This is a genomic window from Kitasatospora sp. NPDC001119 (assembly GCF_053598475.1).
In genome coordinates, this window is sequence record NZ_JBSFKI010000005.1 from 168,738 (window position 1) to 225,181 (window position 56,444).

The window sequence follows — 56,444 nt, forward strand, 5'->3', positions numbered from 1 at the left end:
ACAGCTCGACCTTGACGTCCAGCTGTCCGGTGACCTCGCGCAGCAGCTCGTAGTTGCTGCCGGTGCCGAAGGCGGCGTCGAGGTCGACCAGGTGCAGCCACTCGGCGCCGGCGTTCTGCCAGGCGAGGGCGGCGGCGAGCGGCTCGCCGAAGGAGGTCTCGGTGCCGGAGGCGCCCTTGACCAGGCGGACGGCCTGGCCGTCACGGACGTCGACGGCGGGCAGCAGTTCGAGGCTCATCAGAGATCCAACTCTCAGAAAGTCAGAGGGTGTTGACCCAGTTGGTCAGCAGGGCGGCGCCGGCGTCGCCGGACTTCTCGGGGTGGAACTGGGTGGCCCACAGCGGGCCGTTCTCGACGGCCGCGACGAACGGCTGCCCGTGGGTGGCCCAGGTGACCAGCGGCGGGTTGATCCGCGCGCTGTGGGTCTCCAGCTCCCAGTGCCGCACCCCGTAGGAGTGCACGAAGTAGAAGCGGGTCTCCGGGTCGAGGCCGGCGAACATCCGGCTGCCCTCGGGGACGTCCACGGTGTTCCAGCCCATGTGCGGGACGACGGGGGCCTCCAGCGGCTCGACGACGCCCGGCCACTCGTCGCAGCCGGCCGTCTCCACGCCGTGCTCGACCCCCTTCTCGAAGAGGATCTGCATGCCGACGCAGATGCCCATGACCGGTCGGCCCCCGGCGAGCCGGCGGCCGATGATCCAGTCCCCGCGGACGGACTTGAGCCCGCGCATGCAGGCCTCGTAGGCGCCCACGCCGGGGACGAGCAGGCCGTCCGCGGCCATCGCGGTGTCGTAGTCGGAGCTGACCGTGACGTCCGCCCCGGTCCGCTCCAGGGCGCGCTGCGCGGAGCGGAGGTTGCCGGAGCCGTAGTCGAGGACGACGACGTTCTTGCCCATGTTCAGGTGTCCAGTCTCTCTACGGCGGGTGTTACAGGCGCATGAGGCCGGAGGCCAGGCACATCACGGCGCCGAAGGCCAGCACCAGGATGACGCTCTTCGACTGCTTCTGCTTCCAGAAGGAGATGACTCCGCCGGCCAGGAAGAGGCCGACGAAGATGAGGATCATCGCAGTATTGCTCACAGCGCACCCTTGGTGGACGGGAGGATTCCGGCCGCGCGCGGGTCGCGCTCGGCGGCGTAGCGCAGCGCCCGGGCCAGCGCCTTGAACTGGCACTCCACGATGTGGTGCGCGTTGCGCCCGTACGGCACGTGGACGTGCAGCGCGATCTGCGCCTGGGCCACGAAGGACTCCAGGATGTGCCGGGTCATCGTGGTGTCGTACGAGCCGATCATCGGGGCGATGCCCTCGGGCTCGGTGTGCACCAGGTACGGCCGGCCGGAGAGGTCCACGGTGACCTGGGCGAGCGACTCGTCCAGCGGCACCGTGCAGTTGCCGAAGCGGTAGATGCCCACCTTGTCGCCGAGCGCCTGCTTGAAGGCGGCGCCGAGCGCGAGGGCGGTGTCCTCGATGGTGTGGTGGGTGTCGATGTGCAGGTCGCCGTCGGTCTTGACGGTGAGGTCGAACAGGCCGTGCCGGCCGAGCTGGTCGAGCATGTGGTCGTAGAAGCCGACGCCGGTGGAGATGTCGGTCCTCCCGGTGCCGTCGAGGTCTATCTCGACCAGGACCGAGGTCTCCTTGGTGGTGCGCTCGACGCGTCCGATGCGGGACATGGGGTTAGAACTCCTTGATCACAAAGCGGACGGCGTCCAGGAAGGCGTCGTTCTCGGCGGGCGTGCCGGCGGTGACGCGCAGCCACCCGGGGACGCCGTTGTCGCGGACCAGGACGCCCTGGTCGAGGATGGCCTGCCACACCGCGTGGGTGTCGGCGAAGCGGCCGAACTGGACGAAGTTGGCGTCCGAGTCGGTGACCTCCAGGCCCATCCCCCGCAGCGCGTCGACCAGCCGGTCGCGCTCCTGCTTGAGCCGCCCGACGTACCCGAGCAGGGTGTCGGTGTGCTCCAGGCAGGCCAGCGCGGTGGCCTGGGTGACGGCCGACAGGTGGTACGGCAGGCGCACCAGCTGGACGGCGTCCACCACGGCCGGGTCGGCGGCCAGGTAGCCCAGGCGCAGCCCGGCCGCGCCGAAGGCCTTGGACATGGTGCGGCTGACCACCAGGTTGGGGCGGCCCTCGATCAGCGGCAGCAGCGAGGCGCGGTGCGAGAACTCGACGTACGCCTCGTCCACCACCACCAGGCTGGGCCGGGCGGCCTGCGCGGCCTCGTACAGCCGCAGCACGGTGTCGGCGTCCACGGCGGTGCCGGTCGGGTTGTTGGGCGAGCAGATGAACACCACGTTCGGCCGGTGCTCCGCGATGGCGGTGACGGCGGCGTCCACGTCGATGGTGAAGTCGTCGTTGCGCGGGCCGGAGATCCAGGCGGTGCCGGTGCCCCGGGAGATCAGCGCGTGCATCGAGTACGAGGGCTCGAAGCCGAGCGCGCTGCGGCCGGGGCCGCCGAAGGTCTGCAGCAGCTGCTGGAGCACCTCGTTGGAGCCGTTGGCGGCCCACACCTGCTCCCGGGCGACCGGGAAGCCGGTGGTCTTCCCGAGGTACGCGGCGAGGCCCTCGCGCAGCTCGACCGCGTCCCGGTCGGGGTAGCGGTTCAGCCCGCGGGCGGCCTCGGCGACGCGCTCGGCGATCCGGGCGACCAGCTCCTCGGGCAGCGGGTACGGGTTCTCGTTGGTGTTCAGCTGGACGGGCACGTCCAGCTGCGGCGCGCCGTACGGGGACTGGCCGCGCAGCTCGTCCCGGATCGGCAGGTCGTCGATGCGAGTCATGGCGGTCACGCTCCCGGAACCGTCCAATCGCTGTGCCAGTTCTGTTCGTCTCCGACAAAACGTGCCTTGATGGCGTCCCCGTGCCCCGGCAGGTCCTCGGCGTTCGCCAGGTTGACCACGTGCGCGGCGACGTCCGCCAGCGCCTCCCGGTCGTACTCGACGACCTGGACGCCGCGCAGGAAGGTCTGCACCGACAGCCCGGAGGAGTGGCAGGCGCAGCCGCCGGTCGGCAGCACGTGGTTGGAGCCGGCCGCGTAGTCGCCCAGCGAGACCGGGGTCCAGCGGCCGATGAAGATCGCGCCGGCGTTGACCACCCGGGCGGCCACCGCGTGGGCGTCGCGGGTCTGGATCTCCAGGTGCTCGGCCGCGTACGCGTTGACCACGGCGAGGCCCTGCTCCAGGTCGTCGACCAGGATGATGCCGGACTGCCGGCCGCCGAGCGCCTCGGCCACCCGCTCGCCGTGCTTGGTCCGCGCGACCTGTACGGCCAGCTCGGCCTCGACCGCGTCGGCGAGCGCCGGGGAGTCGGTGACCAGCACCGAGCCGGAGGTCGGGCCGTGCTCGGCCTGGCTGATCAGGTCGGCGGCGACGTCGGACGGCAGCGCGCTGTCGTCGGCGAGGACGGCGATCTCGGTCGGGCCGGCCTCGGAGTCGATGCCGATCCGGCCGGCGAAGTAGCGCTTGGCGGCGGCGACGTAGATGTTGCCGGGGCCGGTGACCACGTTCACCGGCGCGCACTCCTCGGTGCCGAGGGCGAACATCGCGACCGCCTGGGCGCCGCCGACGGAGTAGACCTCGTCCACGCCGAGCAGCGCGCAGGCCGCCAGGATGGCCGGGTGGACGCTCCCCCCGAACTCCTTCTGCGGCGGCGAGGTGACGGCGATGCCCCGGACGCCCGCCTCCTGGGCCGGCACCACGTTCATCACCACGGAGGACGGGTAGACCGCCAGCCCGCCCGGCACGTACAGGCCGACCCGCTCGACCGGCACCCAGCGCTGGGTGACCGTGCCGCCCGGCACCACCTGGGTGGTGTGCCCGGTGCGGCGCTGGTCGGCGTGCACGGCGCGGGCCCGGCGGATCGACTCCTCCAGGGCGGCCCGGACCTTCGGGTCCAGCGTCTCCAGGGCCTCGGTCAGCTGCTCGGCCGGGACCCGGGTCGACTCCAGCCGGACGCCGTCGAAGCGTTCGGTGATCTCGATCAGCGCCGCGACCCCGCGATGGCGTACGTCCTCGGCGATCGGCCGCACCTTCTCCAGGGCGGCCGCGACGTCGAACTCGGCACGGGGCAGCAGGTCACGCGGGTCGTCCAGCGAGCCGCGGAGGTCGATTCGAGAGATCACGCCACCCAGTGTAAGGAGTGGCCGGAACCCCTGGTCCCGCATTTCAGTCCGTGATACGAAAGGCGAGACGACCGGGGGGACGGGGAAAACCATGGCGGAGCGCGCTCCAGAGGGCTGGACGGACACGGAACGCGCGCTCTGGGAGGCCTACCGCCAGGGCGAGATCCTGGACCTCCGCAGTGGCGAAGCCAACACCGACGACCCCTTCGGCGACGCCCCCTGGGGCCCCGACCGCACCGTCCGCGCCGAGGTGCTCGCCCATCTGCTGCTGGTAGGACCGGAGCCCGCCCCCGGGCGGGTCGCCTCGCTGCGGTTCAGCGGCGTCCTGGTCACCGGCGCGCTCAACCTGGCCGGGGGCGCCATCGACGACTACGTCGAGCTGCACGACTGCCGCTTCGCGCACAAGATCCTCATCTCCGAGGCGGCGGCCTCCACGCTGCGCTTCGTGAACTGCCTGATCCCCCGGCTGGAGGCCTCCCGGCTCTCCACCACCGGCGACCTCCACCTCGCCCGCTGCCGCGTCCCCGACGGCATCCGGCTCACCGACGCCCGGATCGGCACCGACCTGCTGCTCAACCAGACCGTCGTCGGCGGCGACCGCCACGGCCGCGCCGTCTCCGCCGACGGGATCACCGTCAACCAGGACTTCGAGGCCGAACGCCTGGAGACCCGGGGCGAGCTGAGCGTGCGCACCGCCCGGATAGGCGGCCGGCTCTCGCTGCGCGGCGCCCAGCTGCGCGCCGACCGGCGGCACAATCCCACCTGCCTCAACGCCGTGCGGGTCACCGTCGGCCACACCCTCTACCTGACCGGCTCCGCCGACCTCGGCTGGGTCGGCTCCCGCGGCTACTACGGCTCCGGCTACGGCGAGAACCCGCCGCCCGACGGGCCCGTCACCCCGTTCCGCGCCTTCGGCCGGGTACGGCTGTCCGACAGCCGCTTCGACGGCGCCTGCCTGGTCTCCGGCGAGTTCCACCTGGAGGGCGAGGACGAGCTCTCGCTGCGCCGCATCCACACCCCGGAGCTGCGCTTCACCTGCAAGGTCCGCCCGACCGGCACCGTCTCGCTCTCCCGGGCCCGGGTCGGCAACCTGGTCGACACCCCGGAGGCCTGGCCGCTCGGCAAGCACCTGGGCCTCACCGGCTTCGTCTACGAGAACCTGCGCCCGGTCGGCGCCTTCCCCGTCCAGCAGCGGATCGCCTGGCTGGAGGGCTCCTCGGTGGACTTCCAGCCCGAGTCCTACGAGCAGCTCGCGGCCGCCCTGCGCCGCGACGGCGCCGACGACGACGCCCGCGAGGTGCTGTACGCCAAGCAGCGCCGGCGCCGCCGCACCCTGCCGCTGCCGGCCCGGGTCTGGGGCGCCGTCCAGGACGCGACCGTCGGCTACGGCTACCGCCCGGGCCGGGCGGGCCTGTGGCTGCTGCTCGCCTGGGTCCTCGGCAGCCTCTGGTTCGCCACCCACCCGCTGGATCCGCTCAAGGCCGACGAGCGCCCGCACTGGAACCCGGTGCTGTACACCCTCAACCAGCTGCTGCCGATCGTGGACCTCAACCAGGGCGGCTGGAACCCCGGCGGCCTCACCCAGTGGATCTCCGCCGGGCTGGTCGTGGTCGGCTGGCTGCTCGCCTCCACGGTCGTGGCCGGCGCCACGCGGATGCTCCAGCGCGGTTGAGCCCTCCGGTGGACGGGCCCGGCGAGCGGCCGGGCCCGTCAACCGTGCGACAAGGCCCCCGTCCGGGGAACTACGCTGTCCGCCGTGACAGAACGGCTGCCGCTCTTCCCGCTGAACACCGTGCTCTACCCGGGCCTGGTGCTGCCCCTGAACGTCTTCGAGGAGCGCTACCGCCGTCTCGTCGCCGATCTGCTCGAACAGCCCGAGGACACCCCCCGGCGGTTCGGCGTGCTCGCGATCAGGGACGGCCGGGAGGTCGCCCGGGTCAGGCCCGAGGAGGGCCCGGCCGGTCCGCTGGACGGCCTCGGCACCGTCACCGGGGACCCGCTGGAGGCGGTCTTCCAGGTCGGCTGCGTCGCCGACATCGCCTCCGTCCAGCACCAGCCGGACGGCCGCTACGAGCTGCTGGTCACCGGCACCACCCGGTTCCGGCTGCGCTCGGTGGACGTCTCCGGCCCGTACCTGACCGGGGAGACGGAGCTGATCGAGGAGCGCCCGGGCGAGGGCTCCGGCGCGCTGGCCTCCGAGGTCGAGCGGGCGTTCCGGGTCTACCAGAAGCGCCTGGCCGGCGCCCGCGAGGCGAGCACCGTCGGCCACCAGGAGCTCCCGGACGACCCCCAGGTGCTCTCCTACCTGGTCGCCGCCGCCTCGGTGTTCGAGACCCCGGTCAAGCAGCAGCTGCTCGCCTGCCCGGACACCGCCCAACGGCTGCGCGCCGAGCTCGACCTGCTGCGCCGCGAGTCGGCCGTCCTCAGCTGGCTGCCGTCGCTGCCCGCCGTCGACCTCACCCGCCAGTCCTTCAGCCCGAACTGACCGAGGACCCCAAGGACCTCAAGGACCCCGAGGACCCCGCATGGCCAAGAAGACCAGGAAGGGCGGCCAGGGCACACCCGCCACCGTCGCCCTGGAAACCGCAGCCGTCCCGTTCACCGTGCACGCCTACGACCACGACCCGGCCGCCGCCTCCTACGGCGGCGAGGCCGCCGAGGTCCTCGGCATCGCCCCCGAGCGGGTCTTCAAGACCCTCGTCGCCGACGTGGACGGCACCCTCACCGTCGGCGTGGTCCCGGTCGCCGGCCAGCTCGACCTCAAGGCCCTGGCGGCGGCCGTCGGCGGCAAGCGCGCCGCCATGGCCGACCCGGCCGCCGCCGAGCGCAGCAGCGGCTACGTCCTCGGCGGCATCTCCCCGCTGGGCCAGCGCCGGCCGCTGCGCACCGTCGTCGACGTCAGCGCGCTCGGCCACCCCACCGTCTACGTCTCGGCGGGCCGCCGCGGCCTCGAAGTCGAACTGGCCCCCACCGACCTCGTCGCCCTCACGAGGGCCGACACCGCCCCCATCGCCCGCTGAGCCCCCTCTCCGGGGGAACGCCCCTCCCCGGGGAAAAGCGAGGGCGCGGGGCCGGTGCGGGACGACCCGCACCACCCCGCGCCCGACCACGCTCAGCGCTCCGTACCGCTCCCCGGACCGTTTCCGGCGCCGCTCCCCGCACCCGGCCCGGCCCACGGCCCGGTCGGTGCCTCCGCGGAGGGCCCCGCCGAGGGCCCCGTCGGGGGCATCACCGGGGGCCCCGCCAACGGAGCCTGCGCCAGCGGAGCCTGCGCCACCGGCGCCCAGTACGGCGGCGGGTCCTCCTCCCGCTTCCCGAACGCGGCCGAGAGCAGGAGCAGCACCACCATCGCCGTCATCGGCCAGACCAGCAGCGCCCCCAGCGCCCCCAGGTCGATGCCCGCGTCGAAGTGCCCGCCGTTGCCGACCCGCCGGGCCTCGCCGATCAGGTCGCCGCTCGGCCCGAGCCACCGCCCGATCCGCCAGGCCCCGATCGATCCGAGCAGCCCGCCGACGGCCAGTCCCAGCGCGACCGCGATGCCGCCGCCGCGCCGCCGGGTCACCAGGAAGGCGCCGAGCGCGGTCAGGATCCCGGCCCCCAGGCCGATCAGCACGAACACCGCGTCGGCCCCGGCCCGCTGCTCGCCCTCGGGGTCGGCGTAGAGGATGCGGTCGCCGTCCACCAGCAGCGGCACCTTCGGCGCCAGCCAGGCCCACAGCCCGGCCATCACCAGACCGGCGACCAGGCAGGCGACCACGACACCCGCCCCGACCCGGACCTCCGGCAGCAGCCGCCGCCCCAGCGGAATCGTCCCGTGCCCGAGGGCGGTGGCCCCGTACGGCGGCGCGAACGGGTCGGGCGCTGCGTCCGGCACCGCCTGCACATCGGCGGGCGCGGGATCCGGAGGTGTGTTCGGTACGGTCACGCGCCCCATCGTTTCACGACGGCCACCCGGACGACCCACCCGTACCCGCCACCGTGCCCACCGGTCGTGGGCCCGCTACGCGACGCCCGGCCGCGGGACGCCCTACCGTGAGACCGCCCGCCGGTACGCCCAGGTGGCGACGGCCAGCGACACCACGCCCACCCCCGCGCAGACCCCCAGGTCCACGAGCACCAGCGCCCAGTCCGGGTCCGGCGCGAAGGTCCGCGCGAAGGCGTCCACCCCGTACGTGGACGGCAGCAGGTCCCGCAGCCACTGCACCGGCTGCGGCAGGTGGTCCACCGGCAGCACGCCCAGCAGCAGGGCGGCCGACATCCCGAGCTGCCCGAGCATCGTCGCGAGCTCCTGGCGCGGCGCCAGCAGCCCGCAGGCCGCCCCCAGCCCCGACAGCGCGGCCCCGGCCAGCGGCACGACCGCCAGCAGCACCCACAGCTGCCCGAGCGGCAGCCCGAACATCACCGCCCCGAACGCCGCCGTGGCGAGCGTCCCGGGGAGCGTGAAGGAGGCGTACGCGGCGGCCGTCCCCAGCACCACCGAGGCGGCCGGCACCGGCAGCGTCGCGTAGTGGTCGAGCCCGCCGGCGGCCCGCAGCTTCCCGAAGTACTGGGCGAGCAGGTTCAGCGCGACGAACGCCACCACCAGCACGCTCGACCCGGCGACCACCGACCGCGCCGCCGAGGACTGCCCGGCGTCCACCACGCCCCGCATCATCACCAGGATGCCGACGGACTGGAAGGTGGCCACGAACAGCAGCGGGATGCGCGCCACCCGCGCCCGGGCGAGCTGCGCCCGGTACACGGCCGCGAGCGCCGGCAGCAGCCTGGCCGCGGGGGCGAGCGGGGCGGGGGCGGCCGTGGACCGGTCGGTCCGCGGCGGCACCGAGAGCAGCGTCACTTGGCCAGTCCTCCGTGGCGGCCGCCCAGCTTGAGGTAGGCGTCCTCAAGGCTCGGGGTGGCGAGGGTGAAGTCGTCGAGCGCGGCGAAGGCCGGGCCGGTGGTGACGGCGGCGACCAGTTCGCGGGCCTGCTCGGGGGTGGTGCGGACGGTCCAGCGGCGCCCGGTGCACTCGGCCCGTTCGCGCAGCGCGGCGACGGCGGGCACGCCGAGCGGCGCCTCGTCCCGCCAGACCAGGTCGAGCCGGACGTCGCCGTCCACCAGCGCCTTGAGCCCGCCGGGCGTGTCGCAGGCGATCACCCGGCCGTCGTCGACCACGGCGACCCGGTCGAGCACCGTCTCGGCCTCGATCACGTTGTGGGTGACCAGCAGCACCGTCGTCCCGTGCTCGGCGCGCCGCCGGTCCACGGCGCTCCACACGGCCCGCCGGGCGACCGGGTCCATGCCGGTGGTGGGCTCGTCCAGGACGAGCAGCGGGCGCTCCCCCACCAGGGTGGCCGCGAAGCAGGCGAGCCGCCGCTGTCCGCCGGACAGCTTGGCGAGCGGCCGGGCGGCGATCGGCTCCAGCCCGAGTTCGGTCAGCACGTCGGCGGCCGCGCCGCGGGCCTGCGCCCGGGTGAGTCCGCGCAGCCGCCCGGTGGTCTCGGCGGCGAGCGCGACCGTCAGCTCGTCCAGCGCGGTGGATTCCTGCCCGAGGTAGCCGAGCAGCCGGGCGGCCCGCTCGGGGTGCCGCACGATGTCGTGGCCGAGGAGTTCGACGGAGCCCGAGTCGGGGCGCAGCAGTCCGGTGAGCTGGCGCACCAGCGTCGACTTGCCGGCTCCGTTCGGCCCGAGCAGCCCGAAGACCTCGCCCTGGCGGACGGTGAGGCTGATCCCGTCGTTGGCCCGGATCTCGGTGGCGGCCGCGCCGCGTCCGCTGCGGTAGGTCCTGACCAGGTCGCGCACGGCCACGCACGGCAGGGGTTCCTCGGGTGCTCGCCCCGCCGTCTCGCTCACGACCGAAGACTCTACGCGCTCATACGGGCGAACCGGACAACGGGGCCCCGCCCGCGCCCGGGCCGCCGACCTGGCGGGTCGTCCGCCGGGCCGCCGCGGCCCTCGGACCCCCTCGGTCGTCGCGCCGCCCCGGCCGTCGGGCCCGCTCCGTCCGCCGCCCGGCTCAGTCGTCGACGACCATCGACCCGCCCGGCACCCGCGCCGCCAGTTCCTTCCAGAACCCGGCCCGGATGGCGTAGCGGTCGTGCTCGTCGATCTGGTCGTCCTTGTGCGCCAGCAGCCCGAAGCGGGCGGCGTAGCGCAGCAGCTCGCCGTCCACCCGGTGCGGGATGCGCGGGTAGTCGGGCCAGAGCATGGTCAGTCTTTCCGCGTCGCCGACGCGTTCGCTCCAGCGGCGGGCGAAGACCTGCCCGACCTCGTGGGCGTCGCCGCCGATGGAGGTGATGTCCTCCTCGCGGTCGGCCCAGCGCTGCTCGGCGGTGGTGAGCTGGGCGAGGGTGGGCAGGCTGTCGCCGGCGGTGACGGCGGGCTCCGGGACGGGCCGGTCCACCCAGCCGCGGTCGGAGGACCAGCGCAGCACCGGCCCGGTCTGCGCGACGGCCCCGTTCCCGTTCACACCGTGGCCGTTGCTGCCGTTCGCCACCGGGGTGAGCGCGGTGACCGGGGTGACGGAGGAGGCCCGCCCGGCCAGGTCCTTCGGTGTCGGTACGACCTTGAGCGCGGCCGCGGCCGGCTGCGGCTGTCCGTCGGTGGCGGGGGCGTCCGCCGGGGCCGCGGCCGTGGCCGCCGGGCGGACCACCGGCGGCACCACGGTGGGCAGCGGGGCGGCCGGCGGGGCGGCGAGGATCTTGGCGATCTCCTGCCGGGCCCCCGGGGCCGGGAACATGCTGGAGTGCTCCCGCAGGGAGAAGGACCCCTCGATCCACTCCCGGTCGAGCACCCGCCGCTCGTCCGCCTCGCCGACCAGGTCCTCGGACTGGTTGAAGTCGCCGTCGGCGGCCTGGAGGGCCCACAGGTGGACGGCCACCCCGTGCTCCTTGGCGGTCATCATGCCGGGCAGCAGGTCCCCGTCGCCGGTGATCAGCACGACGTCGGCGCAGGCCCGGTTGCGGGCGAGCTCGGAGAGTTCGGCGTGCATCGCGGCGTCCACACCCTTCTGCACCCAGCGCCCCTCGGCCCGGGTGAGGGCGCCGAGCCGTACGGTGACCCGGGGCAGCACCCGCAGCCGCCGGTGCTCGGGCATCGGGCGCCGGTCGGGCGCGGCGTCGAACCAGTAGATCCGCAGCAGCGGCAGGCCTGTCTCGGCCTCGGCGCGTTCGCGCAGTGCGGCGATCAGGGCCGTGTGGTTCACGGTGACCTTGGAGCGGGACGGATCCCCCGCGAGCAGGCTGGCGGCGGCGCCCAGCAGATATCCGGCGTCCACCAGGACGACACAGCGGTCCATCGCGCACCTCTTTTCGCTCGCCCTCGGAATCAGTCGGGTGGGTCGATTCGGGAATGGGCGGTCCGCCCGTCGTCCGGGCGTGCCGAGGTGAGGGGCCCCCGTCGTCGCCCGATCGTTGGGTCACCTTTTACCCGCGGTTCGCCTGCCGAACCTCGCCGGTTGTCCCGGTAGCGCAACGGCCGTCCCAACGAGGAGCAAACAAAAGCGAAGGCGGGCCCCGTACAACGACGGGGCCCGCCCGAGGTCACGCGGCGGTGGTCCGGCCAATGTCCCGGCCGGTGGTTCACCCTGGTGGCGCTCAGCCGATGGGGTTCACCCGGAGGTGCTCAGCCCTTGAGCTCAGGGGCGCTCAGCCCTTGAGTTCGGCGGCGACCAGCTCGGCCAGCTGGACGGCGTTCAGCGCGGCGCCCTTGCGCAGGTTGTCGTTCGAGACGAACAGCGACAGGCCGTTGTCCACCGTCTCGTCGACCCGGATGCGGCCGACGTAGCTCGGGTCCTGGCCGGCGGCCTGGAGCGGGGTGGGGATGTCGGACAGCTCGACGCCGGGGGCGCCGGTGAGCAGCTCGACGGCCCGCTCGGGGCTGATCGGGCGCTCGAAGCGGGCGTTGATCTGCAGCGAGTGGCCGGAGAAGACCGGGACGCGCACGCAGGTGCCGGAGACCTTCAGCTCCGGGATGCCGAGGATCTTGCGGCTCTCGTGGCGGAGCTTCTGCTCCTCGTCGGTCTCGTTGGAGCCGTCGTCCACGAGGGAGCCGGCCAGCGGCACCACGTTGAAGGCGATCGGCCGCTGGTAGACCTTGGGCTCCGGGAACTCGACGGCGGCGCCGTCGTGGGCGAGCGCGGCGGCGCCGAGCTCCACGACCTTGGCGGCCTGGTCCTGGAGCTCCGCGACGCCGGCCACACCGCTGCCGGAGACGGCCTGGTAGGTGGAGACGACGAGCGCGGCCAGGCCGGCCTCCTCGTGCAGCGGGCGCAGCACGGGCATGGCGGCCATGGTGGTGCAGTTCGGGTTGGCGATGATGCCCTTGGGGCGGTCCGCGATGGCCTCCGGGTTGACCTCGGAGACGACCAGCGGGACCTCGGGGTCGCGGCGCCAGGCGGAGGAGTTGTCGATCACGACGGCACCGGCCGCGGCGACCTTGGGGGCCAGGGTCTTGGAGGTCGAGCCGCCCGCCGAGAAGATCACGATGTCCAGGCCGGTGTAGTCGGCCGTGGCCGCGTCCTCGACGGTGACCTCGGTGCCCTGCCAGGGCAGCGTGCGCCCGGCCGAGCGGGCCGAGGCGAACAGCCGCAGCTGCTCCACCGGAACGTTGCGCTCCGCCAGGATCTCGCGGACCACGCCGCCGACCTGGCCGGTGGCACCGACAATGCCGATCTTCATCTCCGACTACTCCTCTGAAAGGTGCTGTTCACAGCCGCACTCCGCCCATCATGCCTTGTCACGGGCGTCATACGACCTGGCGTTCCACGACGTGAGAGTGCGCTAGTGGTCCAGACCACTGGCGAGGGCCAGTGCCGCCTCCACCTCGGCCCGCCCGGCCGGCAGCAGCGGCAGCCGCACGTCCGGGGTCGGGATCCGGCCCTGGGCGTGCAGCACGCCCTTGGTCACCGTCGGGTTCGGCGCCGTGAAGGCGGACAGCGCCAGCCCGGTCAGCCGGTGCCCGAGCGCCCGGGCCCGCGCCACGTCCCCGGCCTGCCAGGCCTCCGTCAGCTCGACGAACCTGGCGGTCGCCAGGTGCGCGGAGGCGAGGATGCCGCCGGCCGCGCCGAGCGCCAGCATCGGCGAGAGGAAGGCGTCCTCGCCGGTCAGGAAGGCGAACCCCTCGGGGGCGTCGGCGAGCAGCTCGGCGGCCGTCTGGTCCAGCCCGCCGGTCGCGTACTTGACGCCCACCACGCCCTCGATCGCGGCGAGTTCGCGCAGCGCGGCGGTGGAGAGCTGCTGCCCGGTGCGGTACGGGATGTGGTAGACGACCAGCGGCAGCGGGCTGCTCGCGGCCAGCGCCCGGAAGTGCGCGACCGTCCCGGCCTCGCCGGCCCGGACGAAGGACGGCGTGGTGACCAGCGCCGCCGCCCCCGGCACCCGCGCGCCGAGCGCGGCCAGCGCCTCGCCGACGGTCCGGGTGTCGCCGCCGGAGGCGCCGACGGTCAGCTGGGCCCCCCGTGCGGCGCAGGCGGCCGCGGCGACGTCGACCACCGCGTCCCGCTCCCCCGCGGTCAGCGCGGCCGGCTCGCCGGTGGTACCGAGGGCGACCAGCCCGGCCGCCCCGGCGTCCAGGACCTCGTGCGCGAGCTTCTCCAGCGCGTCGAGGGCGACGGAGCCGTCGGCGGCGAACGGGGTGATCAGGGGGACGTGGATGCCCTTGAGTTCCATGCCCACGATCCTGCGGCCCCCTGATCGCCCAGGTCCAGTTCACATTTCCGACGCTTCTCGTAAGCTCAGCCGATGCTCGGTTAGCCTGGACGGATGCTGGACGTCCGACGCCTGCGCCTGCTGCGCGAACTCGCCCACCTCGGCACCATCGCGGCCGTCGCCGAGGCGCTCTCCTTCAGCCCCTCGGCGGTGTCCCAGCAGCTGTCCGTCCTGGAGAAGGAGGCGGGCGTCCCGCTGCTGGAGCGCACCGGGCGGCGGGTCACCCTCACCCCGGCGGGGCTCAACCTCGTCCGGCACGCCGAGGCGGTGCTCGCCCTGCTGGAGCAGGCCGGTGCCGAACTCGCCCACGCCAAGCGGGGGTTGGCCGGTCCGCTGCGGATCGGCACCTACCCCTCGGCGGCCCGGGCGATCATCCCGGCGGTGCTCGCGGAGCTGGCCGGCTGGCACCCGGGGCTGGAGCCGATGGTCACCGAGGTGGACCCGGCGGCCGTCGGCGCGGCGCTGCGGGCGGGCGAGCTGGACGTGGCGCTGGTGCACGAGTACGACCTCGTCCCGACCGACCCGGAGCCGGGCCTCGCGGTGACCCGCCCGGTCTTCACCGAGCCCATGTACCTGGCCGCCCGCGTCCCGGGCACCGTCGCCGAGCAGCGCGGCGCGCCGTGGATCATGTCCTCGCCCGGCACGCTCTGCCACACCATGGCCGTCCGCGCCTGCGAGGCGGCGGGCTTCGCACCCCGCATCCGGCACCAGATCGACGACTTCACCACCGTGCTGGCCCTGGTGGCGGCCGGCCAGGGCGTCGCCCTGGTCCCCCAGCTGGGCACGGCCGGACTCCCGCCCGGCGTCGTCCTCACCCGCCTGCCGATGTACCGCCGCACCCGGGCCGCGTTCCGCGCCGGCGCCGGCTCCCACCCGGCCATCTCCGCCTTCGTCTCGGCGCTGCACACGGCCGTCCCCCCGGGCCTCGGCGGCGGCACCTGAGACGGGCCCCTCCCCCGTACGCGAAAGGCCCGGGTGTCCGCCGCAGCGAACGCCCCGGGCCTTCCGTCTCCGTCCTAGCCCGCCAGGCAGCTCGGCCCGAGCAGCTGCTTCAGGTCCCCGAACAGCGCCGGGTCGGACTTCACCCGGTGCCGGTCGAGCCGCAGCACCGTGGTCTTGTCGCGGCCCTCCAGCCGCACCCGCACCTCGGTGGTGCCCCGGTGGCTCCCGAGCACCTCGCCGAGCCGGGCCACCAGCGGCGGGGTGACCTTCGCGCTCGGGATGAGGATGGTGATCGGCGCCTCGGCGTGCGCGTTCGACAGGTCGGGGACGGACAGCTCCATCCCCATCAGCCGCGGCACGTCCTCCCGCTTGTCCAGCTTGCCGCGCACGAAGACGACGGCGTCCTCGGCCAGCTGCGAGGAGACCAGCTGGTAGCTGGCCGGGAAGAACATGCAGTCGATGGAGCCGGCCAGGTCCTCGACGGTCGCGATCGCCCAGGCGTTGCCCTGCTTGGTCATCTTCCGCTGGAGGCCCGAGATGATGCCGCCGATGGTGACGATCGTCCCGTCCGGCCGCTCCGCGAGGTCCGCCACCGCGCAGTCCGCCTTGTCGGCGAGCACGTGCTCGATGCCGTGCAGCGGGTGCGAGGAGACGTACAGGCCGAGCATCTCCCGCTCCTGGGTGAGCAGGAAGGACTTCTCCCACTCCTCCTCGGAGAAGACGACGTCCAGTCCGAAGCTCGGCTCCTCGGAGGCGGTGTCGCCGCCGAAGAGGTCGTACTGCCCGACCGCCTGCTTGCGCTTCACGTCGACGACGTTGTCGATCATCGGCTCGAACTGGGCGCTCAGGCCCTTGCGGGTGTGGCCGAGCGAGTCGAAGGCGCCGGCCTTGATCAGCGATTCGACGGTCCGCTTGTTGCAGACCACCGACTCCACCTTGTCCAGGAAGTCGGGGAAGGACGCGAACTTCCCCTTCGCCTTCCGGGTCCGGATCATCGAGTCGACGACCGGCCCGCCGACGTTGCGGATGGCGGTCAGGCCGAACCGGACCAGGGTGTCACCGTGCGGGGTGAAGTCCGAGTCCGACTCGTTGACGTCCGGCGGCAGCACCTGGATGCCCATCTTGCGGCACTCGTTGAGGTAGACCGCGGACTTGTCCTTGTCGTCCTTGACGGAGGTGAGCAGCCCGGACATGTACTCGGCCGGGTAGTTGGCCTTGAGGTAGGCGGTCCAGTACGAGACCAGCCCGTAGCCGGCGGTGTGCGCTTTGTTGAACGCGTAGCCGGAGAAGGGGACGAGGACGTCCCACACGGCCTGGATGGCCGCGTCGGAGTAGCCGCGCTCGCGGCAGCCCTTCTGGAAGGGGACGAACTCCGCCTCCAGGATCTCCTTCTTCTTCTTGCCCATGGCGCGGCGCAGCAGGTCGGCCTGGCCGAGCGAGTAGCCGGCCAGGATCTGCGCGGCCTTCTGCACCTGCTCCTGGTAGACGATCAGGCCGTACGTCGGCCGGAGCACCTCCTCCAGGGGCTTCTCCAGCTCCGGGTGGATCGGGGTGATCTCCTGCTGGCCGTTCTTGCGCAGCGCGTAGTTGGTGTGGGAGTTGACGCCCATCGGGCCGGGCCGGTACAGCGCCAGGACGGCGGAGATGTCCTCGAAGTTGTCGGGCTTCATCAGGCGCAGCAGCGAGCGCATGGGGCCGCCGTCGAGCTGGAAGACGCCGAGCGTGTCGCCGCGGGCGAGGAGTTCGTAGGTCGGCTTGTCGTCCAGGGGCAGATCAAGCAGGTTGATCTTGACGCCCTTGTTCTTCTCGATCGCCTTGACGGCGTCGTCCATGATCGTCAGGTTGCGCAGGCCGAGGAAGTCCATCTTGAGGAGGCCGAGGCCCTCACAAGTCGGATAGTCGAACTGCGTGATGGTGACGCCGTCGGTGTGCCGGGTCCAGACCGGGATGTGGTCGGTCAGCGGCTCGGCGGACATGATGACGCCGGCGGCGTGCACGCCGGGCTGGCGGATCAGGCCCTCGATGCCGCGCGCGGTGTCGATGACCTTCCGGACGTCCGGGTCGTTCTCGTACAGCCCGCGGATCTCGCCGGCCTCGCTGTAGCGGGGGTGCGAGGAGTCGGTGATGCCCGAGAGCGGGATGCCCTTGCCCATCACGTCCGGCGGCATCGCCTTGGTGATCCGGTCGCCCATCGCGTACGGGTAGCCGAGGACCCGCGAGGAGTCCTTGATGGCGGCCTTCGCCTTGATGGTGCCGTACGTGACGATCATGGCGACCTTGTCGGATCCCCACTTCTCGGTCACGTAGCGGATCACGTCACCGCGCCGGCGCTCGTCGAAGTCGATGTCGACATCGGGCATCGAGATGCGCTCGGGGTTGAGGAAGCGCTCGAAGATCAGGCCGTGCGGGATGGGGTCGAGGTCGGTGATGCCCATCGCGTACGCGACCAGCGAACCGGCCGCCGAACCACGGCCCGGGCCCACCGCGATGCCCTGGCTCTTGGCCCACATGATGAAGTCGGCGACCACGAGGAAGTACGCCGGGAACCCCATCTGGATGATGGTGTCCATCTCGTACTCGGCGAGCTTCTTGTGCTCCTCGTCGTACCCGTTCGGGAAGCGCCAGTCCATCCCCTTCCACACCTGGGACTTGAAGAAGTCCGCCTCGGACTCGAAGCCCTCCGGGATCGGGAAGCGCGGCATGAGGTTCTTGAACTTGAACATGCCCTCGGTGTCGACCCGGGAGGCGACGAGGAGTTGGCTGTTGCGGCAGCCCTCCTGCCAGGCGTCCGAGGAGTCGAGGGCGTACATCTCGGCGGCCGACTTGATGTAGTAGCCGGTGCCGTCGAAGCGGAAGCGGTCCGGGTCCGAGAGGTTCTTGCCGGTCTGGACGCAGAGCAGCAGGTCGTGCGCCCCGGCGTCGGCCTCGGTGGTGTAGTGCGAGTCGTTGGTGACGACCGGCGGGATGTCCAGCTTCCTGCTGATCTCCAGCAGCCCGTCGCGGACCCGCTTCTCGATGTCGAGGCCGTGGTCCATCAGCTCCAGGAAGTAGTTCTCCTTGCCGAAGATGTCCTGGTAGTCGGCGGCGGACTTCAGCGCCTCGTCGAACTGGCCCAGGCGCAGCCGGGTCTGCACCTCGCCGGAGGGGCAGCCGGTGGTGGCCATCAGGCCGCCGGACAGCTCGGCGATCAGCTCCTTGTCCATCCGGGGCCACTTCACCAGCCAGCCCTCGGAGTACGAGCGCGAGGTCAGCTTGAAGAGGTTGTGCAGGCCCTCCTTGTTGCGGGCCCAGATGGTCTTGTGGGTGTACGCGCCGGACGCGGAGACGTCGTCCCGCTTCTGGTGCGGCTGGCCCCACAGGATGCGCTTGGTGTTCGAGCGGGACTCCGGGGCGACGTACGCCTCGATGCCGATGACGGGGGTGATGCCCGCGTCGGTCGCCTGCCGGTGGAACTCGGCGGCGCCGTACATGTTGCCGTGGTCGGTCATGGCCACATGGGTCTGACCGAGGCGCTCGACCTCCTTGAACATCTGCTTCAGCCGGGCGGCACCGTCCAGCATCGAGTACTCGGTGTGGACGTGCAGATGCGCGAACGGCTGGTCGCTCAAGGCGGGGCCTCCGGAGGCTCTGGTGCTGATCTGGCTGGCCGGCGAACGCGCAGGTCACAGGGGGTTCCCCTGGAAATGGATGTGGCCCGGAGCGCCTCGCGGGGCCCGGGCCATCACTCACACGTTCACGCGTCCACTCTAGCCCTCTTCGAACGGCTTCCCGGTCTCTGGCGAAGGTGCCTAGGCCGGCCCGGCGAGTCGCGCCCCGGCGGCCTCGCGGACCTCCGGCTCCTCCATCGGATCGTCCCGCAGACGGGCGAGACGGTCGCGCACCTCGGGCCGGTCGGGGGCCCGCTCGACGCCCAGCAGACGAGCTCGCGCTTCGCAGTCCCACAGCGACTCGACGTACGCCTCGGCCATGCCGGCGGCCCCCATCGCCGCCAGCGCCTCCAGGTAGTCGGCACGCTCGTACGAGTGCGGGGTCCAGAGCCAGAAACGGCGCAGCAGCGAGACTGCGTCAGCGGCCTCCGGCCCGAAGCGGGCGAGACCGCGCGCGAGATCGTCCGGGCCGCACCAGGACCGGTCCACCCACCGCCGCTCCAGTTCGGCGATCAAGCTCGGCACGTCATTCTCGTCACCGTGGGCGGCCAGCACGCCGAAGCCGATCTCGGCGAGCCACGCCTGCTCCGAAGCCGCCCACTCCCGGGCCGCCGGCACGGCCTGCCCGGCCAGCCGGTCGACGGCCTTACCCAGCAGCGGCAGCGGTCGGGTGCCGTCGGCGGCAGCGAGGGCGGGGACCAGCGGGATCAGCTCGGGCTCTGGCGGCCGGAGCGACAGCGCGAGGAGAGCGGTCGTCTTGGCACCGTCGGCGACTCCCGGGTCGCGCAGCAGGGCGAGTAGAGCCGCGTTGTCCCGGTCCGGGTACGGGTCCACGCGTTTCGCGGGGTGGCGCGGGGCCGGACCGTCCCCCTCGGAGATACGGTCCGGCAGCGCCCGCCGGGCTTCCTCCGAACCGCCGACTGCCAGCAGCTCCAGCACGCCGGTGGCCCGGTCCCGGGTGTCCTCGTCACCGGACAGGAAGTCCACCACCGGGGCGACCGGGAGCTCCAGGTCCAGGATCAGCCGGGCCAAGTAGAGGTGTCGGTCGTCCACCTGCGAGTCCCAGCGCCAGTCCCAGCGGATGCAGCCGTGGACGAGTTCGGCGACCGCCGCCGGATCCTCGGCGGCTATTCGCGCGCCCTGGCCCCGGCCGCGCTGGAGGAGGCCGAGGAGGGTGGTCGGCGGCGCGTAGTGGTCGCTGTGCATGGGGTCCATCGTGCCGCAGCCCCCGGCGCGTGGGCGGCGGGGGCTGGCGGGTCAGACGTCCTCGTCGGGCGGCGGGGCCGCGCGGAGGGCGGTGACGACACCCAGGGCGACCGTGAAGATCGCGAGGGCGAGGAGGACGGCGAAGGCCGTCCCGATCAGGTATCGCACGCGGTCCTGCGCTCGGCGTCGAGGAGCAGGGTGAGGAGGTTGAGGAGCGTTGACGCCGGCGCCGTGTTGAAGCGGACGAGGACGCGGCCGTCCATGGTCCGGTCGGTGCCGATCGAGGGGAAGATGAGGCCGAACTCGCGTCCCCGCTCCACGACTTCGTCCAGGAGGGCGCTGATGTGGTCCTCGGTGTAGTAGCGGATCCGGGGGTCGGTCGGCAGCATCGGGTGACGGCCGGGGCGGTAGATCATCAGACAGCGCCCTTCCGCAGCTCGAACCAGACGGATTTGGCACGCTCGTGGGGGTCGACGCCCCAGCCGTGGGTGAGGGCGGCGACGAGCTGGAGGCCCCGGCCGGACTCGGCGAGCAGGGACAGCGGCGGGGCGGAGGGCAGGACGGGGCTCTCGTCCGTGACGGAGACCCGGAGGACGTCCCCCTCGGAGATGATCTCGACCAGCGGCGCGGGGGTTTCGGTGTGCCGCCAGGCGTTGACGAGCAGCTCGCAGAGCGCGAGCTGCGCGTCGAAGATGGGGGAGGCGGGCCAGCCGACGCGGGTCATGGTGTTGCGGAGAGTCTGTCGCGCGACGGCGATGGTGGGGGTGTTGATGTGACGCATGGGAGTTCTCCCGAGGCGTGAGTGAGGGGGAACCGGCGGAACATGTGTCGCCGTGAGCCAGGCCGTGGAGAAGGACGTGGCTGCTCTGCGGTGCTTGCTAGCAGGCGTTACTGACGATCCGTCGGATCGATGTGAGACCGACCATAACGCAGGAACTACTTAATTTTAGGTTGTTCTGCCGAAGTTCCCTCTCCCGAGGGACAGATGGCCCCACCACGTGCTGGCGAGGCAGACTGTCACCATGCCTGGTCGCCAGAACCCAACCCTTCGTCAGCGCCGCCTGGGCGCCGAGCTACGGAAGATGCGCGAGCAATCCGGCCTCGGTGGCAGCCAGCTCGCTCGTGCACTTGGCGTGAGCGCTGCCCAAGTGACACAGATGGAGAACGGAAAGACCAGCGTAAACGTGGACCGACTCCGGTCCTTCGCGGCAGCCTGCAAGTGCATAAACCCGCCCTTGATCGAGGCTCTGGAAGCCATGGTTCGGGACCGCTCCAAGGGCTGGTGGGAGAAGCATCGAGGCGCTGTCCCGGACGGCGTCCTTGAGAACGCAGAGTTTGAGAAGACCTCCCGTGAACTCATGCTGTGGCTTCTCACCCACATGCCCGGCCCTTGCCAGACCTTCAACTACGCCTCAGCTGTCTTTGGACGCGTCTTTCCTCCGCTGCCTCAGCACGAGCTGGAGGCCCGCACCGCGTTCAGGATGCAGCGCAAGGCCGAACTGCGTCGCAGTCCGAAGCCCCTGACCTTCTTCATCTACGAATCAGTACTGTGGACGCGGTTCGGCGGCACGGCGGTCCTCAAGGAACAGCTTTCCTCCTTGCTCGAAGACTCCGAGTTGCCTTGGATGACCATTCGCGTGGTGCCGTTCGACATCGAGACCTTTCCCGGGCCCGCCGAGAACCTCACGTACTCGTTCGGTGCGGTCCCTGAGCTCGACACCGTTGAACGGGAGTCCTCCCACGGTCCCGAATACCTCGATGCCGTCAGCGAGCTGGCCAGCTACCGGGCCATCTTCGAACGCACCGAAGCATCGGCACTGAGCGAGGATGACTCCCGCGACTTGATTCGCAAGATCGCGCGAAACCTGTGAAAGGGCCCAACATGACCGACACCGAGTGGCAGAAGTCCTCCTTCAGCGGCAACGTCGAGAACTGCGTGGAGGTCCGTACGGTGGGTTGGGCAGTCGAACTCCGCGAATCCGACGAAGGCCACCTCACCATCCGCAGCACCCCCACTGCCCTCGCCGCCCTCCTCCTCGGCGTCAAGGCCGGCGAATTCGACCACCACGCCTGACACTCCACACCATCCACGCCCCCTCGCCTGCCCCGGCGAGGGGGCGTAGCTCGTTCAGGTGACGGCACGCCGAGGCCCCTCCCTCGTCTTCCTCCGAGCACGTACAACTGTCCTGCACCTCGCCCGTATCGCGAAGGAATGACAGCCATGGCCCAGTTGGAGTCCGGCCTCTACACCATCCAGAGCGGCGACGCCCGGATCGGCCGCGCCCGTCACGAAGCCCTGGACCTCTCCCCCAAAGCCGTCTTCGCCAACACCGACGACCAGGACGCCGTCTGGCTCGTCGAGGCCTATCCCAACAACCACTACCGGCTCTACGCCAAGGGCGCCCCGACCGCCGTGGAGGACCTCCAGCCCGCCGGCCCGCTGGTCTCCCTCCTCCTCGACCAGGGCGACGCCCCGGAGTGGGAGCTGATCCCCGTCGACGGCGTCCCGGACACGTACCGGATCAAGTCCCCCCAGGGCTCCTCGTGGACCGTCCTCGAACCCGGCCGGCAGAGCAGGATCGAGGTCATCCCCGTCCTCGAAGGCTCCACCGCCTTCACCTTCGCCCGCATCGGCCGCTGACTCCTAAGCGACGTGACGCCCCCTCCCCCACCCCAGGCGCGGGGCGTACCATCAGCAGCCCAACCCAGGAGGCCGACATGCCCAACTGCGCCTGGCAGAAGTCCTCTTTCAGCGGCAATGTCGAGAACTGTGTCGAGGTCCGCACGGCCAACGGCTCGGTCGAACTCCGCGAGTCCGACGAGGGCCACCTCACCCTCCACACCACCCCCACCACCTTCGCCGCCTTCCTCCGAGCCGCCCAGGCCGGCGAGTTCGACCACCACGCCTGACCCCCTCCAGCACAGGAAGTCGGCCCGCCCGACTTCCCACGCTCCGCGCCCCTCGCCGCCAGTCCCGGGCGCGGGGGCGGGCGCAGGGGCGTCACATCACCCCGGGCCGGCTTCGCGCCCGGGTGAGCCAGCGGTACGCGAGGTGGACCGCGAGGCCCACCAGGATCATGACCACCGACGCGACCAGCGCGACCACGTCGAGCGCGTTCCGGCCCAGTGAGTCCCAGAAGCCGATGCTCGAAGCGAGGGCGGCGGTGTCGGTGTGCCGGGGGTCGTACACCACCGTCACGGTGTCACGGGCCTTGACGGTGCCGGTGACGTAGGCGAGTCGGGTCTCGACCGACGCACCCTCGGCCGTCGTGAACCGCACCCGGCACTCGGAGTTGCCCGCCGGGTTGTCCTGCGGCCCGCTCACCTCCACGCACTCGGTGACGACCGCGGGGACGTGGACGCCGCGGCTGCGCAGCTCCGACGTCACCCCCATGTCGTGCGGTATCAGGTAGACCAGGCTGAGGACGAACAGCAGGACCCCCAGGCCGATCATCGCCAGCGAACCGTTCCGCACGGTCCGGCCGTGGTCCGGCGCGTTCTCCATCGATCCCCCCGGTGTCAGCCCAGCTGCCCACGCGCGCCCACGCCAGCCCCGTACTTCACAGGTCACTGATCCAGTTCGGGCGGATGCTGCCCAGCACCTGACCGCCGTCGACTGACGCAGCGTCAGCTCGGCTCAGCTCAGTGCGGCCTCGCCCGAGTGGACGGCGCGGATGGCGCGTTCGACGGTCTCTTGGTTCTCACCGACCGGGGCGACGTAGCCGATGACGTCGCGCGCGGCGTCTTCCCCGAGCACTCGGGTGATGACCCAGGTGGCGAGGTACTGGGATGCCAGGCAGCCGCCCGCCGTGGCGATGTTCCCCTCGGCGTGAAACGGTGCGTCCAGCACGGTGACGTCGCAGGCTTCGACGAAAGGGCGGCTCTTGATGTCCGTGCAAGCGGGCATGTCCTTCAGGAGCCCGAGCCGGGCGAGCACCAGCGCGCCCGAGCACTGCGAGCCGATCAGCTGTCGCGACGGGTCGAGCCGCAGCCTGGAGATCAGCTGGTCGTCTGCGACCACGTCTTGTGTCTTGACTCCGCTGCCGATCAGCACGACGTCGGCCCCGGTCACGAACTCCATCGGGCGCTGCCCGGTCACCTTGACGCCGTTCATGGACGTGACCACCGGCGTCGGCGTTGTGATGAAGGCCTCCAGCCCGTCCTTGCGGCACCGGTTGATCAACGCGGAGGCGATGAAGCTGTCGAGTTCGTTGAAACCGTCGAAGGTGACCACGGCTACCTGCATCACAACTCCTTCAGGACGAGGTGTCCCAGTCTTTCCTGGCGCGCCGTTCCGCGTCGAGATCCTTTCAGCGGCGGGTGGATCGTGCCGGCCCTCGTCACTCATCGAGTGTCCTCCAGGGCGCGGTAGACCTCCCGCTCGTGCGGGTTCGAGGAAACGGCCCTACACCCGGACCCTCCGGCGCACCAGTTCCTTGATCTCCTCCGGGAGCGCCTCCGCCGCCAACAGGCCCGGCAGCAGCTCCGGTTCGGTCGTCACCGCGCGGAACGACCGGGCCACCGTGACGTCGTGGTCCGGGCGGTACACCACCTCCACCGCGTCCCCCGCCCGCAGCTCGCCCGGTGCGACCACCCGCAGGTAGGCGCCGGGCAGGGCCGCCTCGGTGAAGCGCCGGATCCAGCCCTTCCTCGCCAGCCAGCCCTGGAAGGTCCCGCAGGGGATGCGCGAGCAGGACACCTCCAGGACGACGTCCGGGCCGATCCGCCAACGCTCTCCGATCAGAGCACCGCTCACGTCCAGGCCGGTGGTGGTCAGGTTCTCGCCGAAGGAGCCGTTGGCCAGGTCCCGGCCCAGTTCCGTCTGCCAGCCGTCCAGGTCCTCCCGGGCGTAGGCGTACACCGCCTGGTCGTCGCCGCCGTGGTTCTTCACGTCGTAGACCCGGTCCCCGGCCAGGGCGACGGCGCCCGTCCCCTTGGGGCCTGGCGCGGCCACCGCGACCGGGCCGTCCACCGGGCGCTTGTCGATGCCGGTGAGACCGAGGTCTTCCTTCCACGGGTTAGGCCGGGGCCTGCCGACGTTGACCGAGAGCAGTCGCGCGCGTACGTCCATACGTCGACCGTACGCCGAACGGGCCGCCCGAGGGGCCGCTCCGGCCTCTTCCCTCCGACACAGGAGGCCCACCCGACCTCCCGCACAGCGAGGCCCCTCGCGCCCGAACCGGCGCGAGGGGCCGCACCCCCTCCGTTCCCGCGCCCCGCCCCCCACGACGGGTCGGACCGGAAGGGCCGGACGGTGTGGCTACGGGGTGACGATCGGGAACTTCGGGTCCGGGAGCGTCAGGGTGTCGAAGACGGCGTCGGCCGACTCCTGGGCCCGCTCGCCCGCCAGCGTGATCGTCCCGTCCTGCACCGCCTGGTCGAAGTTGCGCCGGAAGCCCGGCTTCATGGCCAGCTCGTTGAGCGTCGGACGGCTGAGCGTGATGGTGGCGTCCGGCACGTCGACGAGGCGGTCGCCGCCGGGCACGAAGACCAGCACCCCGTTGCGCAGGGTGGTGGTGCACTTCTCGCCGGTGTCCGTGAACACCCAGTCGAGCACGATCGGGATCCGGTGCTGCTCGGCGGCCGTCGGCCCGTCCACGCTCCGGGCGATCGCCGAGAAGTACTGGTAGAGGGTCGTGCTGCGGATCAGGTCGGCGGAGCTCTGGCTGGTGATCAGCGGCTGCGGGCCGTTGACGACCTCCTGGGCGCCGGTGAGGTAGGCGTTGCGCCAGGTGCCGTTCTCGGCGCCGTAGCCGAGCTGGGTGAAGACCTTGGCCTGGAGCTGCTTGGCCTCGGTCAGCGACGCCTCGGTGATCGGGCTGCCCTCGGCGGCGGCCCCGAAGACGACGTGGTCGAGGAGTTGGGCCGCCCAGCGGAAGCCGTCGGGGGTGTCGGTCTCGTACGCGGTCCTGGCCGCGCCGATCACGGCCTCGGCGCCGCCCATCGCGGCCACGTAGCCCGCGCCCGCCTGGACGGGCGGCAGCTCCCAGAGGTGGGCCGGGTTGCCGTCGTACCAGCCCATGTACCGCTGGTAGACGGCCTTGAGGTTGTGGCTCACGGAGCCGTAGTAACCCTGGTTGTACCAGTGGTCGTTGAGGCCGGCCGGGAGGGTCTGCAGCTCCTCGGCGATCTCGATGCCGGTGCGGCCGTCGTTGATCAGCCGCAGCGACTGGTCGTTGAGGTAGCCGTACATGTCGCGCTGCTTGTTGAGGAATTCGAGGATGCGCGCGTTGGTCACCTGCTCGCCCGAGCCGTCCGCCTCGGCCCACATCGGCCAGTGGTGGGAGGCGAACAGGACGTCGGTCTCCTTGCCGAAGGTCTGGATCGCCTCGGTGAGGTACTTCGACCACGCGTGCGCGTCCCGGACCTGCGCGCCGCGCAGGCTGAGGATGTTGTGCATGGTGTGGGTGGCGTTCTCGGCGATGCACAGCGTCCGGGCGTCCGGCAGGTAGATGTTCATCTCCGCCGGGGCCTCGGTGCCCGGGGTGAGCTGGAACACCATCTGCACGCCGGCCAGCTTGTACTGGTACAGCTCCGGGCGCCACGGGATGACGTACGCGCTCTGCCAGTCCTTCTCGGGGACGGCCGGGTGCTCCGGTCCGCCGATGTAGACGGTCGGCGGGACGAGGGTGACCTCGCCGGTGGAGATGGTCAGCCCGAGGCCCGAACCGACCTGCCCCGTCGGGCCCTTGTCCAGCTGCGCCGCGTACATGTACTGGGCGCGCCGGGCCATCGCGGGGCCCGCGTAGATGTTCTCGCTGACGGCGTGCTCCAGGAAGCCCTCCGGCGCGACGACGGGGACGCCCGGCTCCAGCGGGTCGCCGAGCTCGTGGAACAGGCCGCGGGCGCCGCCGAAGTGGTCGACGTGGCAGTGGGTGTAGACGACGCCCTTGACCGGCCGCAGCTCCTTGCTGAGCTCGGTCTTGTCGCGGAACAGCCGGAGCGCGGCCTGCGCGGTCTCGTAGCAGGCCAGCGGGTCGATGACGACGAGGCCCTCGTCGGACTCGATGATCGTCATGTTGGACAGGTCGTAGCCGCGCACCTGGTAGACCCGGTACTCACGACAGCTGGTGACCTGGAACAGCCCGGCGATGGCGGTCAGTTCGCCCTGCCGGTGGAGGCTGCCGTTGACGGTCGGCATCTCGGAGCGCAGGTCGGGCTCCAGGAACTCGTACGCGGTGAAGTCCCAGACCACCTGCTCCGGGTTCTTGCGGGACATGACGACCGGGACGTCCGGCGGGGAGATCATGAACCGGCTGGCGTCCGCGAAGTCCCGGCCGTCCTTCTCGTCGGCGATCCGGGACTCCTCGGCGGCCTTCCGGTTCGCCGCGGCGACGGCGGGCGTGGGCTCGATGGGCTCGGCGTAGTCAAGGTTTTCGGGCATGGCGAAGCCACCTCTCTCATCGGGCTGGCAGGAACCGCGATGCGGCAGGCCGTCACGCTATGCGTCCGATCAACTACCCACAAGGGTCGCTTTCAAGCCACCGTCCGCTCTCCGACCACCCCCGCCGGACGTACCGTGGCCCCTCGCGCCCACCGGCGCGAGGGGCCACGTCAACGGCCGACAACCGTCCGCGAGTTGCTCAGTCCTCGTCGGCCACGCCGGCGGGCTGCCCGGGCGGGCTCGGGTACGTCGCGTCCTTGCCGACCGGCTTGGCGCCGGACGGGCAGACCTTGGGCGCCTTGGCCTTCAGGCCCAGCAGCCGGAAGTAGTTCTGGCCGAGCGCGATGTCCCGGAAGGCCTCGTCCCCGAGCGCGCGGTTGATCCGGCTGGTGACCTCCAACTCCTGCTCGTACACCGCGTAGTCCTTGTTCCGCGCCGCCACGAAGTCCGTCCCCGTGATCGCCCGGGTCGGGTGGCGGTCGAGGAAGGACGCGTACTTCTGCCGTACGCCGGGCAGGCTGAAGTACTGGTCCTCCAGCACCCGCCAGCTCAGGTCCACGGTCAGGTTGGGGTGCTGGTCGAGCAGCCGCTCCAGGATGCGGATGTGCTCGTCCGGGTCCATGTGGGAGAGCTCCTTCGAGAGGCCCATGTGCGCCCAGACGATCTTGTTGTCGGGGTACTGCGCGAGGATCTCCTCCATCAGGTGCAGGTACTTCGTCGGCTCGACGTCGTTGCCGAGGTCGGAGTGGAAGGTGACGGGGAGCCCCCGCTCGCGGAACACCTTCATGAACGGCGCCCAGTTCGGGATGTCCTCGCTGGTGGCCGGCTCGGCGAGGTTCGGGAACAGCGCCTGCTTGACGACGTTGACCTCGCCGGCCCAGCGGAACATCCCCGGGTACTCGCGGTCCAGCAGCTCGATCCCGGGCGGGACGGTCTCGGGGTGGTGCAGGTCCATGAACGTCATGGAGAGCGTGAGGTCCGGGTCGGTCGGCCGGAACTCGCGCAGGCTCTCGGCGTTGGCGAAATCGTTGCGCATCCTCGGCCGTACGGGCGTGCCGGGACAGGGGCTGGTGGTGCCACACAGAAGCGTCAGTGCTCGAACCATCGGCCGGTGCCGCCGCACACGGTGTCGACCCGACCGCCGCTCGAACGGGCGCACCGGTACGGCCATCGGGGTTGACCCCGCCCGGGCCGCCGCCCGGGCCCTCACCCCTGCCCTCGCCCAGGGCCTCGGCCGAGCCGGCCGCCGGGGCGGTGTCTCGAGTGGCGAACCACGGTGCACGAGGAGATGGTGACCGGCAGGGACCCCTCACCAGAAAGGGCGATCATGCCCGAAGTCACCACCCCGTACGCGACCGGCACCCCGTGTTGGGTCGACCTGATGGCCAAGGACCAGCAGGCCGCACTGGACTTCTACCGCGACCTCCTCGGCTGGCAGGGGCAGGCCGGCCCGGCCGAGTTCGGCGGCTACGCCGTCTGCACGCTCGACGGCAAGGCCGCGGCCGGCATCGGCCCGGCATCGGCCCCCGAGGGGATGCCGGAGCCGCCCACCGTCTGGACCAGCTACCTGGCCAGCACCGACGCCCAGGCCACCCAGGACGCGATCGTCGCCGCCGGCGGCACCCTGCTCGTCCCGGTCATGGACGTCGGCGACCTGGGCCGGATGCTGATCGCCGCCGACCCGCAGGGCGCGGTGTTCGGCGTCTGGCAGCCGGGCGAGTTCTTCGGCGCCCAGGTCGTCAACGAGCCCGGCGCGCTGACCTGGAACGAACTGCACACCAGCGACATCCCGGCCGCCACCGGCTTCTACGGCGAGGCGTTCGGCATCGAGATCGAGCCGATGCCGGGCGTGGACTCGTACTGGGTGCTACAGGTCGGCGGCAAGGCGGTGGGCGGCGCCACCCTGCTCGCCAACGACCCGCCCGGCACCCCGGCCCACTGGCTGACCTACTTCGCGGTCGACGACGTCGACTCCACCGTGGACGCCCTGGTCAAGCGCAACGGCACCGTCCTCGCCCCGCCCTTCGACATGATGGCCGGCCGGATGACCGTCGTCGCCGACCCGCAGGGCGCCCCCTTCGCCATGATCAAGCCCACGCCGGCCTGACGCCGCCCGCCTCCGCCCCGCCCGCCCGGATCCCGTCCGGGCGGGCGGTTCCGTGCTCCGCCCCTCCGTCGGCCGTCAGCCGTCAGCCGTCAGCCGTCCAGCTCCGCGAGGAAGTCCAGCGACGCCGCCCAGGCCCGCTCGGCCGCGTCCTCGTCGTAGTCCGGCAGCGACGGGTCGGTGAACAGGTGCCCGGCGCCCCGGTAGCGGTGCACCTCCACCTCCGCCCCGGCCCGGCGCATCCGCAGGTACCAGGCGTTCAGCCAGTCCTCCGGCTCGAACGGGTCCGGCTCCGCGATGTGCAGCTGCACCGGGATCTCGGTGACCGCGTCCTCCCGCAGGTCCGAGGTGCCGTGCAGGAGCAGCAGCCCGCGCGCCTTCTCGTCGGCCAGCGCCAGGTTCTGCGCCACCGCGCCGCCGAGCGAGAAGCCGGCGTACACCAGCCCGCCCTCGGACACCGGCGCGGCCGCCGTCACCGCCCGGCGCAGCAGCTCGTCGCGGCCGCCGAGCTCCTCCTGGAACTCCTGCGCCTCCTCGACGGACTCGAAGGTCCGCCCGTCGAACAGGTCCGGCGTGTGCACGGTGTGCCCGGCGGCGCGCAGCCGCTCGGCGGCGGCGTGCACGGCGGGGCGCAGCCCGTAGGCGGAGTGGAAGAGGACGATCTGGGCCACGGTTCGGGTCCTTCACCAGGGAGGTCAGCTACCCACCCATGATCCCGCATCCCCCGCCGAACCCCGCGCCCCCGACTCCGGCCCCAGCCCCACGCCCGGCTACGACACCACGTCCTTGCGCGCGAACCCCCGGAACGCCAGCGCCAGCAGCACCACCGCGTACGAGAGCGACAGCGAGACGCCCTGCACCATGCCGCCCCACTCCAGCTGCGGCTGCAGGGCGTCCGCCCAGGAGTACTGCCAGTGCGCCGGCAGCCACTCCCGCAGGTCGCCGAGCGCGGTGACGGCGTCCAGCACCCCGGTGATGATCGAGGCGAACACCGCGCCGCCGACGGCGCCCAGCGGCGCGTCCGTCGCCGTGGAGAGCCAGAACGCCAGCGCCGCGATCACGATCTCGCTGAGGAACACGAAGGCCACCGCGATGGCGATCCGGGGCAGCGCCTGCCCGGCCGGCAGGCTGACCCCGGCGGGCAGCTTGAGGTCCCCCCAGCCGTACGCCGCGGTGCCGACGACCAGCCCGATCGCGGGCAGCATCACCACCGCCACCGCCGAGAACCCCAGCCCGACGGCGAACTTGCGGGCCAGCAGCCGGGCCCGGGGCACCGGCGCGGCCAGCAGGTAGCGCAGCGAGGACCAGCTGGCCTCGGAGGCGACGGTGTCCCCGCAGAACAGCGCGACCGGGATGACCAGCATGAAGCCGGTGCCGACGAACAGCATGGTGACGGCGAAGTTGGCCCCCGAGGCGGTGGCCAGCTCGATGAAGGTGGTCCGGTCCGGCCGGCCCGGGGTGCCGCCGAGCTGGAACGCGGCCAGGATGACGAACGGCATGGCGGCCAGCACCCCGCCGATCACCATCGTGCGGCGCCGGCGCAGCTGCCGCACCGCCTCCACCCGCAGCGGCAGCGTCCGGCCCGCCCGGTACCCCTCGGCATGGTCCATCGACCCGACCCGGCCCTCCGGCTCCGTGTGGTCCTTCGTCACGGCACTCACGCTCCACCTCCGATCAACGACAGGAACGCGTCCTCCAGCCGCCGCTGCGGCCCGGCGCTCTCCACCGGCACCTCCAGCCGCACCAGTTCGGCCAGCAGCTCGCTGGCCGCCAGTCCGTCCAGCCGCACCAGCAGTCCGCCCTCGACGGCCTCCGCCGAGCCGACCCCGGCCAGCGCGGCCACCTTGTCGGCCACCGAGGCCGGGTCGTACGGGTCGGCGATGCCGATCATCAGCAGCTCGCCGGCGCCCACGATGTCCGCGACCGGGCCGGCCGTGACCAGCCGCCCACGGTCCATCACCACCAGGTCCGTGCAGCTCTGCTCGACCTCGGACAGCAGGTGGCTCGACACGATCACGGTCCGCCCGCCGGCCGCGTACCGGATCATCACCTCGCGCATCTCCCGGATCTGCGGCGGGTCCAGCCCGTTGGTCGGCTCGTCCAGGATCAGCAGGTCCGGCATCCCGAGCATCGCCTGCGCGATCGCCAGCCGCTGCCGCATGCCCTGCGAGTACGTCCGCACCGCGCGGTCCAGCGCCTCGCCGAGCCCGGCGATGGCCAGCGCCTCGTCGAAGCGCGCGTCGGCCTCCGGCCGTCCGGTCGCCTGCCAGTACAGCCGCAGGTTGGCCCGCCCGGTGAGGTGCGGCAGGAAGCCCGCGCCCTCCACGAACGCCCCGACCCGCGACAGCACCGGCGCGCCGGGCCGCACCAGGTGCCCGAAGATCCTGATCTCCCCGGCGTCCGGCCGGATCAGTCCCATCAGCATCCGCAGCGTGGTGGTCTTGCCCGCGCCGTTCGGCCCGAGCAGTCCGAGCACCTGCCCCCGCTCCACCCGGAAGCCCAGCTCCCGTACGGCGTAGCGGTCCTGGGCGCCCTTGTAGCGCTTGCTCAGCCCGCTGATCAGCAGCGGCACGGCGGCCAGCTCCGGGTCGAAGCCGGGCCCGGCGGCGGCCCGCCGGCGCCGCAGCCGCGGTGCCAGCAGCAGGGCCGCGGCCGCCAGGACGGCGATCACCGGCAGCAGCCAGGTCCGCGCGGGCAGTGGCGCCGCCTCGGTGACCAGCTCCTCGACGGTGGGCACGGTGAGCGCCCCGGCCGGCGCCACCCGGTAGGTGGCCGGCTCGACCGGCGAGGCGTACGCGAGGTCGGTGCTCGCCAGCACCAGCCGCACCCGGTGCCCGGCCGGGAAGGTGTGGTCCACGGTCGGCAGCGCCACCGTGACGGTCTGCCCGGCGTCCGCGCCGGTGACCCGCAGCGGGGCGGCCAGCTGCTGCGGCAGCACCGCCTTGCCGTCCGGGCCGACGTCGTACAGCTTCGCGAACAGCACCGCGTCCGGCCGGTCGGCCGTCACCCGCACCGGGACGGTCGGCTGTCCGGTCAGGTGCAGCGGCGAGTCCAGCGGCGCCGAGTCGAAGGCGGCGTTCTGGCCGGGGAAGTCCAGGGAGAGCCCGGCGCCCAGCGAGGCGGCCTGGCTGAGCGCGCCGACGCCGGGCAGCGTCGAGATGCCGGGCGGCGCGCCGCCGGGCGGGTTGGCGAGGGTCTGCTCGCCGCCGGCCAGTTCGACGGTCCGCGAGCCGGTCCCGCCCAGGCCCGGGTACCGGTCGGCGGTGGCCCCGCGCAGCACGGCCTGGAAGCCGGTCGAGTCGACCCCGCCGGTGCGGGTGACCCGGAAGTCGGCGCCGGTGTCGTTGCCGCGGCCCTTCAAGTAGTGGTCGAACCAGGCGGTGACCCGGTCGTCGACCCGGGCGCTGGTGTCCGTCCCGCCGTCGTGGCCGCCGGCGAACCAGTCGACCGCCACCGGGGCGCCGTTGGCGGCCACCGCCTTGGCGATCCGGTCGCCCTGGTCCAGCGGGAACAGCGAGTCCTGCTGCCCCTGCACCACCAGCGTCGGCGCCTTGAGCTGCGCCGCCACCGAGGACGGGCTGGAGCGGTCCAGCAGCGCGACGGCCTCCGGGTCGGCGTGCCCGGCGGTGGCGACCCGGTCGTACATCTGGCAGAGCGACTCCAGGAACCGCCCGCAGCCGACCGGCCCGTCCGCCTTCGGCCCGGGGCCGCCGCTCTCCCGCGGCGCCTCCCCGGAGGGCCCGAGGTCCCCGGCCGAGCCGGTGGTGAAGAAGATCCCGGCCCACAGCTTCTTGAACACGCCGTCCGCCGCGCCCGAGCCCTGCACGCCCTGCGGGAACAGCGCGTCGGCCAGGTTCCACCAGGTGATCTGGGTGGCCACGGCGTCGATCCGGTGGTCGTACGCGGAGGCCAGCAGCGAGACCGCCCCGCCGTACGAGGCGCCGGTGATGCCGACCTTCGGGTCGCCGGGCCCGTCCAGCTGCACCTCGGGCCGCTGGGCCAGCCAGTCCACCAGGTGCTTGACGTCCTCGACCTCGCGGTCGGGCGCGTTCAGGCCGATCTTCCCGCCCGAGTGCCCGAAGCCGCGCGCCGACCAGGTCAGCACCGCGTACCCCTGCCGGGCCAGCTGCTCGGCGCGCTGCCGCTCGCCCTCCTTGGAGCCGCCGAAGCCGTGGGCGAGCAGCACCGCCGGGCGCGGACCGCCGCCGGTGGTGAAGAAGGAGGTGTCCAGCTGGACCTGCTGGGCGCTGCCGGGCGTCTCCGGCATGCTGAGGAAACGGTCCTCCTGACGGACCGCCTGCTCACCGCCGGACGCCACCGTCGCGGTGCCGGCCGCGGCCACGGCCGCCAGGGCCACCGCCCCGGCCAGCAGCCTGTGTCTGACCGTTGTTCCCCGGGCGCGCCAGCGACGCCATGCCCCACCGAACTCCATGGCCGCTGATCGTATCCGCCGTCCGGGTAGGCGTCCGATAAAGGCACCCCCTGGAAGCACCGCCCGGGGTGTCACCCGAGCCCCGCGCCGTTACGTCCGCTTCGCCCCACTGTGCCCGGGTATCGTACGGCGCATGCTCCGGCCGCTGCTCTCGCTGCTCGCCACCGTCGCCGCCACCCTGGCGATCGGCTGGATCGTCGACCAGGCCCTCCAGCGGATCGCCGCCCGCCAACCGTCGGCACCGGTCTGGCCGCTCCTGCGCCGCTGCCGGATCCCGCTCCAGCTCGCCGTCGTGTCGGCCCTGCTGCTCGCCGCCAAGCCGCTCCAGCGGATCTTCCACCTGAAGCACGACGACGGCGCCCAGCACCTGCTCCTGCTGTTCCTGCTCGCCTCGCTGGGCTGGCTCACCGTCCGCGTGGTGGCCGCCGTCCTGGAGGCCCTGCTCAGCCGGTACGAGAGCCGCGTCGACGACCCGGCCCGGGTCCAACGGGTGCGCACCCAGATCAGCATGCTGCGCCGGGCGGCCGACGCGCTGATCGTCGTGGTCACGGTGGCCGTGATGCTGCTGACCTTCTCCGCCATGCGCACCATCGGCGCCAGCCTGCTCGCCTCTGCGGGCATCATCGGCATCGTGGCCGGCATCGCCGCCCAGAGCACCCTGGGCAACTTCTTCGCCGGTCTCCAGATCGCCTTCGGCGACACCGTCCGGATCGGCGACACCGTGGTGGTGGACGGCCAGCAGGGCACCGTCGAGGAGATCACCCTCAGCTACCTGGTGGTCCGGCTCTGGGACTACCGCCGGCTGATCGTCCCGGTCTCGTACTTCGTCAACAAGCCCTTCGAGAACTGGACCCGCCGCGACCCCGGCCTGCTCGCCGCCGTCCTGCTCCACCTCGACCACACCACCCGGGTGGACGAGCTGCGCACCACCCTGCGCGCCCGCCTCGACCGGCACCCGCTCTGGGACGGCGGCGAGTGGGCCCTCGACGTCACCGACACCACGCCCAGCACCATCGTCGTCCGCGCCACCATGACCGCCCGCACCCCCGACGACGCCGCCCGGCTCCGCTTCGACATCCGCGAGCAGCTCATCGCCCACCTGCGCGACGAGCACCCCCACGCGCTCCCCCGCCTCCGCACCACCGACACCTGACCGGCGCCCGGCCCCACCGGCGAAGCCCCGAAAAGCGGAGTTCCCCGCGCCCCGGACAGGGGCGCGGGGAACCACGCGATCAGAGCGGGTCCTACAGCACCCGCGTCATCGTCCGGTGCGGTATCCCGGCGTCGTCGTACACCGGCCCCTCGGCCACGTACCCCAGCCGCTCGTAGAACCCGAGCGCCTGCACCTGCGCGTGCAGCTCGACCTCGACGCCCCCGCGCTCGGCCCCCGCGGCCTCGACGGCCCGGACGAGTTCCGCGCCCAGCCCCGTCCCCCGGGCCGCCGCGACGACCGCGAGCCGCCCGAGCAGCACGCGCCCCTCGACGCCCCCGGTGAGCCCGCGCGCCTGCTCGCCGAAGATCAGCCGCGCCGTCCCCAGCGCGGCCCCGTCGGCCCCGACGGCCAGCAGGTGCACCGAGGTCGCGTCGTACTCGTCGTACTCCAGCTCCTCGGGCACGTTCTGCTCGACGACGAAGACCTCGCGCCGGACGGCCCGCGCCAGCTCCAGGTCCGCCTCCCCGTCGACGACCCGGACGGTGACGGCCGGCATCTCGGCGGCCGTCATCTCAGCTCTCCGCCGCGATGATGTCCAGCGCCTTCTTGAGGTCCTCCGGGTACTCGCTGGAGAACTCGACCCACTGCCCGTCCGCCGGGTGCTCGAAGCCGAGCGACACCGCGTGCAGCCACTGCCGGGTCAGCCCGAGCCGCTTGGCCAGCGTGGGGTCGGCGCCGTACGTGAGGTCGCCCACGCAGGGGTGCCGCAGCGCGGACATGTGGACGCGGATCTGGTGGGTGCGCCCGGTCTCCAGCTTGATCGCCAGCAGCGACGCGGCCCGGTACGCCTCGATCAGGTCGTAGTGGGTGATCGACGCCTTGCCGTCGCGGGTGACGGCCCACTTCCAGTCCGAGCTGGGGTGCCGCCCGATCGGCGCGTCCACCGTCCCGCTCATCGGGTCCGGGTGGCCCTGCACCAGCGTGTGGTAGCGCTTCTCGGTGATCCGGTCGTGGAACTGCCGCTTGAGGTCGGTGTACGCGCGCTCGGACTTGGCGACGACCATCAGCCCGGAGGTGCCGACGTCCAGCCGGTGCACGATGCCCTGGCGCTCGGCGGCGCCCGAGGTGGAGATCCGGTACCCGGCCGCGGCCAGTCCGCCGATCACGGTGGGGCCGGTCCAGCCCGGGCTGGGGTGCGCGGCGACGCCGACCGGCTTGTCGATCAGGACGATGTCCTCGTCGTCGTGCACGATGCGCATGCCCTCGACGGGCTCGGCGACGATCCGCACCGGCGCGGCCGGGGCGGGGATCTCGACCTCCAGCCAGGAGCCGGCGGTCACCCGGTCCGACTTGCCGGCCACGGCGCCGTCGATCATCACCTTGCCGTCGGCGGCCAGCTCGGCGGCCTTGGTCCGGGAGAAGCCGAACATCCGGGCCAGGGCGGCGTCGAGGCGCTCGCCCTCCAGGCCGTCGGGAACGGGGAGGCTGCGGATCTGCGCTGCGGTACTCACCCGTACGAGTATGCCGGAACCGCGGCCCTCCCCCGCCCGCCGGCGGTCCGGCGCTACTTCTCGCCCTGCTCCGGCTTCCCGGCCTTCCCGGCCTTCTCGACCTCCTGGTGGACGGTCCCGTCCGGGTTGCTGCCCCGGAAGGAGAGCAGGACCACCAGGATTCCGCCGCAGACGATCGCCGAGTCCGCGAGGTTGAAGACCGCGAAGTACTGGACGGAGACGAAGTCCACCACGTGGCCGCGGAAGACCCCGGGCGCGCGGAACAGCCGGTCGGTGAGGTTGCCGAGCGCCCCGCCGAGCAGCAGCCCGAGCGCGATCGCCCAGGGCAGGCTGTACAGCTTCCGGGCGATCCGCCAGATCACCACGATGACGGAGGAGGCGATCACCGTGAAGACGACGGTCAGCGCCTGCCCCATCCCGAAGGCCGCGCCCGAGTTCCGGATCACCTGGAGGGTGAGCACGTCCCCGATCACCTTGATCGCCGCGTGGTTCTCCAGCCGGGCGACCACCAGCAGCTTGCTGCCGAGGTCGATCAGGAGGGCGAGCACCGCGACGACCAGCAGCACGCCGATCCGCCGCGGACCCTTGGGCTTCCCGTCCGTCGTGGTGTCCGCGGACGCCCCGGTCGGCTCGGCCACGGGCACCTCCACGGTATCGGCGGGGGTCGGGACGGCGTCGTCCCGGGTCTGAGGGGAACCTTGCGTGCTGATGATCCGCTCCGCTGCCGGTGGAGCTCCCCCGGTCCGCAGGAGGGGGAGGGTGGTGGGCCGGTGATGGCCTGCCCGCGTTCACGAACGCGTCAGGCGGCATCCTTCAGGCGACGTTACGGGGTCGAGCGTACGGCAAGCCCGACCCCTCGCGTCCCTCCGGCCGCCCTGGTCAGCGGCGTTCCTGCTTGGCCTTGCACTGCACACAGAGCGTCGCCCGGGGGAAGGCCTGCATCCGGGCCTTGCCGATGGCCTGCCCGCAGGACTCGCAGGTGCCGAAGCCGACGCCCTCCAGCCGCTCCAGCGCGCGCTCGGTCTGCGCCAGGCTGTCGCGCGCGTTGTTGGCCAGCGCCAGTTCGCTCTCCCGCGAGATGTTCTTCGTACCGGCGTCCACCTGGTCGTCGCCGGCCCCGTCGTTGGAGTCGCGCATCAGGCCGGAGATGGCCGCCTCGGCGGCGTCGATCTCGCTGCGGAGCCGGTCCAGCTCGCTGATCAGCTCGTCGTGCAGCTCGTGGACCTCCTCGGTGGTCCACGGGTCCTCGCCCGGCCGGACCGGCAGCGTGGCCGGGTCCACGGACTCGGCGCCGCGCGGCGCGGTGACGGTGTCGGTGCCGTTCTTCGGTGCGGTAGTGGTCACGGTCCCCTCCCCTGGGTCGACCGCCACGGCCTTGCGTGCCCGCTTGGTGGCGGTACCCGCGCCGGTTCCCTTCTCAGCCATGGCTTTCGACCCCATCTACGAACGAATCGAGCCGCCGGTTCCCGGCGGCTTCCAGTGCCGGAACGATAATCCCGATCAAAACCGGTCACAACATGACATACCGACGCCTCATAACGTTCCCACCCAGGCAGCCGCCCCAACCGTCACGCCCCGTGCGCTCATGGATTTGTGCCCAGATCGACTCCGGCTAACCTCCGCCGCCGCACGCCCCCGGAGTGCTCCCGAAGCGCTCCCGGAGCATGGCCGGAGCACTCCCGGGGCGCCCGCCGGCGCGCCCGCGGACCGCCCGCCGGGAAACGCTTTGGACAAACCGACTCGCCCGGCCGATACACTGGGCCTGCAAGGCGCAGATGGGACGAGTACCGACGTACGCAGCCACCAGCGACCCGGGGACGGTGCGAGCCCGGGGGTGTGCACGGCGGGAAGATCACCCCGGAGCCGCCGGAAGAACGGCCGCCGCGATGCCGCAGCGGCCCACTAGACCCGGCAGCAAGCCCAAACAAGAGGGCCGCGAACAGCAGTACCGCGGCCAAGGAGGGTGGTACCGCGGGGCGGCCTGGTCCGTCTCGTCCCTCCGGAGGATCCAGTCCCAGCATCCGCCGGAGGTAGACGCCGCGATGGCCAGCACCTACAACCCCGTCCCCGCGCAGGTGGATCTGCCTGCCCTGGAGCACCAGATCCTGTCGTTCTGGCAGGACAACAAGATCTTCCAGCGCAGCCTGGAGCAGTCCGAGGGCCGCCCCGAGTGGGTGTTCTACGAGGGCCCGCCGACCGCCAACGGCATGCCCGGCGCCCACCACATCGAGGCCCGCGTCTTCAAGGACGTCTTCCCGCGCTTCCGGACCATGAAGGGCTACCACGTCGCCCGCAAGGCCGGCTGGGACTGCCACGGCCTGCCGGTCGAGCTCGCCGTCGAGAAGGAGCTGGGCTTCTCCGGCAAGCAGGACATCGAGGCGTACGGCATCGCCGAGTTCAACGCCAGGTGCCGCGAGTCGGTCACCCGCCACACCGACGCCTTCACCGAGCTGACCACCCGCATGGGGTACTGGGTCGACCTCGACGAGGCCTACCGGACGATGGACCCGTCGTACGTCCAGTCCGTCTGGTGGTCGCTGCGACAGATCTTCGACAAGGGCCTGCTGGTCCAGGACCACCGCGTCGCCCCCTGGTGCCCGCGCTGCGGCACCGGCCTCTCGGACCACGAGCTGGCCCAGGGCTACGAGACCGTGGTCGACCCCTCGGTCTTCGTCCGCTTCCCGCTGACCAGCGGCCCGCTGGCCGGCCAGGCCGCCCTGCTGGTCTGGACCACCACCCCGTGGACCCTGGTCTCCAACACCGCCGCCGCCGTCCACCCGGAGGTCACCTACGTGGTGGCCACCGACGGGAACGAGAGGCTCGTCGTCGCCGAGCCGCTGCTCGCCAAGGCGCTCGGCGAGGGCTGGGAGACCACCGGCGAGTCCTTCACCGGCGCCGAGATGGAGCGCTGGACCTACCGCCGCCCCTTCGACCTGGTCGAGATCGAGAACGCCCACTACGTCGTCACCGCCGAGTACGTCACCACCGAGGACGGCACCGGCATCGTCCACCAGTCCCCCGCCTTCGGCGCGGACGACCTCGCGACCTGCCGCCGGTACGGCCTGCCGGTGGTCAACCCGGTGCTCGGCGACGGCACCTTCGCCCCCGAGGTCCCGCTGGTCGGCGGCCAGTTCTTCAAGAAGGCCGACGAGGACCTGGTCGCGGACCTCAAGGAGCGCGGCCTGCTCTTCCGCCACCTGCCGTACGAGCACAGCTACCCGCACTGCTGGCGCTGCCACACCGCGCTGCTCTACTACGCGCAGCCGTCCTGGTACATCCGGACCACCGCCGTCAAGGACGCGATGATCCGTGAGAACGAGGCCACCAACTGGTTCCCGGACACGGTCAAGCACGGCCGCTTCGGCGACTGGCTGAACAACAACATCGACTGGGCGCTCAGCCGCAACCGCTACTGGGGCACCCCGCTGCCGATCTGGCGCTGCGAGGAGGGCCACCTCACCTGCGTCGGCTCGCTGGCCGAGCTGTCCGAGCTCACCGGCACCGACCAGAGCGGCCTCGACCCGCACCGCCCGTACATCGACGCGGTGACCTTCGACTGCCGCGACTGCGGCGGCACCGCCACCCGCGTGCCCGAGGTCATCGACGCCTGGTACGACTCGGGCTCGATGCCGTTCGCCCAGTACGGCTACCCGTACCAGAACAAGGAGCTGTTCGAGAAGCGCTACCCGGCGCAGTTCATCTCCGAGGCGATCGACCAGACCCGCGGCTGGTTCTACACGCTGATGGCGATCGGCACCCTGGTGTTCGACAAGAACAGCTACGAGAACGTCGTCTGCCTGGGCCACATCCTGGCCGAGGACGGCCGCAAGATGTCCAAGCACCTGGGCAACATCCTCCAGCCGATCCCGCTGATGGACCAGCACGGCGCCGACGCCGTCCGCTGGTTCATGGCGGCCGGCGGCTCGCCCTGGTCGGCCCGCCGGGTCGGCCACGGCACCATCCAGGAGGTGGTCCGCAAGACCCTCCTCACCTACTGGAACACCGTCGCCTTCCAGGCCCTGTACGCCCGCACCTCGAACTGGGCGCCCTCGGCGAGCGACCCGGCCCCGGCCGACCGCCCGCAGCTGGACCGCTGGGTGCTCTCCGAGCTGAACACCCTGGTCCGCGAGGTCGACGCGGCCTACGAGGCGTACGACACCCAGCGCGCCGGCAAGCTGCTGTCCGGCTTCGTCGACGACCTGTCCAACTGGTACGTCCGCCGCGGCCGCCGCCGCTTCTGGCAGGGCGACGCCGCCGCGCTCGCCACGCTGCACGAGGCGCTGGAGACGGTCACCCGCCTGATGGCCCCGCTCACCCCGTTCATCACCGAGCGGGTCTGGCAGGACCTGGTCGTCCCGGTCGCCCCGGAGGCCCCGGCCTCGGTGCACCTGGCCACCTGGCCGGAGGCCGACGAGTCGCTGATCGACACCGAGCTCTCCAAGCACATGGCGCTGGTCCGCCGCCTGGTCGAGCTGGGCCGGGCCACCCGCGCCGAGTCCGGCGTGAAGACCCGTCAGCCGCTGTCCCGCGCGCTGGTCGCCGCCCAGGGCTGGGAGGAGCTGCCGGCCGACCTGCGCGCGCAGATCGCCGAGGAGCTCAACGTCTCCACCCTGGAGTCGCTGGCGGAGGTCGGCGGCTCGCTGGTCGACACCAGCGCCAAGGCCAACTTCCGCGCGCTGGGCAAGCGCTTCGGCAAGGGCGTGCAGGACGTCGCCAAGGCGGTCGCCGCCACCGACGCCGCCCGCCTGGCCGCCGAACTGCGCGCCACCGGCGAGACCTCGGTCGAGCTGGACGGCGAGACGGTCACCCTCTCCCCGGACGAGGTGATCATCACCGAGACCCCGCGCGAGGGCTGGGCCGTCGCCAACGAGTCCGGCGCCACCGTCGCCCTCGACCTGGCCATCACCCCGGAGCTCAAGCGGCTCGGCATCGCCCGCGACGCCATCCGCCAGATCCAGGAGGCCCGGAAGAACTCCGGCCTGGACGTCGCCGACCGCATCGTCCTGCGCTGGCGCGCCGCCTCGGAGGAGACCGCCGAGGCGATCGCCGAGCACGGTCCCCTCGTCGCCGAGGAGGTCCTCGCCACCGACTTCGCCGCCGGTGCCGCCGACTGGGAGTCCGAGACCTTCGCCGACGAGTCGCTCGGCCTGGCCTTCCAGCTCCGCAAGGCCTGACCGCCCGACAACGAAGCCGCCGTCACCCCGGGGTGACGGCGGCTTCGCCGTACCCGCCCACGCCCCGCAGCCACCCCGACTCCCGCACGCCCCCGCCCGGTTCCCCACGCCCCCGGCCGCAGCGCTTCCCCTCCCCGCACGCCCCCCACACAGAAGAGCGCCCCCTCCCCGACCCGTGGGTCGGAAAGGGGGCGCTCTCGGAAAGCGCTGCTACAACCTCAGTTGTCGCCGTCCTCGTCGATCAGGAAGCCCCGCATCGGCGCCGGAGCCTGCTGCATCGGCTGCGGCGGCTGCGGACGGACGGCCGCCATCGGCTGGGTCATCCCGGCCGGCTGCATCTGCGGAGCACCGCTGTTGCCACCGGTCGACTGGCCGCCGAAGCTCGGCGCCGAGGAGTTGCCACCGAAGGAGCTGTTCCCGCCGAAGGACGGCGAGTTGCCCCCGAAGGACGGCTGGCCGCCACCGAAGCTCGGCGCACCGCCGCTCATCGCGCCGGCACCGGCCGGAGCCATCGACGAGGCCGCCGGCGGCAGCGACGCGGTGGCGGGGATCCGCGGCGGGGCGAGCGAGTCGTCGGCCTGCGACTCCAGCTGACGCAGCTGGGTCTCCAGGTACGACTTCAGACGGGTGCGGTACTCACGCTCGAACGCCCGCAGGTCCTCGACCTTGCGCTCCAGCGTGGCCCGCGCCGACTCCAGCGAGCCCATCGCGACGCGGTGCTTCTCCTGCGCGTCCCGCTCCAGCGCGTCGGCCTTCGCACGGGCGTCGCGCTCCAGGCCCTCGGCCCGGCTGCGCGCCTCGCCGACGATCTTGTTGGCCTCGGAGCGGGCCTCGGAGATCGCCTGGTCGGCGGTCTGCTGAGCGAGCGCCAGCACGCGGGCCGCGCTGTCGCCACCGGGGCCCTGCTGCTGCATCGGGGCGCCCATCGGCTGCATCTGCTGCTGCTGCGGGCCGCCCATGGGGCCGCCCATCGGCTGCATCTGCTGCTGGCCCATGCCCTGGCCCATCGGGTTGCCCATCTGCTGCGGGCCACCGGGACCGCCCATGGGCTGGAGCATCTGACCGCCCATCGGCTGGACCAGCTGCTGCTGGCCGCCCATGGTCTGGTTCATCTGCTGCTGCTGCGGGCCGCCGGCAGCGGGAAGCTGCGGGGCGGATCCGGCGGGCAGGCCGAGGGGCTGGTTGCCCATCTGCTGCTGCGGGCCGCCGGGGCCCATCTGCTGCGGACCACCCGGACCCATCTGCTGCGGACCACCGGGGCCCATCTGCTGCGGGCCGCCCGGACCCTGCTGGCCGGGGACCGGCGGACCGGATATGGCGGCCGGCACCGGAGCGCCGCCCTGTCGGGGCGCGTCCTGCTGCGGCTCCTTGCGCAGGTTGGCCTGGTTCTGCGCGGCGGCACGAGTCGCCGCGGCCAGCTTGGCGCGCAGGTCCTCGTTCTCCCGGAGGAGGCGGGTCAGCTCCGCCTCGACCTCGTCGAGGAAGGCATCGACCTCGTCCTCGTCATAGCCTTCACGCAGGCGGACGGTCGTGAACTGCTTGTTCCGAACGTCCTCGGGGGTCAATGGCATCTCTTCACCTCAACGTGATCGTCGGCACACCGGCATCCTGTCGCATCGCTCACCTACGACTAGGGGTGCACAAGCGAGATCAGGACATACACAATGATCATCAGTACGAAGAAGGACAGGTCGAGCGCCACGCCCCCGAAACGCAACGGCGGAATGAGCCGCCGAAGAAGCTTGAGCGGCGGATCCGTGACAGTGTACGTGGCCTCCAGGACCAGGACCATGGCCTTGCCGGGCCGCCACGAACGCGCGAACTGGAAGACCCAGTCCATGACCAGTCGTACGAGCAGGAACACCAGGAAGACGGTCAGGGCGTAGTAGAGCACCGCCCACACGATGTCCATCGCGTTTCCCTCTCCCCGGTCCCGATCCCTCGGGCCTGCCGCTCGTCACCTGTCGCTAAACCACTGTTGATCAGATCCACACGTAAAGTCGTGGCCGGGTCAGCTCTGGTTGAAGAACCCACCCTCGGCGATCCGAGCCTTGTCCTCCGCCGTGACATCGACGTTAGCAGGCGACAGCAGGAACACCTTCTGTGTCACGCGCTCGATACTGCCGTGCAGACCGAAGACGAGTCCAGCGGCGAAGTCTACGAGGCGCTTCGCGTCGGTGTCGTCCATCTCCGTCAGATTCATGATCACGGGGGTGCCGCCGCGGAACTGTTCCCCGATGGTACGGGCCTCGTTGTAGGTCCGGGGGTGCAGCGTGGTGATGCGGTAGGGCTCTCGTTCGTTCACGACCTTGGGCATGATCACCGGTGCGCTCTTCTCCAGGTTGTGGCGACGTTCGGGTGTGATGGACGACACGGGGGCCATCCTCGGAGTCTCCTGTCGGATCGGCACCGCCGCGGGCACCGGCTGCGGGGCGATCGAGGAGACCGGAGCGGGCGCGGCGGCCACCGGAGCCGGGGCCGGCCGGGGGATGTCCTCGGTCCGCTGGCCCGTCCGGATCGGCTCGGGGTCCGCGTCGTAGTCGTCGTCGGGGTCGTACCCCTGGCCGTCGTACGTCTCGTCCTCCACGAGGCCGAGGTAGACCGCCATCTTGCGCATTGCGCCGGCCATGCTCCTGTCTCCTCCGCTCATAGCCACCTCGCTGACGCTCGGTGGCGGGCTTCGCGATGCGCGCACCTTCTGATGGTCGCTCGCTCCGCTCGCTCCGTCAGGACCGGCTCCGTCCCGGCAACCCGGGCACATGACGGCCCTGCCTGCGGATTCCGCGGCCCCTCCACGACGGCGCGTCAGCCCGACGGCCGGTCAGTTTCGTGGAGTGGGGGCCGCGGAGCTGCGATCCACGGTTCGCTAGCGCTCCGAAGAGCTGCTAGATTCTGTCCTATTTTGTCCTGCTGTCTGATCTACTTACCCGGTGACGTTACCTGAGGGGTGACCTCACTCCGAGTACCGCCGTTCCGACGCGCACATGTGTCGCTCCGGCGGCAATCGCCTGCTCAAGGTCGCCGCTCATCCCTGCGGAGACCATGGTGGCAGCCGGATGGTCCGCCCGTACGGCGGTTGCGATTTCCGTCAGCCGATCGAAGGCGCGGGCCGGATCCCCGGCCAGCGGGCCCGCCAGCGGAGCGACGGTCATCACACCGTCCAGCCGCAGCCCGGGCGTGTCGGCGATCGCGTCGGCCAGTTGCGCGACGTCCTCCGGCGCGACCCCCGCCCGGTGCTCACCCTCCCCGTACGCCTTGTCCAGCGCCACCTGTACCAGGCAACCCAGCTCCGGGCGCTCCGACTTGAGCACCGCCGCGGAGAGCGACTGGACCAGCCGGAGCCGGTCCACCGAGTGCACGTGGTTCGCGTACCGGACGACCGAGCGGACCTTGTTGGTCTGCAGCTGGCCGACGAAGTGCCAGTCAAGAGGAAGGTTTCTGCACTGCTCCGCCTTGGGAGCGGCGTCCTGGTCACGGTTCTCCGCGACGTCCGTCACACCGAGTCCGGCCAGCAGCGCGGTGTCCTCGGCGGGGTAGGTCTTGGTGACGACGACCAGGGTGACCTCGCTCCGGGCGCGCCCGGCGGCCGCGCACGCGTCCGCGATCCGGCGCTCGACCACGTCGAGGTTGGTGCCGAGTTCCTCGTACCGGGCCCGCTGGCCCTCCGTCAGCGCCGCCACGAACGCGGCGCTCCCCGGGAACGGTCCGTAGATGTCGTTCGTCATCAGTGATCAGAGCCCAACCAGACGTAGCTCGCGAGCCGGCCGGTGCGCTGCTCGCGGCGATAGGAGTAGTGATCGGCGGATTCGAGGGTGCAGACCGGTGACCTCACCAGCTCCTTGACCCCCGCCGCGGCCAGCTGGGCCGCGACTCCCTCCGGCACGTCCAGGGCCGGAGTCCCCCAGGACGTCTCGGCGAAGGCCTCCGGCACCACCGCGGCGACCTCGGCGCGCAGTTCGGCCGGCACCTCGTAGCAGCGGCCGCAGACCGCGGGCCCGGTGGCGGCGGTGATCCGCGAGGGCTCCGCGCCCAGTTCGACCATCGCCCGGACGGCCGCGGGCACCACCCCGGCCGCCAGCCCGGGCCGGCCCGCGTGGGCCGCGCCCACCACGCCCGCCACCGGATCGGCCAGCAGCACCGGGGTGCAGTCGGCGGTCAGCACCGCCAGCGCGAGCGGCCGGTCGGAGACCACCGCGTCCACCGTCGGGGCCTGCCCGAGCGGCTGGCGCTCGGTCACCACCGCGACCTCGGCGCCGTGCACCTGGTTCATCCACACCACGTCGGCCGGGTCGAGCCCCAGCCGCCGGGCGGCCAGCGCCCGGTTCTCCCGCACGGCCTCCGGGTCGTCCCCCACCGCGCCGCCGAGGTTGAGCTCCCCGTACGGCGAAGTGCTCACCCCGCCCCACCGTGAGGTGAAGGCGAAGTGAGCACCCGCGCGGATCGCGTGATCGATCACTTAAGGAAATCCGGGACGTCGAGCTCCTCGGCCGGGCTCTCCACGAACGGCTGCCGGGCCGGCTGCACCTGCGGCGGAACCGGGGCGGAGGCGGTCGTGGTGGTCGAGGTCTCGGCGCTCCGGCTCGACGTGGTGGTCGAGGACTCGCCCTCCGAACGGGACGTCACCGAGCCGATCGTCCCGTACGGGCGGCCGGCCGGGCGCTCCGGGGCGGCCGGCGGGGTGGCCGGGCGCTCCGGGGTGGTGGACTTGACGACCGGGTCGCGGACGATCGCCGGCGGCTGCCCGCCGTCGAAGCCGGCCGCGATGACGGTGACCCGGACCTCGTCGCCGAGCGCGTCGTCGATGACCGCACCGAAGATGATGTTCGCCTCGGGGTGCGCCGCCTCGCTTACCAGCTGGGCCGACTCGTTGATCTCGAACAGGCCGAGGTCGGAGCCGCCCGAGATGGACAGCAGCACGCCGCGGGCGCCGTCGATCGAGGCCTCCAGCAGCGGCGAGGAGATCGCCATCACGGCGGCGGCCTTGGCGCGGTCCTCACCGCGGGCCGAGCCGATGCCCATGAGCGCCGAACCGGCGTCCGACATGACGGACTTGACGTCGGCGAAGTCGAGGTTGATCAGACCCGGGGTGGTGATCAGGTCGGTGATGCCCTGGACACCGGAGAGCAGGACCTGGTCGGCCGAGCGGAACGCGTCGAGGACGCTGACCTGGCGGTCCGAGATGGACAGCAGCCGGTCGTTGGGGATCACGATGAGGGTGTCGACCTCTTCGCGCAGGGAGGCGATGCCGTCCTCGGCCTGGTTGGCCCGGCGGCGGCCCTCGAAGGTGAAGGGGCGGGTGACCACGCCGATCGTCAGGGCGCCCAGCGAGCGCGCGATGTTGGCGACGACGGGCGCGCCGCCCGTGCCCGTGCCACCGCCCTCGCCGGCGGTCACGAAGACCATGTCGGCCCCCTTGAGGACCTCCTCGATCTCCTCGCGGTGGTCCTCGGCGGCCTTGCGGCCGACCTCGGGGTTGGCGCCGGCGCCGAGGCCCCGGGTGAGTTCACGGCCCACATCGAGCTTGACGTCGGCGTCGCTCATCAGGAGGGCCTGCGCATCGGTGTTGATCGCGATGAACTCGACGCCCTTGAGACCGACCTCGATCATCCGGTTGATGGCGTTGACACCACCGCCGCCGATTCCGACGACCTTGATGACTGCGAGGTAGTTCTGCGGTGCTGCCACGTCGAAGGCCTCTCGCCTCGAATTTCCGGGTCGGCCCGACCCGGGGCGGGGCCGTACCGACGGATGTCGATGGGTAGGGAGCCTGGTTTCTGACTGAATGTCCGAAATGCCGACCGCCGACCCCAACCCTAAACTTGACCTTTAGGGTTAGTTCTGTGTCTCCGTCACATCACCAGGAAACACAGTCTGGTGACACAGGACACTAGGTGGCTCCAGGCACGCGTTTCAACGAACACGCCGAGCTTCCCTTTTTCTTTTGAGCCTATGTGATCATCGGCCGGCTTAGGAAACCGGGGGTGACCACCAAGAGTCGGGCCGACACTTCAAGGCGTCAACCCCTCCCTCAGGCAGAGAACCTACCGGATCATCCCGACACCGCCGGCGCCTCCGGCGCCGTCACGTCGAAGTTCGTGCCCTTCTGGTTCAGGAGCGCGACCAGGACCCGGGCCTTGCGGTCGATCTGCTCCGGACTCCCCCAACGCACCGTCACACCCCCGCTGAGCTGCAACTGGATGTCGTCGTACGAGTGCACCAGCACCGAGCCGACCCGCTTGGCGACCTCCGGCGGCAGCCCGGCGGCCACCGCCACCGCGCCCTGCACCAGCTGCGGACGGGAGATCACCCCGTCGACGTCGTTCGCCTGCTGACTGAGTCGCAGCTCGACCACCGGGACGCCCTCGGGCGGGGCCGGTTCGGTGGCGAAGCTCACGCCCCCGGCGTCGACCTGGGTGAACCGGCCGTCGTCCCCCTTGACCGCGGCCACCGCCGTGCGCTGGACGACCTTCACCCGCAGGGTGTGCGGCCAGCCCCGCCACACCTCGGCCCTGGCCACCCGGGGGATCCCCTCCACCCGGTGCCGGACGCCGTCCAGATCCACCCGCGCCAGCGGCCCGTCGCCGAGCCCGCCGACCGCCTCGCGGACCTGGTCCGGCGTCAGCTTGTCGTCGCCCGCGCCCTGGACGGCGACGGTGCGCACGTCCAGGACCGAGGAGAAGAACACCAGCCAGGCCAGCACGCCGAGCACCGCGGCGCCGAGCGCGCCCAGCACCACGATGCCCCGCCGGGAGAGCCGGAGGCGGGGAGCGGACTCCTCCACCTCCAGCTCCTCCTCCAGCGGGTCGGCGAGCCGGCCGTCAGCCACGGCGGCGGCCGCCGCGGTGGGCCTGGATGGCCTCGTAGACCATGCCGACCAGCAGGTCGTCGGCGTCCCGGCGGCCGAACTCGGCGGCCGAACGGCTCATGTCCCACAGCCGCTGCGGATCGGTGAGCACCGGCAGCACGTTCTGCAGCACCCAGTCCGGGGTCAGCTCGGCGTCGTCCACCAGCAGACCGCCGCCGGCCTTGACCATCGGCTGGGCGTTCAGCCGCTGCTCGCCGTTGCCGATCGGCAGCGGGACGAAGGCGGCGGGCAGGCCGACGGCCGCCAGCTCGGCCACCGTCATGGCGCCGGCCCGGCAGAGCATCATGTCGGCGGCCGCGTAGGCGAGGTCCATCCGGTCCAGGTACGGCACCGGGCGGTACGGCGGCATCCCGGGGACGTCCGCCACCTGCGGCAGCTCGTTCTTCGGGCCGACCGCGTGCAGGATCTGCACGCCGTACTGCTGGAGCCGCGGGGCGATCGCGGTGATCGTCTCGTTGAGCCGGCGGGCGCCCTGGGAGCCGCCGGAGACCAGCAGGGTGGGCAGCCGCTGGTCGAGGCCGAAGTACTGGCGGGCCTCCGGACGGGCCGCGCCGCGGTCCAGGGTGGCGATGGTCCGGCGCAGCGGGATGCCGATGTACCGGGAGTCGCGCAGCTTGCTGTCCGGCGTGGAGACCGCCACGAAGTCGCTGTAGCGGGCGCCGATCTTGTTGGCCAGGCCCGGGCGGGCGTTCGCCTCGTGCACCACGATCGGCACCCCGGCCCGCTTGGCGGCCAGGTAGGCGGGCATCGCGACGTAGCCGCCGAAGCCGACCACGGCGTCCGCGTTGACCCGCTCGATGATCTCCTGGGCGGCCCGGACGGTGCCGCGCAGCCGGCCGGGGACGGTGATCAGCTCCGGGGTGGGCTTGCGGGGCAGCGGGACGGCCGGGATGAGCTCGAGCTGGTAGCCGCGCTCGGGTACCAGTCGGGTCTCCAGTCCGCGCTCGGTGCCCAGGGCGGTGATCCCGACGGACGGGTCGTGCCTGCGGAGGGCATCTGCGAGGGCCATGGCCGGCTCGATGTGACCGGCGGTCCCCCCGCCGGCGAGTACGACATGCACCGAAATTCACCGCTCCCTGCGTGCCGGCCCCGGGGCCGGGCGCGCTGTGGTTCGTCGTCGTGGCAGCACCCGGGCCAGTTGTCTCCTGATCCGGGAGTTCTTGCTCCGGGCGGCCAGGGCCGCCTTCGCGCCCGAGGTGCTGCGCGCCAGGCACAGCAGCACACCGATCGCGGACATGGCCGACAGCATGGCGGAACCGCCGTAGGAGAACAGCGGGAGCGGGACGCCCGCGATGGGCAGCAGTCCCAGCGCCGACCCCAGGTTGATCATGGCCTGCGCCATGATCCAGGTGGTGGCGGCTCCCGCGGCGTACCTGACGAAGGGGTCCTTCGTACCGATGGCCACACGGATACCCGCGTAGCCTAGTGCCGCGAAGAGACCGAGCACCGACAGCGTCCCCACCAGACCGAGTTCCTCGCCGGTCGCGGCGAAGATGAAGTCGGTGTGCGCCTCGGGCAGCTGGCCCCATTTCTCCACGCCGGCGCCGAGGCCGGTACCGAAGCCGCCGCCGTTGGCGAACGCGAAGACGCCGTGCAGGGCCTGGAAGCAGGCGCCCTCCGGGTCGAGCTTGGTGACGCCGATGCAGCCCAGCCGCTCGGCCCGGTGCGGGACGGTGACCACCAGCGCGGTGCAGACCACCACCGCCACCCCGACGGTGGCCACGAACAGCCGCAGCGGCGCGCCGACCATCCAGAGCAGCGCGAACAGCATCGCCACCAGGATCATCGAGGTGCCCATGTCGCCGCCGAACATGATCAGCGCGAGCAGCAGCAGGGCCCCCGGCACCAGCGGCACCAGCAGGTGCTTCCACGAGTTGAGGGTGCCGGCCTTCTGCTTGCGGGCGAGCAGGTCGGCGCCCCAGAGCACCAGCGCGAGCTTGGCGAACTCCGAGGGCTGGAACTGGAAGAAGCCGAAATCCAGCCAGTTCTGGTTGCCGTTGATCCGCACCCCGATGCCGGGGATGGCGACCAGGGTGAGGGCGCCGATCACCGCGATCATCACCGGGTAGGTGATCACCCGCAGCACCGCCACCGGGACGGAGGCGAAGCCGATCAGCAGGACCAGGCCGAGGATGGCCGCGATCAGCTGCTTGAGGAAGTAGTACTGCGCCGTGTGGTGCTGGTTCAGGGCGAGGATCTGCGAGGCCGAGAAGACCATCATCAGGCCGAGCACGACCAGCAGCAGGGTGCTGCCGAGCACCAGCAGGTACGGGGTGAGCGGCCGGTCCAGCCAGTACCGCCACCGGGCCCGGAAGGCCTGGAGACGGGCCAGCGGACCGGCCGACTTGTACTTGGTCGTGGTGGCGGAGATCACCCTCATCGGCTCGGCGGCGTCCCGCTTCACAACGCCGGAATCCGCTCTGCCCTGCCCCGCCACCGCTCCCCGCTCACTCTCTCCGTCCGACGCGCCCGCGCCGGCCCGTCCACCCGCCTGACTACTCGCCCGCCAGCTCCCGGACGGACGCCGCGAAGAGGTCGCCGCGCTCGCCGTAGTTGGTGAACATGTCCATCGAGGCGCAGGCCGGCGCCAGCAGCACCGTGTCACCCGATCGGGCGAGCGACGCGGCCGTTCGAACGACCTCGGCCATCGCCACCGCGCCAGTCTGGCCCTCGGCCGCCTCGATCACCGGCACATCCGGAGCGTGTCGCTCCAGCGCCTCCCGGATCACCGCCCGGTCCTGGCCGATCAGCACCACGGCGCGCAGCCGCTCGGCCGCGCCCTGCACCAGGTCGTCGAAGGTCGCGCCCTTGGCCAGGCCCCCGGCGATCCAGACGATCGGCCGGTAGGCGGCCAGCGAGGCGGCCGCCGCGTGGGTGTTGGTGGCCTTGGAGTCGTCGATGTACGTGACCTCGCGGACCACGCCGACCTCGGCGATCCGGTGGGCGTCCGGGCGGAAGGCCCGCAGGCCCTCCCGGACGGCCTTCGGCTCGACGCCGTACGCCCGGGCCAGCGCCGCCGCGGCGAGCGCGTTGGCGATGTTGTGCGGGGCCGGCGGGTTCACGTCCGACACCGCGCCCAGCTCGGCCGCGTTCTTGGCCCGGTCCTCGACGAAGGCGCGGTCCACCAGCAGCCCGTCCACCACGCCGAGGTTCGACGGGCCGGGGGCGCCGAGGCCGAAGCCGATCGCCCGGCAGCCCTCCTCGACGTCGGCCTCGCGGACCAGCGCCTCGGTGGCCGGGTCGGCCAGGTTGTACACGCAGGCGACCGTGTTGCCCTCGTAGATCCGGCCCTTGTCGGCGGCGTACGCCTCCATCGAGCCGTGCCAGTCGAGGTGGTCGGGCGCCAGGTTGAGCACCGCGGCCGAGTGCGGGCGCAGCGAGGGCGCCCAGTGCAGCTGGTAGCTGGAGAGCTCGACGGCGAGCACGTCGTACGGCTCCTCGGCGAGCACCGCGTCCAGGACCGAGACCCCGACGTTGCCGACGGCGGCGGTGCGCTTGCCGGCGGCGGTGAGGATCGAGGCGAGCATCTGGACGGTGGTGGTCTTGCCGTTGGTGCCGGTGACGGCCAGCCAGGGGGCGGGCTCGCCGGTGCCGGGCAGCGGCCTGCGCAGCCGCCAGGCCAGCTCGACGTCGCCCCAGACCGGCACCCCGGCCGCCTCGGCGGCGGCGAACAGCGGGCTGTCCGGCGCCCAGCCGGGCGAGGTGACGATCAGTTCGGTGCCCTCGGGCAGGCTCGCGCCGTCGCCGAGCCGCACGGTGACGCCGAGCGCCTCCAGCTCGGCGGCCCGGGCGGCCAGGCCGGGGCCGCTGCCGCCGTCCACCACGGTGACCCGGGCGCCGAGGCCGTGCAGGACGCGCGCGGCGCTGATGCCCGAGACGCCGAGCCCGGCGACGGCGACCGGCAGGCCGTCGAAGTCCGGGTTGGCCGGGGCCGGGGTGGTCAGGTCGGGGTCGGTCATCCGGTCACCCATCCCGCGTAGAACAGGCCGAGGCCGACGGCGACGCACAGGCCCTGGATGATCCAGAACCGGACGACGATCAGGACCTCGGTCCAGCCCTTGAGTTCGAAGTGGTGCTGCAACGGCGCCATCTTGAAGACGCGCTTGCCGGTCATCCGGAAGGAGCCGACCTGGATGATCACCGAGAGGGTGATGATCACGTAGAGGCCGCCGAGCAGGGCGAGCAGCAGCTCGGTGCGGGAGCAGATCGCCAGACCGGCCAGGGCACCGCCGAGGGCGAGCGAGCCGGTGTCACCCATGAAGATCTTGGCGGGCGAGGTGTTCCACCACAGGAAGCCGAAGCAGGAGCCCATCAGGGCGGAGGCCACGACGGCGAGGTCCAGCGGGTCCCGGATGTCGTAGCAGTTGGCGGTCGCGGTGATCGCGTAGGCGCAGCTCTGGGTGTGCTCCCAGATGCCGATGAAGGTGTAGGCACCGAAGACCATCACCGAGGCGCCGGTGGCCAGGCCGTCCAGACCGTCCGTCAGGTTCACGCCGTTCGACATCGCGGCGATCATGAAGTACGCGAAGATGACGAACAGGACGGGTCCGATCGCCCACTTGAAGTCCCGGACGAAGGACAGGCTCTGGGACGCCGGGTTGAGCCCGCGGTCGTCCGGGAACTGCATCGCCAGGATGGCGAACCCGAGGCCGACGATCGACTGGCCGGCCAGCTTCGCCTTGGCCCGCAGGCCCAGCGAGCGGCGCTTGACCACCTTGATGTAGTCGTCCAGGAAGCCGACCAGGCCGAGGCCCGCGGTCAGGAAGAGCACCAACAGCCCGGAGGCGGTCGGGCTCTCGCCCGTTATCGCCTTCGTGGCGAAGTACGCGATCAGGGTCGCCAGGATGAAGGCGATGCCGCCCATGGTGGGCGTGCCCTTCTTGCTGTGGTGCGCCTTGGGGCCGTCGTCCCGGATGTACTGGCCGTAGCCGTGCTTCGCGAGCACCTTGATCAGGGCGGGGGTGCCGAGCAGCGACAGGATGAGACCGATCATCCCGGAGAAAAGGATCTGCTTCATCAGGCGGCCACACCGTCCGTCAGGAGGGCCTCGGCCACCTTCTCCAGCCCCACCGAACGGGAAGCCTTCACCAGGACCACGTCCCCCGGCCGCAGCTGACTGCGCAGCAGCTCGACCGCCGCGTCCGCGTCGGACACCAGCACCGACTCCTCACCCCACGAACCTTCGTTCCTCGCGCCGAGTTCCATGCAGGCCGCCTCGCGTCCGCCGACCGCCACCAGCTTGGTGACGTCCAGCCGGACGGCGAGCCGCCCGATGGCGTCGTGCTCGGCCAGGCTGTCCTCGCCGAGCTCCCGCATCTCGCCGAGCACCGCCCAGGTGCGGCGGCGCTCCGGGCCCCGGCCACCCATCGAGACGAGCGCCCGCAGCGCGGCCCGCATCGAGTCGGGGTTCGCGTTGTAGGCGTCGTTCACGACGGTGACACCGTCGGCCCGGTCGACGACCTCCATGCGCCAGCGGGACAGCGCACCCGCTTCGCCCAGGGCTGCCGCGGTGTCGTCGACGGACATCCCGAGCTCCACCGCCACCGCTGCGGCGGCGAGGGCGTTCGAGACGTGGTGCTCACCGTACAGGCGCAGCTGCACGGGCGCGGAACCGGCCGGGGTGGTGAGCGTGAACGATGGCCGCCCGGTGGCGTCCAGGCGAACGTCGGTGGCCCGGACGTGGGCGTCCGGCGATTCCCCGAACAGGACCACCTTCGCCCTGGTACGGGAGGCCATCGCGCGCACCAGCCGGTCGTCCGCGTTGAGGATCGCGGCGCCGTCGGCGGGCAGCGACTCCACCAGTTCGCCCTTGGCCTCGGCGATCGCCTCCTGGGAGCCGAACTCGCCGACGTGGGCGGTGCCGACGTTGAGCACCACGCCGATCCGGGGCGGGGTGATCGAGGTGAGGTACTCGATGTCGCCCTTGTGCCGGGCGCCCATCTCCATGACCAGGTGCCGGGTGCCGGCCTCGACCCGCAGCGCGGTCATCGGGTGGCCGATCTCGTTGTTGAGCGAGCCGGGCGGGTAGACGGTCTCGCCGCGGCGCTGGAGCAGCTGGGCGATCAGGTCCTTGGTGCTGGTCTTGCCGGCCGAGCCGGTCAGCGCGACCACGGCGGTGCCCCCGGCGCGGGCGACCACGGCGCGGGCCAGCCGGCCGAGCGCCTCCACCACACTGTCGACCAGGACGGCGGGCACGCCGACCGGGCGGGAGGCCAGCACCGCGACAGCGCCGTCCCCGACCGCCTTGGCCGCGTAGTCGTGGCCGTCCACGTGCTCGCCGACGAAGGCCGCGAACAGGCCGCCGGGGGCCACCTTCCGCGAGTCGACCTCGACCGGGCCGGTGACCAGGGCGTCCGGGTCGGCGCCGTCCAGCGTGCCTCCGACGGCGGCGGCCACCTCGGCGAGGGTCAGTGCGATCACTGCTGCTCTACTCCTCGGTCGCCCCGTGCGGCCGTGGTCCGCGCGATGGATTCGCGCAGCACCTCCCGGTCGTCGAAGGGGCGGATCTCGTCTCGTACGTACTGGCCGAGCTCGTGGCCCTTGCCGGCCACCAGCACGGTGTCCCCCGCCCGGGCGCGCGCGACGGCGAGGCCGATCGCCTCGGCCCGGTCGGGGACGACCAGGACGTCGCCGCGCTCGGCCTCGGGCACCGCGGCGGCGCCGGTCAGCATGGTGGCGAGGATCGCCAGCGGGTCCTCGCTGCGCGGGTTGTCACTGGTCAGCAGGGCGGTGTCGGCGAGACGGGCGGCGATGGCGCCCATCGGGCCGCGCTTGTGCGGGTCGCGGTCGCCGCCGCAGCCGACCACGACGTGCAGCCGGCCCTCGGTGACCTCGCGCAGCGAGGCGAGGACGGCCTGCAGGGCGTCCGGCTTGTGCGCGTAGTCGACGACGGCGACGAACGGCTGTCCGGCGTCCACCCGCTCCAGCCGGCCGGGCACGCCGGGGACGGCGGCGACGCCGGCCACGGCCCGCTCCAGCGGCAGGCCGGCGGCGACCAGCAGGGTGATCGCGGCGAGCGCGTTGGCGACGTTGAACGGGCCGGGCAGCGGGACGGAGGCCTCGGCCTCGGCGCCGTCCGGGCCCAGCACCTTGAAGGTGGAGCCGACCGGCCCGAGCCGGACGTCCACGGCCCGCCAGTCGGCCGCGGCGGCGCCGGTCGCGGAGAAGGTGGTCACCGGGATCTTGGCCTCGGCGGCGAGCCGGCGGCCGTACTCGTCGTCCAGGTTGACCACGCCGTGGCGGGACTTGCCGGGCTGGAAGAGCCGGGCCTTCGCCTGGAAGTAGTCCTCCATGTCCGGGTGGAAGTCGAGGTGCTCGGGGGTCAGGTTGTTGAACAGCGCGACGTCGTACGCGACCCCGTCGGTGCGGCCGAAGACCAGGGCGTGGCTGGAGACCTCCATGGTCACCGCGTCGGCGCCGCGCTCGGCCATCACGCCGAGGATCGCGTGCAGGTCGGTGGCCTCGGGGGTGGTGCGCTCGCTCTTGATCCGCTCCTCGCCGACCCGCATCTCGACGGTGCCGATCACGCCCGGGCTGCGCCCGGCGCCGCGCAGGCCGCCCTCGACCAGGTAGGAGGTGGTGGTCTTGCCGTTGGTGCCGGTCAGCCCGATCATCAGCAGCCGCCGGGAGGGGCGGCCGTAGACGATCGCGGCCAGCTCGCCCATGACGGCCCGCGGCCGGTCGACGACCAGCAGCGGCAGGCCGGTGGCGGCCGCCTGCTCGGCACCGGCCGGGTCGGTGAGCACCGCCACCGCGCCGGACTCCGCGGCCTTGCCGGCGAACGCCGCGCCGTGGTGGTTGGCGCCCGGGAAGGCCACGTACACGTCGCCCGGACGGACCGCGCGGGAGTCGTGGGTGACGCCGGTGACGGCGCCGCCCTCGACGGGCGGCAGGCCCAGTTCGGCGGCCAGCTCGGCGAGCGGCAGGGCGGTGGTCCCGGTCGGACGGGGCGGACTCACGGTGGTTTGATCGGGTTTCGGCACGGCGGGAAGGCTATCCGCCGAAGGGTGTCCAGGGCCAAACCGGCCCTCCGCCGCGCCGTGCTCCGGCCCGGCCGGTCCGTTGCTCATCGTGCGCTCACGGCTTCCACTCGACGGCCAGGTTCGGCGCCGGGCTGCCGCTCGGCGGGACCTGCATGGTCTTCAGGGTGAACTCCATCACCTGCTTGAACACCGGGCCGCACAGCTGGCCGCCGAAGTGGCCGTTGACCGGGCCCTGGAGGGTGC

Annotated in this window: 53 protein-coding genes (2 of these 53 cut by a window edge); 11 read left to right on the forward strand and 42 right to left on the reverse strand. The window is 72.2% G+C overall.

Annotation, left to right across the window (positions count from 1 at the left end):
- The 6 genes in view from priA to hisD are tightly spaced (at most 31 nt apart) and all read right to left on the reverse strand, a layout consistent with a single transcriptional unit that may run on beyond the window.
- Window positions 1-241: the 5' portion of a bifunctional 1-(5-phosphoribosyl)-5-((5-phosphoribosylamino)methylideneamino)imidazole-4-carboxamide isomerase/phosphoribosylanthranilate isomerase PriA gene (gene priA / locus ACWDD9_RS08150; RefSeq protein ID WP_107086387.1), read on the reverse strand. 485 nt of this gene lie to the left of the window's left edge; only the first 241 of its 726 coding nucleotides appear in the window; its start codon is at window positions 239-241; the stop codon falls past the left edge of the window.
- 19 nt (window positions 242-260) lie between these two features.
- Window positions 261-896, reverse strand: coding sequence for an imidazole glycerol phosphate synthase subunit HisH (gene hisH / locus ACWDD9_RS08155; protein ID WP_049650366.1), 636 nt, complete (start codon window positions 894-896; stop codon window positions 261-263).
- Between the two features lie 31 nt (window positions 897-927).
- Window positions 928-1,065, reverse strand: coding sequence for a hypothetical protein (locus tag ACWDD9_RS08160; protein ID WP_049650367.1), 138 nt, complete (start codon window positions 1,063-1,065; stop codon window positions 928-930).
- Between the two features lie 11 nt (window positions 1,066-1,076).
- Complete coding sequence (gene hisB / locus ACWDD9_RS08165; RefSeq protein WP_049650368.1) at window positions 1,077-1,670, reverse strand: imidazoleglycerol-phosphate dehydratase HisB; 594 nt, start codon at window positions 1,668-1,670, stop codon at window positions 1,077-1,079.
- A gap of 4 nt (window positions 1,671-1,674) precedes the next feature.
- Window positions 1,675-2,775, reverse strand: a complete 1,101-nt coding sequence (locus ACWDD9_RS08170) for a histidinol-phosphate transaminase (RefSeq protein ID WP_449811131.1) — start codon at window positions 2,773-2,775, stop codon at window positions 1,675-1,677.
- Window positions 2,776-2,780: 5 nt separating this feature from the next.
- Window positions 2,781-4,115, reverse strand: coding sequence for a histidinol dehydrogenase (hisD, locus tag ACWDD9_RS08175; protein ID WP_375873980.1), 1,335 nt, complete (start codon window positions 4,113-4,115; stop codon window positions 2,781-2,783).
- A gap of 91 nt (window positions 4,116-4,206) precedes the next feature.
- On the opposite strand from hisD, the gene ACWDD9_RS08180 reads away from it, so the two are divergent.
- The 3 genes from ACWDD9_RS08180 (at window position 4,207) to ybaK (ending at window position 7,135) form a co-directional block, all read left to right on the forward strand.
- Window positions 4,207-5,787, forward strand: a complete 1,581-nt coding sequence (locus tag ACWDD9_RS08180) for an oxidoreductase (protein WP_449811132.1) — start codon at window positions 4,207-4,209, stop codon at window positions 5,785-5,787.
- Between the two features lie 75 nt (window positions 5,788-5,862).
- Entirely contained in the window at window positions 5,863-6,600 is a 738-nt protein-coding gene (locus ACWDD9_RS08185) for an LON peptidase substrate-binding domain-containing protein (protein ID WP_181970799.1), read from the forward strand.
- 40 nt (window positions 6,601-6,640) lie between these two features.
- On the forward strand, window positions 6,641-7,135 hold the full coding sequence (gene ybaK, locus ACWDD9_RS08190; protein WP_074000932.1) for a Cys-tRNA(Pro) deacylase: 495 nt from the start codon (window positions 6,641-6,643) through the stop codon (window positions 7,133-7,135).
- 92 nt (window positions 7,136-7,227) lie between these two features.
- Here ybaK and ACWDD9_RS08195 read toward each other — a convergent pair whose 3' ends face one another.
- The 6 genes from ACWDD9_RS08195 to ACWDD9_RS08220 form a co-directional block, all read right to left on the reverse strand.
- Window positions 7,228-8,040, reverse strand: coding sequence for a hypothetical protein (locus ACWDD9_RS08195; RefSeq protein WP_449811133.1), 813 nt, complete (start codon window positions 8,038-8,040; stop codon window positions 7,228-7,230).
- A gap of 102 nt (window positions 8,041-8,142) precedes the next feature.
- A complete protein-coding gene (locus ACWDD9_RS08200; protein ID WP_449811134.1) occupies window positions 8,143-8,952 on the reverse strand; it encodes an ABC transporter permease in 810 nt (269 codons plus the stop codon).
- Window positions 8,949-9,947, reverse strand: a complete 999-nt coding sequence (locus tag ACWDD9_RS08205) for an ABC transporter ATP-binding protein (protein ID WP_234348270.1) — start codon at window positions 9,945-9,947, stop codon at window positions 8,949-8,951. Before ACWDD9_RS08205 ends, ACWDD9_RS08200 begins: the two co-directional genes overlap by 4 nt.
- Before the next feature lie 163 nt (window positions 9,948-10,110).
- On the reverse strand, window positions 10,111-11,391 hold the full coding sequence (locus ACWDD9_RS08210; protein WP_049650375.1) for an NYN domain-containing protein: 1,281 nt from the start codon (window positions 11,389-11,391) through the stop codon (window positions 10,111-10,113).
- 349 nt (window positions 11,392-11,740) lie between these two features.
- The gene (locus ACWDD9_RS08215; RefSeq protein WP_449811135.1) at window positions 11,741-12,772 is read right to left on the reverse strand and encodes an aspartate-semialdehyde dehydrogenase; all 1,032 of its coding nucleotides are present in this window, start codon (window positions 12,770-12,772) and stop codon (window positions 11,741-11,743) included.
- Between the two features lie 102 nt (window positions 12,773-12,874).
- The gene (locus tag ACWDD9_RS08220) at window positions 12,875-13,762 is read right to left on the reverse strand and encodes a dihydrodipicolinate synthase family protein (protein WP_117487416.1); all 888 of its coding nucleotides are present in this window, start codon (window positions 13,760-13,762) and stop codon (window positions 12,875-12,877) included.
- Window positions 13,763-13,855: 93 nt separating this feature from the next.
- Here ACWDD9_RS08220 and ACWDD9_RS08225 point away from each other — a divergent pair, with 93 nt between their 5' ends.
- A complete protein-coding gene (locus ACWDD9_RS08225) occupies window positions 13,856-14,743 on the forward strand; it encodes a LysR family transcriptional regulator (protein WP_449811136.1) in 888 nt (295 codons plus the stop codon).
- A gap of 74 nt (window positions 14,744-14,817) precedes the next feature.
- Here the strand turns inward: ACWDD9_RS08225 and dnaE are convergent, their stop codons facing one another.
- From dnaE to ACWDD9_RS08245, 4 genes are all read right to left on the reverse strand, one after another.
- A complete protein-coding gene (gene dnaE / locus ACWDD9_RS08230) occupies window positions 14,818-18,351 on the reverse strand; it encodes a DNA polymerase III subunit alpha (RefSeq protein ID WP_049649549.1) in 3,534 nt (1,177 codons plus the stop codon).
- A gap of 180 nt (window positions 18,352-18,531) precedes the next feature.
- Entirely contained in the window at window positions 18,532-19,596 is a 1,065-nt protein-coding gene (locus tag ACWDD9_RS08235; RefSeq protein WP_449811137.1) for a hypothetical protein, read from the reverse strand.
- Window positions 19,597-19,751: 155 nt separating this feature from the next.
- A complete protein-coding gene (locus tag ACWDD9_RS08240) occupies window positions 19,752-20,012 on the reverse strand; it encodes a hypothetical protein (protein ID WP_375873987.1) in 261 nt (86 codons plus the stop codon).
- A complete protein-coding gene (locus tag ACWDD9_RS08245; RefSeq protein ID WP_074000926.1) occupies window positions 20,012-20,377 on the reverse strand; it encodes an ATP-binding protein in 366 nt (121 codons plus the stop codon). The genes ACWDD9_RS08240 and ACWDD9_RS08245 overlap by 1 nt, the downstream gene beginning before the upstream one ends.
- Window positions 20,378-20,618: 241 nt before the next feature.
- Here ACWDD9_RS08245 and ACWDD9_RS08250 point away from each other — a divergent pair, with 241 nt between their 5' ends.
- The 4 genes from ACWDD9_RS08250 to ACWDD9_RS08265 all read left to right on the forward strand — a co-directional run bounded on the left by ACWDD9_RS08250 (window position 20,619) and on the right by ACWDD9_RS08265 (window position 22,506).
- Window positions 20,619-21,467, forward strand: a complete 849-nt coding sequence (locus tag ACWDD9_RS08250) for a helix-turn-helix domain-containing protein (RefSeq protein ID WP_074001194.1) — start codon at window positions 20,619-20,621, stop codon at window positions 21,465-21,467.
- Between the two features lie 11 nt (window positions 21,468-21,478).
- A complete protein-coding gene (locus ACWDD9_RS08255) occupies window positions 21,479-21,670 on the forward strand; it encodes a DUF397 domain-containing protein (RefSeq protein WP_074000925.1) in 192 nt (63 codons plus the stop codon).
- 147 nt (window positions 21,671-21,817) lie between these two features.
- Window positions 21,818-22,237, forward strand: coding sequence for an I66 family serine proteinase inhibitor (locus ACWDD9_RS08260; protein WP_181970545.1), 420 nt, complete (start codon window positions 21,818-21,820; stop codon window positions 22,235-22,237).
- A 77-nt stretch (window positions 22,238-22,314) separates the two neighbouring features.
- Entirely contained in the window at window positions 22,315-22,506 is a 192-nt protein-coding gene (locus ACWDD9_RS08265; RefSeq protein WP_449811138.1) for a DUF397 domain-containing protein, read from the forward strand.
- Window positions 22,507-22,597: 91 nt separating this feature from the next.
- Here the strand turns inward: ACWDD9_RS08265 and ACWDD9_RS08270 are convergent, their stop codons facing one another.
- From ACWDD9_RS08270 to ACWDD9_RS08290, 5 genes are all read right to left on the reverse strand, one after another.
- Window positions 22,598-23,101 carry a hypothetical protein gene (locus ACWDD9_RS08270; RefSeq protein ID WP_449811139.1) on the reverse strand — a complete coding sequence of 168 codons (504 nt, stop codon included), beginning with the start codon at window positions 23,099-23,101 and terminating at the stop codon, window positions 22,598-22,600.
- Between the two features lie 132 nt (window positions 23,102-23,233).
- Window positions 23,234-23,842, reverse strand: a complete 609-nt coding sequence (locus tag ACWDD9_RS08275; RefSeq protein ID WP_449811140.1) for a DJ-1/PfpI family protein — start codon at window positions 23,840-23,842, stop codon at window positions 23,234-23,236.
- 159 nt (window positions 23,843-24,001) lie between these two features.
- Complete coding sequence (locus tag ACWDD9_RS08280) at window positions 24,002-24,667, reverse strand: MOSC domain-containing protein (protein WP_449811141.1); 666 nt, start codon at window positions 24,665-24,667, stop codon at window positions 24,002-24,004.
- 189 nt (window positions 24,668-24,856) lie between these two features.
- The gene (locus tag ACWDD9_RS08285; protein WP_449811142.1) at window positions 24,857-26,980 is read right to left on the reverse strand and encodes an alkyl/aryl-sulfatase; all 2,124 of its coding nucleotides are present in this window, start codon (window positions 26,978-26,980) and stop codon (window positions 24,857-24,859) included.
- A 199-nt stretch (window positions 26,981-27,179) separates the two neighbouring features.
- Complete coding sequence (locus tag ACWDD9_RS08290; RefSeq protein WP_449811143.1) at window positions 27,180-28,151, reverse strand: amidohydrolase family protein; 972 nt, start codon at window positions 28,149-28,151, stop codon at window positions 27,180-27,182.
- 156 nt (window positions 28,152-28,307) lie between these two features.
- Between ACWDD9_RS08290 and ACWDD9_RS08295 the strand changes: the two genes are divergently transcribed.
- Window positions 28,308-29,087 (forward strand): VOC family protein, encoded by a 780-nt coding sequence (locus ACWDD9_RS08295; RefSeq protein ID WP_049649537.1) that lies wholly within the window; start codon window positions 28,308-28,310, stop codon window positions 29,085-29,087.
- Between the two features lie 89 nt (window positions 29,088-29,176).
- Here ACWDD9_RS08295 and ACWDD9_RS08300 read toward each other — a convergent pair whose 3' ends face one another.
- From ACWDD9_RS08300 to ACWDD9_RS08310, 3 genes are all read right to left on the reverse strand, one after another.
- Window positions 29,177-29,755, reverse strand: coding sequence for a dienelactone hydrolase family protein (locus tag ACWDD9_RS08300; protein WP_049649536.1), 579 nt, complete (start codon window positions 29,753-29,755; stop codon window positions 29,177-29,179).
- Between the two features lie 99 nt (window positions 29,756-29,854).
- Entirely contained in the window at window positions 29,855-30,694 is an 840-nt protein-coding gene (locus ACWDD9_RS08305; protein WP_049649556.1) for an ABC transporter permease, read from the reverse strand.
- 47 nt (window positions 30,695-30,741) lie between these two features.
- Entirely contained in the window at window positions 30,742-33,516 is a 2,775-nt protein-coding gene (locus ACWDD9_RS08310; protein ID WP_449811144.1) for an alpha/beta fold hydrolase, read from the reverse strand.
- A gap of 133 nt (window positions 33,517-33,649) precedes the next feature.
- On the opposite strand from ACWDD9_RS08310, the gene ACWDD9_RS08315 reads away from it, so the two are divergent.
- On the forward strand, window positions 33,650-34,669 hold the full coding sequence (locus ACWDD9_RS08315) for a mechanosensitive ion channel family protein (RefSeq protein ID WP_375873997.1): 1,020 nt from the start codon (window positions 33,650-33,652) through the stop codon (window positions 34,667-34,669).
- Window positions 34,670-34,760: 91 nt separating this feature from the next.
- Here ACWDD9_RS08315 and ACWDD9_RS08320 read toward each other — a convergent pair whose 3' ends face one another.
- The 4 genes from ACWDD9_RS08320 to ACWDD9_RS08335 all read right to left on the reverse strand — a co-directional run bounded on the left by ACWDD9_RS08320 (window position 34,761) and on the right by ACWDD9_RS08335 (window position 37,524).
- Entirely contained in the window at window positions 34,761-35,240 is a 480-nt protein-coding gene (locus tag ACWDD9_RS08320) for a GNAT family N-acetyltransferase (protein ID WP_449811145.1), read from the reverse strand.
- 1 nt (window position 35,241) lies between these two features.
- Entirely contained in the window at window positions 35,242-36,180 is a 939-nt protein-coding gene (locus tag ACWDD9_RS08325; RefSeq protein WP_049649532.1) for an RluA family pseudouridine synthase, read from the reverse strand.
- Window positions 36,181-36,233: 53 nt separating this feature from the next.
- Window positions 36,234-36,824, reverse strand: coding sequence for a signal peptidase II (gene lspA, locus ACWDD9_RS08330; protein WP_449811146.1), 591 nt, complete (start codon window positions 36,822-36,824; stop codon window positions 36,234-36,236).
- Window positions 36,825-37,059: 235 nt separating this feature from the next.
- Window positions 37,060-37,524 carry a TraR/DksA family transcriptional regulator gene (locus ACWDD9_RS08335; RefSeq protein ID WP_234348203.1) on the reverse strand — a complete coding sequence of 155 codons (465 nt, stop codon included), beginning with the start codon at window positions 37,522-37,524 and terminating at the stop codon, window positions 37,060-37,062.
- 698 nt (window positions 37,525-38,222) lie between these two features.
- On the opposite strand from ACWDD9_RS08335, the gene ileS reads away from it, so the two are divergent.
- Window positions 38,223-41,354, forward strand: a complete 3,132-nt coding sequence (gene ileS / locus ACWDD9_RS08340) for an isoleucine--tRNA ligase (protein ID WP_449811147.1) — start codon at window positions 38,223-38,225, stop codon at window positions 41,352-41,354.
- Window positions 41,355-41,572: 218 nt separating this feature from the next.
- Here the strand turns inward: ileS and ACWDD9_RS08345 are convergent, their stop codons facing one another.
- The 14 genes from ACWDD9_RS08345 to ACWDD9_RS08410 all read right to left on the reverse strand — a co-directional run.
- Window positions 41,573-42,925, reverse strand: coding sequence for a DivIVA domain-containing protein (locus ACWDD9_RS08345; RefSeq protein ID WP_117487433.1), 1,353 nt, complete (start codon window positions 42,923-42,925; stop codon window positions 41,573-41,575).
- 59 nt (window positions 42,926-42,984) lie between these two features.
- The gene (locus ACWDD9_RS08350) at window positions 42,985-43,266 is read right to left on the reverse strand and encodes a YggT family protein (RefSeq protein ID WP_030060143.1); all 282 of its coding nucleotides are present in this window, start codon (window positions 43,264-43,266) and stop codon (window positions 42,985-42,987) included.
- Between the two features lie 99 nt (window positions 43,267-43,365).
- The gene (locus ACWDD9_RS08355) at window positions 43,366-43,983 is read right to left on the reverse strand and encodes a cell division protein SepF (protein WP_049649528.1); all 618 of its coding nucleotides are present in this window, start codon (window positions 43,981-43,983) and stop codon (window positions 43,366-43,368) included.
- A gap of 307 nt (window positions 43,984-44,290) precedes the next feature.
- Window positions 44,291-45,079, reverse strand: coding sequence for a YggS family pyridoxal phosphate-dependent enzyme (locus ACWDD9_RS08360; protein WP_079271769.1), 789 nt, complete (start codon window positions 45,077-45,079; stop codon window positions 44,291-44,293).
- Window positions 45,079-45,810 carry a peptidoglycan editing factor PgeF gene (gene pgeF, locus ACWDD9_RS08365; protein WP_181970547.1) on the reverse strand — a complete coding sequence of 244 codons (732 nt, stop codon included), beginning with the start codon at window positions 45,808-45,810 and terminating at the stop codon, window positions 45,079-45,081. Before pgeF ends, ACWDD9_RS08360 begins: the two co-directional genes overlap by 1 nt.
- A complete protein-coding gene (ftsZ, locus tag ACWDD9_RS08370) occupies window positions 45,807-47,039 on the reverse strand; it encodes a cell division protein FtsZ (RefSeq protein ID WP_049649527.1) in 1,233 nt (410 codons plus the stop codon). Before ftsZ ends, pgeF begins: the two co-directional genes overlap by 4 nt.
- 364 nt (window positions 47,040-47,403) lie before the next feature.
- Window positions 47,404-48,180, reverse strand: coding sequence for a cell division protein FtsQ/DivIB (locus ACWDD9_RS08375; protein ID WP_117487434.1), 777 nt, complete (start codon window positions 48,178-48,180; stop codon window positions 47,404-47,406).
- The gene (gene murG, locus ACWDD9_RS08380) at window positions 48,173-49,279 is read right to left on the reverse strand and encodes an undecaprenyldiphospho-muramoylpentapeptide beta-N-acetylglucosaminyltransferase (RefSeq protein ID WP_049649525.1); all 1,107 of its coding nucleotides are present in this window, start codon (window positions 49,277-49,279) and stop codon (window positions 48,173-48,175) included. The genes ACWDD9_RS08375 and murG overlap by 8 nt, the downstream gene beginning before the upstream one ends.
- A 6-nt stretch (window positions 49,280-49,285) precedes the next feature.
- Window positions 49,286-50,623, reverse strand: a complete 1,338-nt coding sequence (gene ftsW, locus ACWDD9_RS08385; protein WP_375874002.1) for a putative lipid II flippase FtsW — start codon at window positions 50,621-50,623, stop codon at window positions 49,286-49,288.
- Between the two features lie 91 nt (window positions 50,624-50,714).
- Entirely contained in the window at window positions 50,715-52,178 is a 1,464-nt protein-coding gene (gene murD, locus ACWDD9_RS08390) for a UDP-N-acetylmuramoyl-L-alanine--D-glutamate ligase (RefSeq protein WP_449811148.1), read from the reverse strand.
- The gene (gene mraY, locus ACWDD9_RS08395) at window positions 52,175-53,236 is read right to left on the reverse strand and encodes a phospho-N-acetylmuramoyl-pentapeptide-transferase (protein WP_074000913.1); all 1,062 of its coding nucleotides are present in this window, start codon (window positions 53,234-53,236) and stop codon (window positions 52,175-52,177) included. Before mraY ends, murD begins: the two co-directional genes overlap by 4 nt.
- Complete coding sequence (locus ACWDD9_RS08400; RefSeq protein ID WP_117487436.1) at window positions 53,236-54,639, reverse strand: UDP-N-acetylmuramoyl-tripeptide--D-alanyl-D-alanine ligase; 1,404 nt, start codon at window positions 54,637-54,639, stop codon at window positions 53,236-53,238. Before ACWDD9_RS08400 ends, mraY begins: the two co-directional genes overlap by 1 nt.
- On the reverse strand, window positions 54,636-56,201 hold the full coding sequence (locus tag ACWDD9_RS08405) for a UDP-N-acetylmuramoyl-L-alanyl-D-glutamate--2,6-diaminopimelate ligase (protein WP_049658287.1): 1,566 nt from the start codon (window positions 56,199-56,201) through the stop codon (window positions 54,636-54,638). Before ACWDD9_RS08405 ends, ACWDD9_RS08400 begins: the two co-directional genes overlap by 4 nt.
- A gap of 94 nt (window positions 56,202-56,295) precedes the next feature.
- Window positions 56,296-56,444, reverse strand: partial view of a penicillin-binding transpeptidase domain-containing protein gene (locus ACWDD9_RS08410; RefSeq protein ID WP_449811149.1) — the 3' end only. Its footprint extends 2,098 nt past the window's final position; the window shows 149 of its 2,247 coding nt (coding positions 2,099-2,247); the start codon falls outside the window, past its right edge; its stop codon occupies window positions 56,296-56,298.

Coding starts and splice junctions, on each gene's coding strand:
- hisH (WP_049650366.1), bottom strand. CDS start 896: ATGGGCAAGAACGTCGTCGTCCTCGACTACGGCTCCGGCAACCTCCGC.
- ACWDD9_RS08160 (WP_049650367.1), bottom strand. CDS start 1,065: ATGATCCTCATCTTCGTCGGCCTCTTCCTGGCCGGCGGAGTCATCTCC.
- hisB (WP_049650368.1), bottom strand. CDS start 1,670: ATGTCCCGCATCGGACGCGTCGAGCGCACCACCAAGGAGACCTCGGTC.
- ACWDD9_RS08170 (WP_449811131.1), bottom strand. CDS start 2,775: ATGACTCGCATCGACGACCTGCCGATCCGGGACGAGCTGCGCGGCCAG.
- ACWDD9_RS08180 (WP_449811132.1), top strand. CDS start 4,207: ATGGCGGAGCGCGCTCCAGAGGGCTGGACGGACACGGAACGCGCGCTC.
- ybaK (WP_074000932.1), top strand. CDS start 6,641: ATGGCCAAGAAGACCAGGAAGGGCGGCCAGGGCACACCCGCCACCGTC.
- ACWDD9_RS08210 (WP_049650375.1), bottom strand. CDS start 11,391: ATGGACCGCTGTGTCGTCCTGGTGGACGCCGGATATCTGCTGGGCGCC.
- ACWDD9_RS08215 (WP_449811135.1), bottom strand. CDS start 12,772: ATGAAGATCGGCATTGTCGGTGCCACCGGCCAGGTCGGCGGCGTGGTC.
- ACWDD9_RS08220 (WP_117487416.1), bottom strand. CDS start 13,762: ATGGAACTCAAGGGCATCCACGTCCCCCTGATCACCCCGTTCGCCGCC.
- ACWDD9_RS08225 (WP_449811136.1), top strand. CDS start 13,856: ATGCTGGACGTCCGACGCCTGCGCCTGCTGCGCGAACTCGCCCACCTC.
- ACWDD9_RS08235 (WP_449811137.1), bottom strand. CDS start 19,596: ATGCACAGCGACCACTACGCGCCGCCGACCACCCTCCTCGGCCTCCTC.
- ACWDD9_RS08240 (WP_375873987.1), bottom strand. CDS start 20,012: ATGATCTACCGCCCCGGCCGTCACCCGATGCTGCCGACCGACCCCCGG.
- ACWDD9_RS08245 (WP_074000926.1), bottom strand. CDS start 20,377: ATGCGTCACATCAACACCCCCACCATCGCCGTCGCGCGACAGACTCTC.
- ACWDD9_RS08250 (WP_074001194.1), top strand. CDS start 20,619: ATGCCTGGTCGCCAGAACCCAACCCTTCGTCAGCGCCGCCTGGGCGCC.
- ACWDD9_RS08255 (WP_074000925.1), top strand. CDS start 21,479: ATGACCGACACCGAGTGGCAGAAGTCCTCCTTCAGCGGCAACGTCGAG.
- ACWDD9_RS08260 (WP_181970545.1), top strand. CDS start 21,818: ATGGCCCAGTTGGAGTCCGGCCTCTACACCATCCAGAGCGGCGACGCC.
- ACWDD9_RS08265 (WP_449811138.1), top strand. CDS start 22,315: ATGCCCAACTGCGCCTGGCAGAAGTCCTCTTTCAGCGGCAATGTCGAG.
- ACWDD9_RS08270 (WP_449811139.1), bottom strand. CDS start 23,101: ATGGAGAACGCGCCGGACCACGGCCGGACCGTGCGGAACGGTTCGCTG.
- ACWDD9_RS08275 (WP_449811140.1), bottom strand. CDS start 23,842: ATGCAGGTAGCCGTGGTCACCTTCGACGGTTTCAACGAACTCGACAGC.
- ACWDD9_RS08280 (WP_449811141.1), bottom strand. CDS start 24,667: ATGGACGTACGCGCGCGACTGCTCTCGGTCAACGTCGGCAGGCCCCGG.
- ACWDD9_RS08285 (WP_449811142.1), bottom strand. CDS start 26,980: ATGCCCGAAAACCTTGACTACGCCGAGCCCATCGAGCCCACGCCCGCC.
- ACWDD9_RS08290 (WP_449811143.1), bottom strand. CDS start 28,151: ATGGCCGTACCGGTGCGCCCGTTCGAGCGGCGGTCGGGTCGACACCGT.
- ACWDD9_RS08295 (WP_049649537.1), top strand. CDS start 28,308: ATGCCCGAAGTCACCACCCCGTACGCGACCGGCACCCCGTGTTGGGTC.
- ACWDD9_RS08305 (WP_049649556.1), bottom strand. CDS start 30,694: ATGGACCATGCCGAGGGGTACCGGGCGGGCCGGACGCTGCCGCTGCGG.
- ACWDD9_RS08310 (WP_449811144.1), bottom strand. CDS start 33,516: ATGGAGTTCGGTGGGGCATGGCGTCGCTGGCGCGCCCGGGGAACAACG.
- ACWDD9_RS08315 (WP_375873997.1), top strand. CDS start 33,650: ATGCTCCGGCCGCTGCTCTCGCTGCTCGCCACCGTCGCCGCCACCCTG.
- ACWDD9_RS08320 (WP_449811145.1), bottom strand. CDS start 35,240: ATGACGGCCGCCGAGATGCCGGCCGTCACCGTCCGGGTCGTCGACGGG.
- ileS (WP_449811147.1), top strand. CDS start 38,223: ATGGCCAGCACCTACAACCCCGTCCCCGCGCAGGTGGATCTGCCTGCC.
- ACWDD9_RS08345 (WP_117487433.1), bottom strand. CDS start 42,925: ATGCCATTGACCCCCGAGGACGTTCGGAACAAGCAGTTCACGACCGTC.
- ACWDD9_RS08350 (WP_030060143.1), bottom strand. CDS start 43,266: ATGGACATCGTGTGGGCGGTGCTCTACTACGCCCTGACCGTCTTCCTG.
- ACWDD9_RS08355 (WP_049649528.1), bottom strand. CDS start 43,983: ATGGCCGGCGCAATGCGCAAGATGGCGGTCTACCTCGGCCTCGTGGAG.
- ACWDD9_RS08360 (WP_079271769.1), bottom strand. CDS start 45,079: ATGACGAACGACATCTACGGACCGTTCCCGGGGAGCGCCGCGTTCGTG.
- murD (WP_449811148.1), bottom strand. CDS start 52,178: ATGACCGACCCCGACCTGACCACCCCGGCCCCGGCCAACCCGGACTTC.
- mraY (WP_074000913.1), bottom strand. CDS start 53,236: ATGAAGCAGATCCTTTTCTCCGGGATGATCGGTCTCATCCTGTCGCTG.